This is a genomic window from Streptomyces sp. NBC_01689 (assembly GCF_036250675.1).
Taxonomy (GTDB): Bacteria; Actinomycetota; Actinomycetes; order Streptomycetales; family Streptomycetaceae; genus Streptomyces.
Genome location: NZ_CP109592.1, coordinates 7,866,703 through 7,924,373, shown reverse-complemented (window position 1 = coordinate 7,924,373; position 57,671 = coordinate 7,866,703). Strand labels below are relative to the sequence as shown.

Below are 57,671 nucleotides of genomic sequence, written 5' to 3'. Positions count from 1 at the left end.
GGGTGCAGCGGTGCAGCGGGTCGCCGTCCTCGCCGATCTCCGCCCACAGGTCCAGGAAGCGGCACCGGGCCTCCTCACGGTCGCCGCCGTGGTGCAGCATGACGGCCTGGCCGATCCGGGTCATCATGGCGTCCGGCGCCATCTGCTCCTGCTGCTCCGCCACCGCGTCCTCCAGACTCGTCACTGTCTTCTCCGACGCTAACCGCAGCCACCGCCAAACCGGCTCAGGCGCCCCCGTACGCCGCCGGACCGGGACGACCGGGGGCGAACCGGGCCCCCGCCCGGCCCAGCCGCCCCGGCCCCGGGTCAGCCGAGGTCCGGAATCCGCCAGTCGATCGGCTCGTGGCCCTGCTGTGCCACGGCCTCGTTGATCTGGGTGAACGGCCGGGAGCCGAAGAACTTCTTGGCGGACAGCGGGGAGGGGTGCGCGCCCTTCACCACGATGTGCCGGTCCTGGTCGATGAGCGGGAGCTTCTTCTGTGCGTAGTTCCCCCACAGCACGAAGACCGCCGGGTCGGGGCGGTCGGCCACGGAACGGATCACCGCGTCCGTGAACCTCTCCCAGCCCTTGCCCTTGTGGGAGTTGGCCTCTCCGGAGCGCACGGTCAGCACCGCGTTGAGCAGCAGGACGCCCTGCTCGGCCCACGGCATCAGATAGCCGTTGTCCGGGATCGGGGTGCCGAGCTCCTCCTTCATCTCCTTGTAGATGTTCCGCAGGGAGGGCGGGGTCTTCACGCCGGGGCGAACCGAGAAGCACAGGCCGTGCCCCTGGCCCTCGCCGTGGTACGGGTCCTGGCCGAGGACCAGGACCTTCACCCGCTCGTACGGCGTCGCGTCGAGCGCGGCGAAGACCTCCTCGCGCGGAGGGTAGACGGGACCCTTGGCTCGCTCCTCCTCGACGAACTCGGCGAGTTCCTTGAAGTAGGGCTGCTGCAGTTCCTCGCCGAGGACGCCGCGCCAGGACTCGGGCAGCATGGCGGTGTCGGTCACGTCAACTTCCTCCGGTGTGCGGTCACTTCCAGGCCTCAGAACCTACAGGCGACCACTGACAACGGTCCGCGCACCCCTCGCCACCAGCGAAAACGACCCTGCCGCCCGGCGTGGGCCGGTCCCACCGAGGAGTTCCGGCCGGGAAGCCGTGCCCGGGTGGGGCGGCGGACGGTACTGTCCGTCGCCCCGCCCGGACGTCCGTCAGCCCACTCCGGCGTTCAGGAAGATGCCGCCGTCGACCACGAGGGTCTGTCCGGTGATCCAGTCCGACTGGGCCGAGGTGAGGAACGCGGCGGCGCCTCCGATGTCGGAGGGGACGCCGAGCCGGCCGAGCGGGTACGCCGCGGCCGCCTCTTCCTCGCGGCCCTCGTACAGGGCCTGCGCGAACTTGGTCTTGACGACGGCGGGCGCGATCGCGTTGACCCTGACCTTGGGCGCGAACTCGTGCGCGAGCTGCACGGTCAGGTTGATCATGGCGGCCTTGCTCATGCCGTACGCGCCGATGAACGGCGAGGGGGCGACGCCCGCGACGGACGCGATGTTGACGATCGCGCCGCCGTGCTCGCTCTGCCAGGCCTTCCAGGTCAGCTGGGCGAAGCCGAGCGCCGAGACGACGTTCGTCTCGAAGACCTTGCGGGCCACGTTGAGGTCCAGGTCGGCCATGGGGCCGAACACCGGGTTCGTACCGGCGTTGTTGACCAGGTAGTCGACGCGGCCGAAGGCCTCCATGGTGCGCTCGACGGCGACGGCCTGGTGGGCCTCGTCGTGGGCCTTGCCCGCGACACCGATGACGCGGTCGGCACCGAGTGTCTCGACGGCCTCCTTGAGAGCGTCCTCGTTGCGGCCGGTGATGCACACGCGGTCACCGCGGGCGATGAGTGCCTCCGCGACGCCGTAGCCGATGCCACGGCTCGCGCCGGTGACGAGGGCCACCTTGCCGGAGAGTTCGGGAAGTGAGGTCATGTCCGTGTCCCCGGCCCTAGTCGAGCGGTCCGCCGGCCACGTACAGCACCTGTCCGGAGACGAATCCGGCCGCCTCACCGGTGAAGAAGGCGATGGCGTTGGCGATGTCGTCGGGGTTGCCGACGCGCTGCACGGGGATCTGGGTGGCGGCCGCGGCCTGGAAGTCCTCGAAGCCCATGCCGACTCGGGCGGCGGTGGCGGCGGTCATGTCGGTGGCGATGAAGCCGGGCGCGACGGCGTTCGCCGTGACGCCGAACTTGCCGAGCTCGATGGCGAGCGTCTTGGTCAGGCCCTGCAGACCGGCCTTGGCGGCCGAGTAGTTGGCCTGGCCGCGGTTGCCGAGGGCGGAGGAGGAGGACAGGTTGACGATCCGGCCGAAGTTCGCGTCCACCATGTACTTCTGGCAGGCCTTCGACATCAGGAAGGCACCGCGCAGGTGCACGTTCATGACGGTGTCCCAGTCGGACGCGGCCATCTTGAACAGCAGGTTGTCGCGGAGCACGCCCGCGTTGTTCACCAGGACGGTCGGCGCGCCCAGCTCCTCGGCGATCCGCGCGATCGCGGCCTCGACCTGCGCCTCGTCGGAGACGTCGCAGCCGACCGCGAGGGCGCGGCCACCGGCAGCGGTGATCTTCTCCACGGTGTCCTTGCACGCGGCCTCGTCGAGATCGATGACCGCGACCGCGCGGCCCTCGGCGGCCAGTCGTACGGCGGTCGCGGCGCCGATGCCGCGCGCGGCACCGGTGACTACGGCGACCTGCTGCTCAGTGGTGGACATTGCTGGTTCTCCTCGCCCTTGAAAAGCCCTGCGGCCTGACATGCCCTGCGGCTCACACGGTACGCCCGTCCGGTGAGCGACCGCTTAGTACCTTCAGCAGACGTGACGCTAGAAGCCCTGGCACCCGGTGTCAACGGCACACGGCGCGGGTGTGATCCATTACCTGACCAGCAGCGTGAGCAGCCGCTCCGCCTCCGCCTCCGGATCGGTCGTGAGTCCCGTGTGCACGGGCCCGGGCTGCAGCACCGTCGAGCGCGGCGCGATCAGCCAGCGAAAGCGCCGGCCGGCGTCGTCACCCGCTGCCTGACCTGCCGCTCTCCCACCCGCGCAGACCCCTTCCACGGCACGCAGCGCGGCCCGCACGCCCGCCACGTCGGCCTCCGGGTCGAGGACCCGCAGTTTCGTCTCGTCCAGATGGGTGTGCGCCGCCACGAAGGACTTGGCGCGGCAGTACACCAGTACGCCCGCGTTGAAGCACTCGCCGCGCTCGACGCGCGGCACCACCCGCAGCAGCGCGTACTCGAAGACGTCCCGCTCGTTCACTCGTCCCCCTCGGTGGTCCCGGTGCCCCTGCTTCCCCCGCCGCCGGAGGCCCCGCCGTCTCCGGGATCTCCGCCGCCTCCGGGGAACCCTCCCGACACGCGGTCCTCGACGCCCCTGATCCGCTCGTGGATGACGGGGGCCCGGCCGAGGAGCGGTTCCGCGTAGGCGTGGCGCAGCGCCTCCGTGGAGTCGAAGCCCGGCTCGTCGGCCAGCCACTCCTCCGGGATCGCCGCGGTGACCTCGGCGAGCAGGTCCGCGGTCACCAGCGGTGCCAGCTCGGCGGCCGCCGAGGCGATGTCCGGGCCGAAGGGCGCGAGGGCGTGGTCGGACGCGTCGTACGGCTTGGCGGCGGAGGCCCGGGCGCCGGGCCAGTGGTGGTGCCAGATCATGGTCGCGCCGTGGTCGATGAGCCACAGGTCGCCGTGCCACATCAGCAGGTTGGGGTTGCGCCAGGACCGGTCGACGTTGTTGACGAGCGCGTCGAACCAGACGATCCGGCCGGCCTCCCGCGCGCTCACCTCGAAGGCGAGCGAGTCGAAGCCGAGGGCGCCGGACAGGAAGTCCATCCCGAGGTTCGGGCCGCCGCTCGACTTGAGCAGGCCCTGGACCTCCTGGTCGGGTTCGCCCAGGCCCATGACGGGGTCCAGGCCGATCGTCACCAGCCCGGGCACGCGCAGGCCCAGCCGGCGGGCGAGTTCACCGCAGACGACCTCCGCGACGAGCGTCTTGCGCCCCTGCCCCGCACCGGTGAACTTCATGACGTACGTGCCGAGGTCGTCGGCCTCGACGAGCCCCGGCAGCGAGCCGCCCTCACGCAAGGGCGTGACATAGCGGGTCGCGGTGACCTCTTTCAGCAATTTCCCAGGCCGCCCGTCTCTTCGACTGTGTACTTCACGGTCAACTATGGAGTGCCGTGGCAACGGGAGTCACCCGTCGACGGGCCTGGGGAGAATCTGGGGAGTGTCGGCCGGCACGCCGGTCCCGCCGCTTCCCGAACAGTCCGTCAATGGCGGCGCGCCCGTTGCTCCCGGCCTCCGGCATGAAGTGAGCATAGTAACCGCGGGTGATCGCGGGCGAAGAGTGCCCGAGCCACCGCGCCGGGGCCACGGCCGCCGCGCGGGAGGCCGAGTTCACCACGCGGCGGCCGTGGCCCCGGCGCGCCCGACCTCCCGGGACCAGGACGCCCTCCGTCACCGGGCAGGATGGTCCGTGACGGCCCAGGAGGCGAGGAGGCGCGGTCCCTCATACGAGGGTGTCCCCGGTTCGGCCGTCCATACGGTCAGGTCAGCTGCTGGTCGGAGTCGGCGGCGGAACTGACGTATCGCGCCCCAGGCCCGGTCGACGGTGCGACGGTGCGACGGCGTCGGGAAGGCCCGGCCGCTTTCCCGGCGCCGTCGGCGTACCCGGACGCCTGCCGGATTCAGGGCCGGCGGACGCGCCGCACGCCCCGTCATGGCCGCGCACGCCGACCGTGGTCCCACCCGTGCCGCCCTCGCCCGCGTCGCCGCCGCCGTCTGCGCCTGACCCCCGGGGCCGCTCACCGCGCACCTGGCCCACAGGCGTCCCTCCGGCCGTGCGGCCGGCAACCGGTCCGCCGAGACCGGACCTGACACAGGGTGAAGTGCTGCCCGGCTTCCCGCCGTTCGTCGACCGGTCCTCGACCGGTCCCGCCGTGCCGCCCCCTCCCCGGCTCCGTCAGATCGAGACGGGCGTCTCCGGCTGCATCTTGTAGGCGTTCTTGATGGCCTCGTGCCGTGTTCCGAGGCCGTCGGTGACCTTCCGCTCCCAGGGAACCTGCTGCAGGTGCCTGGTCTCGTCGATCACCGACGTGGGCTCCGGACTGCGGAAGCTCCGGACCTCCCCGGCAGCCACCGCGGTCAGGGTCGCGAACACCGGCGCCGGGTCGAACTGCGCGCGGGAGAAGGCGAGTTCGGAGTAGTCGAAGAGCCTCTCGGAGGGGTCGTCCTCCCAGCTCTCCCACGTCTGGAACATGCGGTCGTTGAAGCCGGTGAGGAACGGACCCGGGTTCACCGTGGCCACCTCGATGTTGTACTCCTGCCGCTCGTACGCCATGGTCTCGGCGACCGCCTCGACCGCATGCTTGGACGCGGAGTAGATACCGGTGAAGGGATTGACGTTCAGGCCCTCCCGCGAGGAGACCCAGACGATGCGCCCCGCGCCCCGCTTGATCATCTGCTTGGCGATGCTCTGGGTGAGGAGAAGCGGTCCCGTGACGTTGACCTCGAACTGGTGCCGGATGTCGGGGCCGGGGACATCGACCGTCGAACCTCCCTCTCCGACGCCCCCGTTGTTCACGAGGATCTCCACGCCCCGGTCGAGAGCCTTGTGCCGGTCGCCCTCGTCGGTGACGTCGAGCTTCTCCACCCGCAGCTGGACCTTGCGCTCGGCCGCCTGCCACTTCAGCGTCTGCACCTGGGCGTAGATCTCGACGGCGGCGATCACGTCGAAGCCCTTCTGTGCCAGACGCATGGCTGCTTCGCATCCGAATCCGGAGCCCGCGCCGGTGATGAGAACCTTCTTCAGCGACGAGTCAGTCATGTCGAGGACTCCTTTTCTCGACGCGGTCCGTGCGACCGTAGAACTCGGGGTATCCGCTGCCCTCGCCCCCGCGCGCCCACCGGGCGCTCAGCGCGTTCGTGACGAACAGGACGACGAGTCCCGAGGCGACGCCGACCGCGGTGTCGGCCAGGCGCAGGAGCGGCTGTTTCCAGGCCTCGTGCGGGTTCAGCCCCGCGACGACCAAGACGACGGTCGTGGTGATGGCCGCGGTCGTCTCGTCGCCGGGTCTGCCGACGAGTCCGGGGATCAGGACGCTCAGTCCCACGAGCAGGGCGAGGCCCCACGCGTGGAAGGGCAGGAAGGTGAGGTAGATCAGACACAGCGCGAAGCTGATGAGCGTCGCCGACATGCGGGCGACCGCCGCGGTCCGGCTCTGTCTCTTGCATTCACGGACCACGAAGATGGCGGAGATCGCGGCCCACATCCCGCCGAGCCGGCTGTCCTCGTACGACTGATGGGCACTCCAGACGCTGGTGGTGGCCCAGTAGCTCAGCAGACTCGCCAGGCTGACCTCGACCGAGTAGACCAGCAGCTTCACGCGTCTCCCGCGGCTGCCCTCGCCCTCCGGTGGACTCCTCACGACGCGCTCACCGGTTCGTGGCGACGACGTCGGCGTCCCGTGGCACGTCCGCGTCCGCCCCGCTCCGTCGAGTCTCCTCCGGCGGACGGACCGCTACGGACGACTCCGACCGGCCCCTCCGTGCGGCAGGCCATGCCCGGTCACCTACCGTCGGCCCGAGTCGCGGGCCGCGCTCACGATGAGGTCGGTGACCTCCTGGGGGTGGGAGATCAGCGAGACGTGGGACGAGTCGATCTCCACGATCCTGCGTGCGTGCGCCCGCTTCGCCTCGTACCGTTCGAGGCCGGGGTCGATGGCCCGGCCCTGCTTGCCCACGAGCACGTGGACGGGCTTGTCCCGCCACGCCGCGGCGGTCAGCTTGTCCGTGAACGCGCTCCGCGCGATGGGACGTTGCGTCGACGCCATGACGTCCGTCTGCTGCCGGGGGAGGTCCTGGGCGAAGGTCGCGTGGAGTTTGGCAGGCTGGATGTAGAGGTCCGTGCCCGTCGTGCCGTCGCCGTCACGGAACGGTACGGGCTGGAACGCCTTGGTGAGCGGAGCGGGGGCGGACTTGCCGGAGAGACTGGGGAACGACTCTCCCTTGTCCGGCATGATCGCGTTGACGTGGACCAGCGCCTCGACGTTGTCGGCTCCGGCGGCGGCCTGCGAGATCACCTCGCCGCCGTAGGAGTGGCCGACGAGGACGACCGGACCCTTGATGGTCTTGAGGAGACTGTTCAGATACGTCGAGTCCCGCGGGATGCCGCGCAGCGTGTTGGGCGGGGCGATGACCCGGTAGCCGTCCCTCTGCAGGCGTTGCGCGACCGCGGACCAACTGGATCCGTCGGCGAACGCCCCGTGGACGAGCACCACGGTCGGCTTGCCCTTGTCAGGCGCTCCACCGACGGCGTCGGCGGCCCGCGTCGGCATCAGGGCCAGGGCGGCGAGCACGGCCGCCGAGACGGCCGGCCTTCCTGCCCTGCTTCTCTCACTCGCCGTCCTGCTTCTCTCACTCGATTTCAAGATCCCCAAGGGAGCCATGCGCTTCCACTTCCCCAACACGCTCGATGGAGCACGTCTCCACGTCAACTCGGCCCGGACGCAGAGTTCTTCGCGGTCGCCCGCCTCGCTCCGGGCGTCGGCGGCGCGGGCGATCGACGGCACGCGGGGACGACTCCGGGTTCACCCCTGGTCGCGGGGCCGCGGCTTTCGCCACCACCAGGGTCCTGCGCCCGCGCCCCGCACGCATCCGGAGCACGTCCCGAGACGCCACCGGGAGTCACACGGCAGCCCCTGCGAACAGGGAGAACGCTCGCCGGCGAGCCTCCGGCTCAGCGCGGTGCACCCGTCGGGGCGTGGTGCGGCCGGGGCTCCCGGACACGAGACCCGTCCTGTGGAGCGGCCTGCTCTCCGAGAACCTGATGCACGGCTGGGACGACGACGGAGCCCTCACCGACGGCGGAGGCAACGCGCTTGACCGACTCCGCACGAACGTCGCCCACCGCGAAGATTCCCGGGACGCTGGTTTCCAGATCGTGAGCACGGCGGCGAGTGAACGCGTCCGTGTGCCGGGTGACTTGCGCACCGGTGCACAGGAATCCGTCCCTGTCGGTCTCCAGGCAGTCGCCGAGCCATGCGGTGTTCGGAGTGGCACCGGTCATGAGGAAGACGCCGGCGACTTTCCTGGCCGTCCCGGTCCCGGTTCGCGTGTCGCCCCAGTGAGCCGTGTCGAGATGCCGGGCAGCGTCGAGTGCGGTGAGCCGGGTGTGCACGTGGACGCTGATTCGATCGGACGCCTGGACACGTTCCTGCAGGTAATGGGATATCTTCAACGCCGGCGCCGGACCGCGGACGAGCAGATGCACATGGCGCGCCTGCTTCGACAGGAATACCGCGGCCTGGCCCGCGGAATTCGCGCCGCCGACGACGACCTCCTCACCCGCACACAGCCGGGCTTCGACCGCGGTGGCCGCATACTGTATTCCGCTCCCCTCGAAGCGTGCCACGTCCGGCAGGTCCAGGCGGCGGTAATGCGCACCCGTCGCGATGACCAGCGATCGGGCGCGCACGGTGTCTCCGTCCTCCATTCTCAGGGTGAAAGGAGGACCCGCGCAGTCGAGACCGGCCACGCGTCGCGGGAGAGCGATGCGGGCACCGAATTTCTGTGCCTGGTTCTCCGCTCGCGCCGCAAGGTCCTGCCCGCTGACTCCGAGAGGGAAGCCGAGGTAGTTTTCGATCATGGACGACGAGCCCGCTTGCCCGCCTGGCGCCTCAGCCTCCAGGACGAGGGTGCGAAGCCCTTCGGACGCCCCGTGGACGGCTGCCGCCAGCCCGGCCGGCCCCGCTCCCACGATCGCCAGATCGGCCACCTCGTCACCGGACCGCAATTCCTCCCTGATGCCCAGATGCTCGGCGAGGACCTCGATGGCGGGATTCTCCAGAATTTTCCCCTGCCCATGGACGACCAAGGGGAATTTCTGGCGACTGGAGTCCACATCGCGATTTCGGAGAAATTGCAGCGTGTCAGGCTCGGTGATTTCGAGGGCTGTCACCGGGAATCCGTTGCGCTCAAGGAAACGCAGGATGCTCAGCGTTGCCGCGGAACCGACGTCGCCCACGACGGCGACCGCAGCTTGACCGTACCGGGTATCGCCCTGTCGGCACCGACGGACCGGGCTCTGGCCGACGACGCCGATGTGGTCGCTCTCCCTCTCCACCCCCCGGTCACCTACCAGAAGGCCCTGGTGTGGCGCGGCGTCCCGCAGGTCTCCCGTCAGCTGAAGGCCTTTCTCACCATCCTGCGCACCGATCGGTGAGCGAACCCGAGCCGGTCGCCCCCGTGGGTCCGGCCCTGAGGCCTCGTGACCACGCAACCTCGCGGTCTCACGGCCCCACGATGGCGCGGACGCGCGGGCCCGGCCGAGCAGTGCGGCGCCCCGCCCGGGCCGGACAGGGCGGGGCGGGGCGGAGGGCCCCGGTCGCTCACCGCTCGTAGGTGCCGTGCAGCGTCGCCCGCGCGATCGCGTGGGTGAACAGGAGGAAGTCCATGAGCGCGGGCGACGTCGTCTCCGAGACGTCCAGTTCCTCCACGTCGACGGCGTGGACCACGAGGAAGTAGCGGTCCGGGCCGTTGCCCGGCGGTGTCGCGGGGCCGAGGTACCGTCGATAGCCGGCGTCGTTGGTCAACGTCAGCCCCGCGCCCGGCAGATCACCGCCGTCCCCCGCGCCGGCCGGGAGGTCGGTCACGGAGGCGGGCAGGTTCGCGACGGCCCAGTGCCAGAAGCCGGAGGCGGTGGGCACGTCGGGGTCGAACATCGCGACCGTGAAACTCCGCGTCTCCTCGGGAAATCCGGACCAGCTCAACTGTGGCGAGATGTCCGATCCGCCCGCTCCCAGGATGCCGCTCACCTGCGCGGGGGCCAGGGGCTCACCGTCGGCCACGGACTCGGAGGTCAGCGAGAAGGTCCTGAGCGGCGGCATGAAGTCGTAGGGACCATAGGGTTTGATCATGACCAGCCCTCTCGTCCGCGGTCGGTGAGGGGAGAGGAACGAGCGGTGCCGGGCGCGCGGTGCGCGGAGTCGGTCGTAACGCGCCACCGGACCGCGGCGCACCGGCGCGACGGACGCGGACCCGGCCTCCCACGCTATGACCGGCACCCCTGCCCGGCAATTCGGGCCGGGCAGGGGTGCCGGAAGGGCTCCGGATGCGCCGCCGGGGCGGGCGCAGGAACCTGGTGGTATCGGATGCGGCGGCCACCGACCCGCGACGGAACTCCGGGTCCCGGCGCGCCGCACGACGCGCACCATCGTCTGCCGGCGAAAGCGAGGCACCCCCATGCTGATGCGAGCAGCCCGGATGCACGGATACAACGAGCCCCTTCGGATCGAGGAAGTGCCCGTGCCCGAACCGGCGCCGGACGAGATTCTGCTGAAGGTCGCCGCGACCGGCATGTGCCGCAGCGACTACCAGCTCCTCGACGGCTACTTCAAAGGCCCCTTCCCCGTGGATCTTCCCTACATCCCCGGCCACGAGGTCACGGGCCGGGTGGCGGGGCTGGGCAGCGGCGTGCCGAAATCGGCCGGCTACTCGGAGGGGGACATGGTCGTGGTCAACCCCAGCTGGGGCGACGGCACCTGCCGCCAGTGCCGGGAGGGCAACGAGCAGTTGTGCAGCGGCAACGGCAGGTGGGTGGGGTTCGGCCCTCCGGGAGGCTTCGCCGAGTACATGACGGTGCAGTACCGTCACGCCGTTCCCGTCTCGGAGGAGGCCGCGAAGGCGCCCGAGCTCCTCGCTCCCATGACCGACGCGGGCATGACCCCGTACCGGGGGATGAGAAAGCTCCGGGACGCGGGCAAACTCGGTCCCGCCCGCACCGTCGCCGTCACCGGCATCGGTGGTCTGGGCAGTTACGCGGTGCAGTACGCGAAGCTGCTCGGGAGCGGCGCGACCGTGGTGGCCCTCGCGCGCACGGACAACAAGCTGGACGTGGCGAAGGAGAACGGTGCGGAACACGGGGTCAACGTCCGGGACAAGTCCACCGAGGCCATCCAGGACGAGCTGGAGGAGCTCACGGGCCGCCGGACCATCGACGCGATTCTGGACTGCGTCGGCAGTGAGGCGTCCATCTCGATGGGGTTCGACCTGCTGGGTCCCGAGGGCGCGCTGGCCGCCGCCGGTCTCATGAGCCACCGTGTCGAACACAACCAGTTCCCCTTCGTGGGAATGGAGTTGTCCTATCTCGGTTCCTTCTGGGGCAACCATCTGGACCTGGTCGAGGTGCTCTCGCTCCACGAGGCAGGCCTCGTGAAGCACAACGTCACCAAGGTCGCGCTGGAGGACGTCAACGAGAACCTGGAGGCCCTGGGGCGTGGCGAGATCGTCGGGCGGCAGGTCATCGTCTTCGACTGAGCGAGCATGTACGCAGTGAGCACGTGCGCAGTGAGCACGTGTTCACCTCACGTGTCAGATGATGTCGAGGCGGTCGAGGAACGGCGTCGCGGCGGACGGGTCCCCGACGACGCGGCAGAGGTCGCGCCACGGTTTGCGGGTCGTGCCCCAGGCGATGAAGTCGGACGCCGTGCTGACGATCCTGGTGGCGCCCTCCGCCCCCGGGCGCACGGTCAGCGTTCCGTCCCGCCTTCCCTCCTGCCGCGGGGCGACCTGCCCGACGTCCTGCTCTGGGCCGTCCTGTCGTGCGGCCGGGAGGACCGTGACCGTGGTGGCCCCGGGTCCCGTCAGTTCGAGGACGAGTGGTTCGGTGACGGTGGCGGTGAGTTCGGGCCCCTGCATCTGGGGCAGGCCGGCGAGCATGAACTCGACCGCGGGTGCGACCAGGGCGTCGTTCTCCGCGGGGACGGTGAACGGGAGGGGACCGTCCGGGGCGAGCAGATCGCGGCGCAGATGGCACAGGACGTTGAACGCCATGGTGTTCGCCAGGAGATGGCGCGGATAGGTGCCGAGTCCCGGCACCTCGACCGGGTCCCCGGCCCGCGGCGGCTCCTGGGCCGCCTCCAGGACCTCCAGCTGCGCGGGGGTGAACACACGCCATTCGTGCAGGACTTCGGCGTGGGTCCAGCCGCGGCGCTCGTCGACCCGCAGATCGTGGTAGCGCTCGCGGTCCGTGGGCAGGCCTGGTTCCGGGGCGGGCGGTTCGACCGCCTCGTGGGCCAGCGCGCCCAGGTGGGCGAACACGTCGATGACGCGCCACCCCGCGCAGGCGGACGGCAGCTCCCACTGCGCGTCGTCCACCAGGTCCACGATGTCCGCCAACTGCCCGCTGCTCAGGCGCGCGGAGACGAGACCGGCACGGGTCATCGCTCCTCCCTCGAAGGTTCGGCCGGGGACCGTGACCACGCCGGCCCGGGACGGACGGGTGGTCAGGCCGGGGTGCGTCTCGACGCGCGATAGGTGGCGGCCACGTCGGCCCGGCCGAGTCCCGCGTCGGCGGCGAGACGCAGTCGCTCGCGGACCACTTCGGCGATGCCGAGGTGCAGTCCGGCGGCACGGGCCGTGTCGGTGATCAGGTCGGCGTCCTTGGCGGCGGCCTCCAGGGGGAAGGAAGGGACGTCGAGGTCGTCGTCGACCATCTTCGGGCCCTTGCTCTGGACGTACGCGCTGTTGAGCCCGCTGCCGTCGATGACGTCGATGAGCAGATGGGGGTCGACGCCGAGCGCGTCGGCGAGGGCCAGGGATTCCGCGATGCCCTCGACCGTGGTCAGGACCCAGGCGTTGTAGGCGAGTTTGAGGCTGCTGGGCCGGCCCACCTCGTCGAGCCAGACGGTGCGGGTGCCGACCGCGTCCAGGACCGGCCGGACACGGTCGCGGGCGTCCGCCTGGGGGGACGCGGCCAGGATGGTCAGCGTCCCCGCCACCGCCGGTTCCTTGGTGCCCAGGACGGGTGCCTCCACGTAGGAGACGCCGAGGCCGGCGGCCTGGTCACCGAGCCGCCGGCTGCCGTCGGGAGAGACCGTGCACACCTGCACCCACACCGTGTCGTCGCCGAGGCCGTCCCGGGCCTCGTCCATCACCTCGGCGACCACCCGCTCGTCGGCGAGCGCGGTCAGGACGATGTCCGCGCCCCGGCAGGCTTCGGCCTCCGTGTCGCACACCACCGCACCCACCTCGGCCAGCGGTTCGGCGACGGCCCGGTTGCGGTTCCACACGCGCAGCCCCAGTCCGGCCGACACGATGTTCCGGCCCAGGGCGTCACCCATGGTCCCGGTTCCGAGCACGGCCACCACGGGAACCGTGTGCCCGGGCGGCACCGGGTCCGTTCCGTTCATCGTCACACCTCGCGGGGAGGAGGGGGGTCAGGCGTCCTGGCCGATCCAGACGGTCTTGGCGTTCATGAACTCGCGCATGCCCAGGTCGGACAACTCCCGTCCGTAGCCACTGCGTTTCACCCCTCCGAAGGGGATCTCCGGATAGCTGGTCGTGTTGCCGTTGATGAACGCCATGCCGGACTGCACGTCCCGCACGAACAGCGCGCGCTCGTCGTCGTCCTCGCTCCACAGGTTCGACCCCAGCCCGTAGGGGTGTCCGTTGGCGATCTCCAGTGCCTCCTCCAGCGAGGGGACCGTCCACACCTGGGCCACCGGGCCGAAGACCTCTTCGTGGTACATCTTCATCTCCGGTGTGACCCCGGTCAGCACGGTCGGCGGGTAGAACCACCCCGGCCCCTCCGGGCGTGCTCCGCCCACCAGCGCCGTCGCCCCCTTGCCGAGGGCGTCGTCGACGTACGCCTCCACGTCGCTCCTGCCCGACTCGGTGGCCAGCGGGCCCACGTCGGTGTTCTCGTCCATCGGGTCGCCCACCACGAGGGCGCCCATCTTCGCCGTGAACCTCTCCAGGAAGTCGTCGCCGATGTCCTGGTGCACGAAGAAGCGCTTGCCGTTGATGCACGACTGACCGTTGTTGAGCGTCCGTGCCCTCACCGCGACGTCCGTGGCACGCTCCAGGTCCGCGGACGGCATGACGATGAACGGGTCGGATCCGCCGAGTTCGAGGACGACCTTCTTGATCTCCTCGCCCGCGATGGTGCCCACCGACCGTCCGGCGGGCTCACTGCCCGTCAGCGTCGCCGCCTTCACCCGCTCGTCCCTCAGCACTCCCTCGACCCGGCGGGCGGAGATCAGCAGCGTCTGGAACACGTCCTCCGGGAAGCCCGCCTCCCGGAAGAGCCGCTCCAGATAGAGCGCGCACTGCGGGACGTTCGAGGCGTGTTTGAGCACCCCCACGTTCCCCGCCATCAGCGCGGGCGCCGCGAACCGCATCGCCTGCCACAGCGGCAGGTTCCACGGCATGACCGCCAGCACCACGCCGATCGGCTGATACGTCACGAAGGTCTGCTTGGCACCCACGCGGCCCGCGTCCCCCGGCAGGTCCCGCAGGAACCTGGGGCCCTCGGTCGCGTAGAAGCGCAGCCCGTGCACACACTTGGCCACTTCCTCGCGCGCCGCCCGGAGCGTCTTGCCCATCTCGGTGGTGATCATCCGGCTGACGTCGTCGGCGTCCTTCTCCAGCTGGTCGGCGGCCCGATCCAGCCGGCCCGCCCGGTCCTCCACGCTCGTCAGCCGGTACGCCGCCGCGGCCACGGCCGCCCGCGCGAGCTTGTCCTCCAGCTGGTCCGGAGTGAGTTCCTCGAAGCTCTTGATTACCTCACCGGTCACAGGGCTCGTGGTCGCAATAGCCATAAATAAACCATATGAGCGCCATGCGGGTGGTGCAATTCACCCTTTTGCGGTCTTCCCCGCCCCTCCCCCGCGGGTCCTCGGGCCTCCGCGTACCGCTGTCCGGCACGCTCGGACGCACGGGACCCCAGCTCGCCGACAACCTGTCGACGAGCTGTCGACCGGGGCGGACGACCTGTCCGCCCGCCGTGGATCCGGTCAAGAAGTCACCACCTCCTGAACAGGTCACGCCGCCGGAGCGTACTTCTGTACGGATCAACCATCACGTCCGTCGGAGGGACAGTCAGCATGACCAGCGAATCGCTTCACCCCGCCCCGGCCCCGGCACGCCGCACCGTCGTGGCGGCGGTCGGCGCGGCGGGACTCGCCGTCGCGCTGACCGCGTGCGGGTCGGACGACAAGTCCTCCGACCCCTCCAGCGCGAACAGCGCGAGCAGCGGGGCCAGCGGGGGTTCGGGCGGCGGCGACAACGGCGTGGCCGGGAACGCGGGCGGCACGGTCCTCGCCAAGACCGCCGACATCCCGGAGGGCGGCGGCAAGGTCTTCGCCGACCAGGGCGTGGTGGTCACGCAGCCGACGGCGGGCACGTTCAAGGCCTTCTCGTCCAAGTGCACCCACCAGGGCTGCGCCGTGAAGGACATCGCGGACGGCGTGATCACCTGCCCCTGTCACAACAGCCAGTTCTCCGCCACGGACGGCAGCGTGAAGAAGGGGCCCGCGACCCAGGCCCTGGCGGCCGCCGACATCAGCGTGGACGGGGACTCGATCAAACTCGCCTGACCCGGCCGGGCCGCTTCAGGGACGCGGTCGCACGAGACACGTCAGCACGTCGTCCGTGGTGGTGACGGTGGCGACCAGCGCCAGCGTGTTGCGGACCATCGCGGGGGTGTAGTCGGAAGGCACTCCCGCGATGGCGTCCGCGGGCACCACGACGGTGTAGCCGCGGTTCACGGCATCGAACACGGCATTCGGGACGGCCACGTTGGCGGAGACACCGGTCACCACGAGGGTGCGGCATCCGAGGTTGCGCAGCAGCGCGTCGACGTCCGTCCCCGCGATCGGCGACAGCCCGTGCAGCCGGCGTACGACGAGGTCCTCCTCGGCGACCTCGATCGGCGCCGCGACCTCGACCGCCGCCGTCCCCGGCAACTGGCGGACGGGGAGCCGTTCGGCCGCCCGGAAGAGCCGCGCGTTGCGGTTGGCGCCGCGGCCGTCGGGCCGCCGCTCCGCGACCGCGTGGATCACCTGCACCCCGCTCCCGTGCGCCGCGGCCACCAGCCGGGCCACCTGCGTGAGCGCCCCCGAGGAGCGGGCCTGTTCGGCGAGTTCGGGCAGCGCGCTGCCGGGACCCACCACCCCCTGCTGGCACTCGACGGTGAGCAGCACGGTGGTGGCGGGATCGAGGAGTTCACGGAGCTGTTCGTACGGCGGCACGGTCGCCCCTTGTCGTCGAGGGCCGGGGCGGGGGAGCGTAACGGGCATTGCGTGGGGACGGAAGACGCCTCATGCTTTTTCTGACGTGCTGTCAGAGAATCTCCGTCGACATACCGGGCCGACGTGGAAGAGCCTCCATGGAAGAGCCGACGTGGAAGAAGAGGGGACCGTATGACCGCCACTCAGCGCAGGGGCCGGAAGATCATGATGACTCCCGGCGAACTGGACGAGTTCCTCACCACCCAGCGCACGTGCCGCGTCGCCACGGTGTCGCAGGACGGCGTCCCGCATGTGAGCGCCCTCTGGTTCGCCTGGGACGGCACCTCGCTGTGGCTGTACTCGGTGGTGCGCAGCAAGCGATGGACCCAGTTGCGGCGCGACCCGCGCGTCGCGGTGGTGGTGGACTCCGGGGAGGAGTACGACCAGCTGCGGGGCGTCGAGCTGTCGGGGACGGTGGAGTTCGTGGGCGAGGTTCCCCGTACCGGGGATCTGTGCGCCGAACTCGACGTCCCGGAGATCCTGTTCGCGCGCAAGAACTTCGGTCTGGAGGAGATGCCCCACGACGGCCGGCACGCGTGGGCGCGGCTGACCCCGACGGCGATCGCCTCCTGGGACTTCCGGAAGCTGCCGCCGCTGCGGTGACGGGTGGCGGTCGGCGTCACGGGGGCGTCCGGACGCGGTGCGGACCGGGGCGCCGCGCCGGCAGGCTCCTCAGCAGACCCCTTCGCCGGCCAGCCGCAGCGCCTCCACCGCCGCCCTGATCGACGGGCGGCGGTCGGCGTCGGCCCGCCAGACGACGTACACATGGCGCCGTACGCGCTGGCGCAGCGGCACCGTGACGACCCCCTCCGCCATCGGGCGACGTCCGAGCACGGGTGCGATGCAGACGCCGAGCCCCGCGGCGACCATGCTGAGCTGGGTGTGCGTCTCGGCGGCGCGATGGCCGACCTGCGGCTCGACGCCCTTGGAGCGGAGGGTGAACATCAGCCACTCGTGGCAGAACTCACCCTCGCCCCAGGTGATCCACTCGTCCTCGGCGAACTCGGCCAGGTCGACCTCCGTCCGGTCCGCGAGCCGATGACCGGCCGGCACCGCCACCTCGGCCGGGTCGTCGAGGATCGACGCCTTCACCAGTCCGTCGGGCAACGGCATCGGCTTGTTGTACCAGTCGAGCACCACCGCGAGATCGAGGTCACCGCGCACCACGCCCGCGACCCCGGCCTCGGGCTCCAGCTCGCACGAACGCACCCGCAGCCCCGGATGGTCGGCGCGCAGGGCGGCGAGCGCGGTGGGGAACAGCCCGCGCGCGGCGGTCGGGAACGCCGACAGCCGCAGCTCGCCGACGACCTGACCGCGCTGCGCCTCCAGGTCGGACTGGGCGAGCTCGACCTGCGAGAGGATGCGCGCCGCGTGGTCGGCGAGGAGCCGGCCCGCGTCCGTGAGCCGCACCCCCCGCCCGTTCTTCGCGAGCAGTTGCTGCCCCACCTCGCGTTCCAGCTTGGACATCTGCTGGGACACCGCGGAGGTCGTCACGTGCAGCCCGTCGGCCGCGCCGCTGACCGAGCCGTGCCGGGCGAGGGCGTCGAGGGTGCGCAGGCGCTCCAGATTCAACATGTAAGCGATGCTACGAGATATCGGTCGAGAAATCTCGCTTGTGCTACGAGATCGTTCTGCTCCATGGTTGACCGCATGACCACCGCCGCCACGCCGGACACCTCCTCCCCCGAACCGACCTCTTCCGGACCGAACCCCTCCGGATCGGGCTCCTCCCAGCCGGTCCCCTCCGGGGCGATCGCCGTTGAGATCCCCGGCGATCCGGTCCCCGCCGATCCGGCTCCCGCGGAGTCCACCTCCGTCCCGTCGGCACCCGGCGCTCCCACCTCCCCCACCACTCCCGCCGTCCCGGCCTCGGCCGGCCGGGGGCGGTCCGGCCGCCGGGCCGCGCTCGACTGGCGGATCCGCTTCGGCGCGCTCTCGCTGATCTGGGGGTTCAGCTTCCTGCTCATCAAGGTCGGCACGGAGGGGTACGCGCCGTTCCAGGTCACCCTGGGACGGCTGATGTTCGGGACCGCGGTGCTCGCGGTCGCGATGGCGGTGAAGCGGGAGCGGCTGCCGCGCGGCGCGCGCACCTGGGGACATCTCGCGGTCGCGGCCCTCCTGCTCAACGCGCTGCCGTTCTCGCTCTTCGCCTACGCGGAGCTGTCGATCCCCTCCACCCTCGCGGGCATCTGCAACGCGACCTCACCGCTGTGGGGCATGGCCCTGTCCATGGTGGCCCTGTCCGAGGACCGCCCGACCCGGCGCAGGGTCGCGGGCCTGGGCCTCGGCTTCCTCGGCGTACTGACGGTTCTCGGCGCCTGGCAGGGTTTCCACGGCCTGGACGCCACGGGGACGGCGATGGCCCTGCTGGCCTCGCTGAGCTACCCCGTCGGCTGGATCTACGTCCGACGTACCCTGGCCGGCTCCGACCACTCGCACCTGTCCATGACCGGCGCCCAGCTGCTCGTGGCCACCGTCCAACTGGCCCTGGTCACGCCGCTGTTCACCAGCGCGCCGAGCCACTTCCCGCTCGTCCCGCTGCTGGCCACGGCCGCGCTGGGCGCCCTCGGTACGGGCTTCGCCGTCCTCGTCCAGTACGGCCTGGTCGCCGAAGTGGGCCCGACCACCGCGCAGATGGTCACCTACTTCATCCCGGTCATCGCCACCGCGGCGGGCGTCGCCGTTCTCGGCGAGTCGCTGACCTGGTCCACGCCGGTCGGCGCGGTGATCGTCCTGGCCGGCGCGGCGCTCACCCAGACGAGGGCCCGCCGCTGACTCACACGTAGCGACGGGCGGGCGCGGGACCGACGGCGGACGCGACGGCGTCCGCCAGCGGTCCGATGTCGTCCGCCGTGAGCGTCGACACGGTGATCCGGATGCCTGGCGGCGCGCTCATCCGGAAGCGCGCGCCCGGCGCGACCGCCCAACCCGCGTGCAACAGCCGCGCCACCGCGCCGGTCTCGTCCGGGACGGGCACCCAGACGTTCATCCCGCTGCGCCCGTGAGCCCTGACACCGCGCTCCGCGAGTGCGGTGATCAGCGCGTCCCGGCGCCGCCCGTAGGCTCCCGCCACCGCCGTCACGTCCACCGCGCCGCTCGCCCACAGCCGCGCGACCGCGTGCTGCAGCAGCCGGCTCACCCAGCCGGGACCGAGCCGTTGCCGTCCGTGCACCCGGTCCATGGTGACGGCGTCCCCGGTGAGCACGGCGAGCCGCAGGTCGGGGCCGTACGCCTTGGCGACGGAGCGGACCAGGGCCCAGTGATGCGTCACCCCGGCCAGCGGATGCAGGGGCAGGTCGACGATCCGGTGCCCGTGGTCGTCCTCGACGAGCAGGGTGCGCGGGTACCGCGCCAGTACGGTGCGCAGGGCCCGCGCGCGCGGGGCGGTCACGGCGGCACCGGTGGGGTTCTGCGCCCGCGCCGTGACGATCAGGGCGCGGGCGCCCGCCTCCAACGCCTGCCGTACGTCGTCGGGCAGCGGGCCCTCGTCGTCGACCCGGACCGGTACCGTGCGCAGGCCGAGCGCCGGTGCGAGGTCGAACACGCTGCCCCAGCCCGGGTCCTCCACGGCGACCGCGTCACCCGGCTTGAGATGGGCGGCGAGCACGCGCTCGATGCCGTCGAGCGACCCCGAGGTCACGACGACGGGGCCGTCGGGCACCCCGTCCGCGTCGAGGTCGGCGCGCGCGAGCCGCCACAGCTCCGGTTCCACGGCGTCGTCCCCGTACAGCACGGGGTCCCGGTCCGACCGGGCGGCCGACGCCGCGAACGCCTCCGTGAGAGCGGGCAGCAGCGCGCGGTCCGGGTTGCCGTCCACGAGGTTCCGCACCCCGTTCGGCACCTCGACCCGGATGTACTCACGCCCCGTGGTGACGGGCTTGGAGCGGATGCGACTGCCCCGCCTGCCGTCCGTCTCGATCACCCCGCGCTCACGCAGCACGCGGTACGCGGCGGCCACCGTGTTCGGGTTCACCCCGAGCCGCGCGGCCAACTCCCGCATCGGCGGCAGCGCCTGTCCCGGTTCGAGCGCTCCGGCCCCCACCGCGCGCTCGACGCTCGCCGAGATGTCGGCTGCGCGACGCCCTTCGATCCGATACTCTCCTAGCACAAATGAGATTATGCACTAGTGCAATGGAGGGCGCAATGTCGGAGACGAGCACACAGCCAGGGACGGCGCGGCCCGCCGCCTACACCCCGACCGAGCGCACCGTCCCCACCCGTTCCAGGGAGCGCGCCGCGTACGACCACGCGCTGGTCCACGCGATACTCGACGAGGGCTACGTCTGCCATCTCGGCTTCGTCCGGGACGGCGCGCCGGTCGTACTTCCCACCCTCTACGCGCGGGTCGGCCGACGCCTCTACCTGCACGGCTCGACGGGATCGCGGCCCCTGCGGATGGCCGAGGGCGGCGACCCGGGCCTGGCGGTCTGTGTGACCGTCACCCATGTCGACGGACTCGTGCTGGCCCGGTCCGCCTTCCACCATTCGATCAACTACCGCTCCGTGGTGGTGCACGGCGTCGCCCACCAGGTCGCGGACGCGGACGAGAAGCGCGCGGCACTGGACGCGCTGGTCGACCAGGTCGTACCCGGCCGCTCCGCCGACGCGCGCGCGGCCAACGCCAAGGAGCTGGCGGCCACCGCGGTGATCGCCCTCGACCTGGACGAGGTCTCCGCCAAGCTCCGCACCGGCGGCCCGAACGACGACCCCGAGGACCTGGACCTCCCCCACTGGACGGGCGTGGTCCCCGTCACCAAGGGACACGGCACGCCGATCCCCGCGGCCGACCTCGCCCCCGGCATCGACCTCCCCGGATATCTGACGGCCCGGTAGGAGGACATCCCGTACGTACCGCGGACAGGGCGTTCACCCGGGAACGGCGGTCCGCCCCGTCCGTGACGTCATGGCCCCGGGTCCCCATGCCCCACGCCCCCGTGACCCGATGCCCCCGTGACGCCACGACGGCCGTCGGCCCCCGTCGGACGGGGGCCACGCCACGGCCTCCGTCGGCGCCTCGACGTGGTCCCCGGGGTCCCCGGCGGGAGCCGGGTGGGCCGCTCGTCAGGCGCGGACCGTCAACTCCCTTTCCGGGTCACCGGCTTCGACTCCGGCCACACCGCCCAGGACCGGCCCGTCCGAGGACTTCACCGGCGCCGAGGACTGGGCGATGAAGGCGCCGGCCAGCACGACCACTCCTCCGGCGATCTGCGGAGCGGACAGGTGCTCACCGAGCAGGACCCAGGCGAGCACCGTGGCGATGACCGCCTCCAGACAGGCCACGACACCCGCGACCTGAGGGGAGAGGCGACGCACGGAGAGCACTCCGGTGACGTACGCGACGACGGTCGCTATCAGGACGATCCAGCCCAGGAGCACAGCGGCCGGCACGGAGGTCCCGTTCATGTCCGCGTCGCGGCCCAGCACCGGCCAGTCCATCGCCCAGGGCCGTGCGACGACCGTCAGCACCAGCGAGCCGAGGAGCAGTCCGTACGCGATGACTCCGATCGGATCCGGCGCCTCCTCCCCCGCGTCGCCGCCCTGGTCGGACAGGACGAAGTAGCCGACCTGACAGCACGCCGCGCCCAGCGCGAGCAGCAGCCCCAGGACGTCGAAGCCCAGCCCGGACCACACCTCGACCACGCAGGCGAGTCCGCCCGCCGCGAGCACGACACCGAGCGCCGCGGCACGCGTCACGGGCCTGCGCTGCACGAACCGCACCCAGCCGAGCACGAGCGCGGGCGCGAGATACTCGACGAGCAGGGCCACACCGACGGGTATGCGGGAGATCGCCGCGAAGTAGCAGGCCTGGACGCCGGCCACGGCGAGCAGCCCGAACCCGGCCAGCAGCGCGGGGCGCCGGCGCAGCAGCGCCCGATGGCGCACGGCCGACGGCAGCATCACCAGGGCGGCGCCCGTGACCCTCAACCAGACCACGTGGAGCGGGTCGAGGCCCGCTTCGATCAGCGGTTTCGCCGCGACGCCCGATCCGCCGAAGGCGACCGCCGACGCGAGGGCGAGGCCGAGACCGACGCCCTTCCCACGATTGCCCTGATTCCCCTGAGACCTGTGCACGGGCACATGATGACAGGCGACGACATGAGCGTCACCCCCGATGACACCTGTCTCAGCGACTGGACTCACCCGCCCGCGGCTCCCCGACCGGATTCCGTCTCGGCCCCGGACCCCGTCCCGCCACCGGACCCCGTGCCGCCACCGGACCCTGCCCCGCCCCCGAACGGGTCCCCGAACCCGCCGCTCCGACGCCCGCACGGGAGTTCGCCCACCAGATCGCCTACGACCGCGCCGCCGAGTTCACTCCCGAGTCCACTCCTCGTCCGCGCACGCGCTCCTCGACACGCTCTCGATGCGCGGCGGCAGCACCCGGGCGTCCACGCCCGCGCGCCGGAGCACCTCGACGGCCCGCGTGCGCGGATCGGCGACGATCGCCGCGAGCAGGTCGAGACAGCGCGCCCCCGTCCCACCGCGCGGCCCGGCACGCGCGCACGCGCGCTCCATGGCACCGGCCGCGGCCGGGGACCAGCCCGCCTCGGCGGCCACCGGCACCGCGCCGGAGTCCTCCACGGCACCCTGCCAGCGCAGTCCGTAGCCGATGCTCCGCTGGACGAGGTAGCCGAGCAGCCGGGCGACCTGCGGGCCACCGTCGAAGACGGCACGCACCCGCGGGTCGGACTCCAGCAGCGAGTGCAGCAGATGGGCCGTGTCGATCTGCCGGTCCCCGTCGCGCAGCGCCCGCCTGCGCGCGGCGGAGACCACCGAGGCCAGCTCGTCACTGAGCCCGGCCTCGAGTTCCGTCCGATGGAAGCCGCTCTCGGCGGCCGGCTGCGCGGGGATACGGGATGACACATCCCTCACCCCATCAGTCACCCGGAGCGGGGTCGTCCCCGAGAAGCAGCATTTCCCCGTCCGGCACAGGGTGGGCGGACGTGAGCGGGTTCTCCTCCTCAAGGATGACCTCACCCGGAACCCCGGCCGGACTCCGCACTTTCTGACGGTCCATCAGCCTTGAATCCTCGAGCGCCCGGGGCTACCTTCCGCGACACCGTAGCCGCGCCGGGCGCGGCGCACGACACGAAGGGGTGGTCGCATGGCCGAAGTCAGCGCCGAGGCACGCATCGAGGCGCCCGCCGAGAAGGTGTGGGCACAGCTCACCGACTTCTCCTCGTACGGCCGGTGGAACTCGACCCACACCGGTTTCCCCAAGGGTGCCCCCACCTCACTCGAGATCGGCGGGACCTTCGAGGAGAACATGAAGCTCATGGGGTTCCCGGCCGAGGTCGCCTGGACCGTCGAGGAACTGGAACCCGTCCGCGTCCTGGCCATCCGCGGCAAGGGCCCGATGGCCGTCACCGTCGCCACCCGGTACACCCTCACCCCCGTCGGCGACGCCACTTCGGTGCGCATCGACGGGGAGTTCACCGGCGCCGCCGTCTCGCTGATGGCCGGAAAGCTCAAGGACTCGGCGACGGCCGCCCTCGACGAGTCGCTGCGCAAGCTGGGCGGACTGGTGACCTGAGTCCCGCATCCGCTCCGAGGCCCCCACCCAGCTCCCGTAGGCGGAGAGGCGCCCCGCGAAAACACTTCCACGGGGCGCCGTCAGGTACCACAGCATGCCCGTCAGTCCTCGTCGGCGAGGATCAGGTACAGCTTCTTGCGGGCTTCGTTGATGACCGCCAGCGCCTTGTCGCGCTGGTCCTTGCTGCCGGTCTTCCAGACCTGGCCGAAGGCCTCCATGAGACCGAAGCCGGCCTGCCGGATCTCCTGCAGCGTCTCCCAGTCGACCCCGCGCCCGGCCTCTTCCCAGGGCGCCTCGGGCCCCTCCTCGGCAGCGCCTCGGCCTTCCTCGGTGAGCGAGAACAGCTTCTTGCCACCCTCGGCCGCACTCGTGATGAGGCCCTCGTCCTCCAGCAACTGGAGGGTGGGGTAGACCGAACCCGGGCTCGGCTTCCACGCCCCGCCGCTGCGCTCGGCGATCTCCTGGATCATCTCGTAGCCGTGCATGGGCCGGTCCTTGAGCAGCGCCAGGATCGACGCGCGTACGTCTCCGCGCCGCGCCCTGCCCCTGGGGCCTCCCCGGCCACCGCGCCCGCCGCCCCACGGACCCGGGCCGAAGCCGGGTCCGCCGAAGCCGCCGGGGCCGCCCGGCCCGAAGGGCCCGAAAGCCCCGCGCCGCCCCTCGAAGAGGCCCCTGCCCCGCGGGCCGGGCCCCCCGTGGCCACCATGGCGGCCATGTCCACGTTCGAATCCGAATTCCTGTCCTTCGGAACGCATCGCCCTCACTCCATCCTGCTGCTGATCGATCGATCCCTCTGTTCGTTGATCGGTCGCGATGCGTCAACGATATATCGGAACTGTTCGCCTGACAAGCCTCCGGCGCTCGCTCGCACGGGGACCCGATGGGAGGGCGCGGCCCCGAAGCCGGGCCAGAGGAACGGAATTGGCCTTGTCCCCCGGTTCTCCGGGGCCGCTAGCGTCGGGACATGCGGATTCGAATCGTCGACGCCTTCACCGACCGCCCCTTCACGGGCAACCCGGCCGGGGTCCTGCTCCTCGGCCCGGACGGCTTCCCCGAGGACGAGTGGCTGCAGAACGTGGCCCTGGAGGTCAATCACGCGGAGACCGCGTTCGCGCACCCACTTCCCGAGGGCGGCGACGCCGACTGGGCGCTGCGCTGGTTCACACCCGTGAGCGAGGTCGCGATGTGCGGGCACGCAACCCTGGCCACCGCGCACGTCCTGCGCACGACGGGCACCCACACGGGTCCGGTGCGGTTCGCCACCCGCAGCGGGGTGCTCCACGCCTCGTCCCGGGAGGACGGCACCCTCACCCTGGACTTCCCGACCGCGCCGCTGACCCCGGTCGACGTGCCGGACGGAGTCGCGCGGGCGCTCGGCGCCGATCCGCTCGCGGTCTTCGACACGGGTCCGAACATCGGTGACCTGCTGATCGAGGTCGCCGACGAGAAGACGGTGCGCGGGCTGACCCCGGACCTCGGGGCGCTGGCCCGGTACTCCGGGCGCGGCGTCATCGCGACGGCCCGCTCCGCCGACCCCGGCCGGGGCTACGACTTCGTCTCGCGGTGCTTCTTCCCGAACCTCGGCATCGACGAGGACCCGGTCACCGGCAGCGCGCACACGGCCCTCGCGCCGTTCTGGTCCGAGCGTCTCGGCCGCCCCGACCTGACCGGACTGCAGGCCTCACCGCGCTCCGGGCTCGTACGGACCGCGGTGCGCGGCGACCGCACCCTGCTGACCGGTGGCGCGGTCACGGTCATCGAGGGCGAACTGCTGGTGTGACCCGCGGACGAGGACCCGGGAAAAACCACCCGCGAAGGTCTACCCGCGAACGGCCACCCGCGGACGTCGACCGGTTGACGACGACCCACGAACGACCACCTGCGACGTCGACCGACTGACGACGAGCCACGCCGCGCCCGGACGGAGCCAACGCCGCATGGGGTGGCGCGACACGGCCTGGCAAGGCGGCGCGAGGCAGCCTCGTACGGCGTGGCGCGGCGCAGCCTCGTACGGCAGGGCGCGGCGCAGCCGAACGCGCGGTTCACGCCGTGGGGAGCCACCCCACCTTCCCCGCCAGCAGCGCGTACCCGACGAACGCCCCGATGTCGAGCAGCGAGTGCGCGACCACGAGGGGCCCGACCCGGCCCCACCGCCGGTACAGATAGACGAAGACGACGCCCATCACCATGTTGCCGATGAAGCCGCCGATGCCCTGGTAGAGGTGGTACGAGCCACGCAGGACCGCGCTCGCCACCAGGGCGGTGCCGGGCGTCCAGCCCAACTGGCCCAGGCGGCGCAGCAGATAGCCGACGACGATGACCTCCTCCAGCACGGCGTTCTGCACCGCCGACAGGATCAGCACCGGGAACTTCCACCACACGTCGGGCAACGCCTCGGGCACGACGGTGAGGTTGGCGCCGAACCCGCGCGCCAGCAGATAGAAGGCGATGCCCGTGCTGCCGATCACCGCCGCGACGGCGGCTCCGCGCCCGAGGTCGGGCCAGGGCCGCGTCCGGTCGAACCCGATCACCCGCAGCCCCTGACCCTCCCGCAGCAGAAGGTGCGCGACCAGCGCGACGGGCACCAGGGCCGACGCGATCCCGAACAGCTGCCACGCCAGATCCAGCCAGGGCCGGCCCGGCGCGGCCGAGGCGTTCAGCGTGGCCGCCTGGTCCTTGAGACCGCCCGGTTTGGTGACCGATCCGACAAAGCTGATCAGGGCGGACACTCCGCTCGCCCCGAGCGAGAGCGCCAGGACGAGCAGAGTCTCGTCCCGGAAGATCCTTCTCGTCAGCCGCTCCTCAGGAAAAGAACCGGCCGGCGTCCCCGCCTCCACCTGCACTCCCGCCTCCAGTTGAGTAATCCCGCCTCATCCCCATCTTCGCCCCGCTAGGGTCTCGAAAGAAGTTGCGAAGATCGTGCGCGACAGGCCGTCGGGGGACGGACGCCGTACGGGCGTACCTCCCCGTTCCGCCCTCTCCCGGCTCTCATACGACCGTCTCGCCGCACCGGCTCACCCACGGAGGGCACCACCGTCATGGGACGTCACAGCTTGCCCCACGCGTCCGGGGCGGGCGCGGCCGACCCCCGTCCGCGCCCGCGTCGCCGCACGGTGACGCTCGCGATCGCGCTGGTGCTGACGGTCGCCGCCGGCGGGGCGGCCGCGGCCGGCGGCGGGCTGTTCTCCATCGGTTCGTCGTGCCAGGACAGCGCCGTGCACATCACGGTCGCCGCGTCGCCCGACCTGGCACCCGCGCTGAAGGCGATCGCCGGCCAGGCCCACGAGCGCGGCGTCACGTCCGACGGACGCTGCATCGACGTCGCCGTGACCGCCCGCGAGTCGTACGAGGTCGCCGCCGCGCTGGGTTCGGGCAGGGGGGCCGGCATCCAGGCGTGGGTACCGGACTCCGACCTGTGGGTGGACGGGGTCACCGCCCGGAGCGGGGCGATCCAGATCACCAAGGCGGGCAACGTGGCCTCCTCACCGGTCGGTGTGGCGATGGTCCCGTCCGCCGCCGAGTCGCTCGGGTGGCCCGCCAAGACGTACACCTGGGCCGAGCTGGCCGACGCCTCGACGCGGGGCGACCGGCTCAGGCTGGGTGCGGCGGACCCGGCGCACAGCGCGACCGGTCTGCTCGCGCTGACCCGGATCGGCGGCGCCCCGGACCCGGCCAAGGGCGACGGCATCCGCACCGCGGCCCTCGCCAAGTCGCTCTCCCCGCGCACGTCCGGCAGCGACGGACAGGTGCTGGACACCCTCCCCCGCGACTCCTCCGCGGCCGAACAGAGCGACCCGACGCACAACCAGGCGCTGTTCCTCTCCGAACAGGCGGCGTTCGCCCACAACACCTCGTCCGACCGCGGGCTCGGACTCGACGTGTTCTATCCCGAGGACGGCTCACCACGGCTCGACTACCCCTTCGCCCTCGTGGACCGGCCGCGGCTGACCACCGACGAGAGCCGGGCCGCGCTGCGCTTCCTGACGTTCGCGGGCGAGCCGGCGGGGCAGCGGGTCCTCCAGCGGTCCGGGTTCCGCACGGCCGACGACGGGGTGTCAGGCGCGCTGGTGGCGAAGGCCGGCGGCCGCGCCCCGCAGCCCTTCGACCGCGCCGCCGGTGAACCCCTCCCGGAGAAGGCGGTCGAGGAGACGCTCGGCACGTGGACGATCACCGTGCAGAGCGCCCGGATCACCGCGGTCGTCGACGCGTCCGCCTCCATGTCGCAGCCGGTGCCGGGCACCGGCCGGACCCGTATGGACGTCACCAAGGCGGCCCTCCTCCAGGCGCTCGCCACCTTCACCACGGAGGACGAGATCGGGCTGTGGAAGTTCTCCACGCGTCTCGACGGCGACCGCGACTACCGGGTGCTCGTGCCGACGCGACGGCTCGGCGACCAGGAGGGCGGCAACGCCCAGCGGGCGCGGCTGGCGGCGGCCTTCAACGCCCTGAATCCCGTGCCGAACGGCGCGACCGGTCTGTACGACACGACCCTCGCCGCGTACAAGCAGGCCACCTCCGGCTATGCGAAGGGCAGGTTCAACGCGGTGGTCCTGCTGACCGACGGCGTCAACGAGGACCCGGGGAGCATCTCGCGCGCCGACCTCGTCTCCCGCCTGCGGCAGCTCGCCGACCCGGAGCGCCCGGTGCCGCTGATCGCCATCGCGGTGGGTCCGGACGCGGACCGGGCGGAGGTCGAGGACATCGCCAAGGCGACCGGTGGCTCGGGCCAGGAGGTCACCGACCCCGCACAGATCCACTCGGTGATCCTCAAGGCCATCGTCCGCGCGGCGGCGCTCAGCCACGGCTGATCGGTACCCGCACAGGTGTCACGGCCCGCTCAGTGCGGGTCCCACGCCCTCCTGACCCCCGCCACTCCCGGCGCGCCGCGCGCGTTCGTCCCCGCACCGGAATCGGGCGGCCTCCGCCCCGGACCGGCCCCGGCGGCATCTGCCCGCGCCACCGGGGCCGAGGCGTCCTCACCACGGCCGGGAGGCCCCTCGGCCCGGCCCGGCGGCGTCCTCGCCCCGGCCCGGACCGTGTGGCTCACCCGAGGCGCACCGGCTCCGGCAGCCCCACCGGCCAGGTGTGCACCGGCTCCCCGAGATGCATCAACTCGCCGTAGCGCCGGGTGGTCGCGGCCAGCGCCGCGTCCCGGGTCATGCCCTTCTCCAGCGCCTGGTGGAAGGTCGCCGCCTGCCAGGTCGCCCCGTTGACGCGCAGCCGGCACCGGTCCTCGATCACCCCGAGGTAGAAGTCGCGGTCGACGGGCTCCACCCCCCACGCGTCCAGGCCCACCGCGGCGAGCGGCAGCAACTCGTCGCGGATCAGGCCGACCGCGTCGACCTCCGCGGTGCCGCCGTACCGGCCACGCCGCGGCCACTCCAGCCGCGCGTCGATGCCGTGCCGGCACGCGGCGTCGAAGTTCGCGGCGGCGGACGCGAACGGCAGCCTCGTCCACACCGGCCGCGCCTCCTCCGCGAGGGCGCGGACGAGACCGTAGTAGAAGGCGGCGTTGGCGACGACATCGGTGACGCTCGGGCCCGCGGGCAGCACACGGTTCTCGACACGCAGATGCGGGACGCCGTCGGCGATGCCGTACACGGGCCGGTTCCACCGGTACACCGTGCCGTTGTGCAGGACGAGTTCGGCGAGCTTGGGAACGCCTCCCGCGTCGAGGACCTCAAGCGGGTCCTCCTCGTCGCAGATCGGCAGCAGAGGCGGGAAGAAGCGCAGGTTCTCCTCGAAGAGGTCGTAGGCCGAGGAGATCCACCGCTCGCCGAACCACGTGCGCGGCCGCACCCCCTGGGCCTGCAGTTCGGGCGGACGGGTGTCGGTGGACTGCTGGAACAGCGGCGGCCTCGACTCGCGCCACAGCTCACGTCCGAACAGGAAGGGCGAGTTGGCACCGACCACGACCTGCGCGGCGGCCACCGCCTGCGCGGCGTTCCACACGTCCGCGAAGCGCGCCGGGGTGACCTGGAGGTGCAACTGCACCGATGTGCAGGCGGCTTCCGGCGCGATGGACCTCGACGTGCACACCAGGTGCTCCACGCCCTCGATGTCGAGCGCGAAGTCCTCACCGCGGGCGGCCACGATCTGGTCGTTGAGCAGGGTGTAGCGGTCACCGTCCGACAGGTTCGACGAGACCAGGTCGTCCCGGTCGATCGTCGGCAGAATCCCGATCATCACGATTCCGGCATCGACCTCGGCGGCCTTTCGGTGCGCATATGCCAGTGAAGTGCCCAGCTCCTCGGCGAGTTGGTCGAATACCCGGCCGCCCAACCGGTGTGGAGCTATGTTGACTTCCAGGTTGAACATGGCAAGTTCCGTTTGGAAGTCGTGACTCGCAATCCTTTCGAGTACTTGCGCATTCATCATTCTGGGCATGCCGTCGGGTCCGGCGAGATTCAGCTCGATCTCCAGTCCCATGAGATTCTTCGGGCGATCGAACCGCTTCTCCTCCAGCAGTCGCGCCAGCCCCGCCAGACACTCCCGGAGCTTGCCGCGGTAGCGCTGGCGATCGGACAGGTCGAACGACCCTGCCACGACCTTCTCTCCCATCGGAGTGTCCCTCCTCGAAGGGCGGGCCGATCCTCGGGCCCCCGCCGTCCCGGTGGATGATGCCCAGGCGAGCCGATCGATAACGCCCTCGGGGGGCGCCGTCGGCCGCTACGCTGTCAGCAGCTGTCCAGCGGCACATTCACCAGGCATGGACCACTGCCTCTTTTCAGCCTGACACGATCTCGTGAAAAACGCCGACGAGAATCGGCCGACCGCTCACGCGAAGTATTCCGAGGTCATCGTCGCACACCGCCGCAGAACCGGGATGAACCTCCCCTTTCGCCGACCGAATACCGCCTTGCCCTTCATATTCGGAGCGACTAGACGAAACACCGTCTGAACACCCGTCGTATAAACTCCGCAAACGAGGCAGAGAGTCGGCGCTCGCGGTCCCAGGTCCTGCCGTCGAGGTGACACGCGGCAGGCGACACCCCCGTCGGCAGATCCAGACCCTCGCCCCTCCGACCCCGAGAGCTGACAGCGCCGTCCGCCCCCGCCCCCTCGCGCCACTGTGCCTGTCGAATGAGAGGCGACCCACCATGCCGCTGCACGTACCACCGGCTCCCCCGCCGGCCCTGCGCACCGTTCTCACGGCACTCGGTTCCCCCACCGCGGTCCGCGAGGCACGCACCCCGTCCCTGCGGATGGCCGAGGGACCGGTCACCCCGGAGCTCCCCCTGCCCGTACACGTCCTGGACCGGAGCGATCCGGCGGGCGCGTCCGCCACGCGACTCGTCGCCTGGCGCTTCCTGATCCGCAGCGGCGAGCGGTCGGTGGCCGCCGCCGACACCATGCTCACCCCGGACGGCTGGGCCTTCTCACACTTCTTCGAAGGCCCCTACATCACCGCCACCGAGCGCGCCCTGCGGCAGGCCGAGAACATGAAGCAGTCGTTCCAGGCACGTCTCCTCTCCGTGCCGGAGCTGTACATGCTCACCCTGTGGCTGCACGGAGACTGCGCGGCCGACGGCGCCACCGGCCATCCGGCCCCGTCCGACCTCCTGGTGCCCCTGGCGCCCGCGCCGCCCGGCATCGCCTCCCACCGGCCACACCGCGTCGCCGAGTTCCTGCCGCTCCTCACCCATCGCCTGACCGCCGCGCCACTGCTGAGTTCCCCCGCGTAGCCACCCGGGTCCGTCCACGTGCCCCGCCGCCGTTCCGCCGGCCGCGGGGCACGTCCTCGCGCCCCGCGGCGAGGCCGCCGGGACACTCCCGAACCGACCCGGGACCGGCCTCCGCACGGTTCCGGACCGACCCCCGGCCGACTCCCGACCGACCCCCGGCCGACTCCCGACCGACTCCCGACCGCCGCCTCCCGACCGGCTCCGAACCGGCCCGCTCGTTCGGGCCCCTTCCCGCTCGTACGAGGCAGAACACCGCTCTGACCGTGCCGGACTAGCCCCATCCGACCACCGCGAACCCCCCGAAGGGACCGTGCGGTCGCGATGAACCGTCCGCGCGAGTGACGCGTCTCCAACCTGTGAGGAGCGCTGCTGCCAAATCCCTGCGGATTGACGCCCGTAGGGCAACACTGGGTTCCAAACACACACCACGGGGGGCGGCCATGAGCAGTTCGAGCCGCGCAACAGACACGACGACCAGCACACACCTCTCATCCCAGCGAAAGATCCCATCCATGTGCCAGCACCAGCCACCCTGTCCGTCAGCCGAATCAGCCGACCGGGAGTCCGCGCGTCTCGTGGCGCACCACCCGGAGCAGGGATGGAGCCTGCTGTGCAACGGCGTTCTGCTCTTCGAGGACACCGGTGAGCTCCTGCCTGACGGCCAGATCATCGCGCCGCACCGCCCCCTGGGCAGCGAGCACGTGATGACGGCGGCCTGAGCCGCACACACGACGGGCGACAGCCCGGACAGAACGAGGGGCCGGCCGGAGACGCACTCTCCGCACCGGCCCCGACGCATGTCCGGACGTGATCACTCCGGGTGACCCGACGAGGACCGTCCGCCCCCGCCGACCCCGTTCACTCCCCCGCCCCCGCCCAGCACTCCGCTCCGGCTCCGGCTCCGGCACCCCCGACCCCACGCACCGAGCGGCGACACAGCCTGCCTTCCTGCCTCCCAGGGTCTGCCCGATCGGACATTCCCGTCTGCCCCTCCACCTCCTGAAGTCCCGGGGCCGAAGCGCTAGCGTCCCTTCGTGAGCCTCCGGGCGTCCGGGAATCCGTCGCCGAACCCGGCCGCCGCGCGGACTTCCGGTTCACGTCTACGGACCTCCCCCGAAGCGAGCAAGGCAGTCATGGGACTCCTGCACTCCCCCGATCGCGGGCAGCACCGCCCGGCGCCCGATGACCGCGAGCCCCCAAAGGCACCGGGGAGTCACGAGGGACCGGCGAACGACCCGCCACCGGACGGGACACGGAAGCCCGGACCGCCCGCCGACGCCGAGCCGACGGACAGAGCACCGTCGGACGGAACGCCGACGAACAGAGCGCCGACGGACAGTGCGCCGTCGGACGACCGGCCCGAGCCCACCCGCCGCCGTCGCCGCCCCGGTCCGTTCACCCTGCTGGCGCTGCCCGGGCTGACCGTCGTCCTGGGTTTCGCGGGGTTCATGGCAGCGACGGGCCGCCTCTCCTCGGCCTGGCCGGAGGAGTCGGACCCGCACACGACGGCCGCGGGCGCCCCCTCGACGGACCGGGTCGACGCGTCCTACGTCCCGTGGCTACGGGAGGCGGCCAGGACCTGCACCCTCCTGAAACCGTCCGTCCTCGCCGCCCAGATCGACCGGACGTCCGGCTGGAACACCGACCCCGCCACGCTCTCCGGCTCCGTGGGGATCGCCGGATTCACCGAGAGCCAGTGGCGGACCTGGGGCAAGGACGCCGACGGCAACGGGAGGTCGTCACCCCGCGACCCGGTGGACGCCATCATGGCGCTCGCCCGGCAGGACTGCGCCCTCGCCGAGGACGTCACCCGGCTCAGAACCAGGGGAACCGTGTCGGGGGAGCTTCTCGACCTCACCCTGGCCGCGTACACGGTCGGTGCGGACTCCGTGACGCGTGCGGGCCGCGTGCCGGCCGCGGCACGGACGTATCTCGCGGAGGTCGGGAAACTGTCCGCGCGATACCGGGCCTTCGACCGCGAGAAGAAGGCGGACCCCGGCGGCGGAGCGAGCGGGATCCTGGCCCCACCGGTGACCACCCTGGTGGTCAGCTCCCCCTTCGGGACCCGCGAACACCCCCTCACGGGCGTCACCAAGCTGCACACCGGCGTGGACTTCGCCGCCTCGCGCGCGGCTCCGGTGTCCGCCGCTCGCCAGGGGCGGGTGGTGTTCGCCGGCATGACCAAGGCGTACGGGAACCGCGTCGTGATCGATCACGGCACGCTCGGCGGGAGACGGCTGGAGACCACCTACAGCCACATGTCGTCCCTGCTGGTCACGGCGGGCCAGAGCGTGCAGACCGGGGCCGCGGTCGGGTTCGTCGGCTCGACGGGCCTGTCGACCGGCCCCCACCTGCACTTCGAGGTGCTCGTCGACGGCACGTACACGGACCCGATGCCCTGGCTGGCCGCCCACTGACGGTGTCCGCGAAGCCCGCCGGCCGTGTACCACGCGGGGGCCCGCCCCGGCTCGTTCGCCGGGGCGGGCCCCCGCCGGTCCCGCACGTACCGCGGCCGCACACCGAGCCCGCCCGGGCCGGCCGCAAAGGCGCCGTCGACCCGAGCCGGCCCGTTCCGGAAGAAAGGACCTACTAGTCCTCGTAGGCGTCCAGCGGCGGGCAGGAGCAGACCAGGTTCCGGTCGCCGTAGGCCTGGTCGATCCGGCGCACCGGCGGCCAGTACTTGTCCGCGGCCGCGACTCCGGCCGGGAAGACGGCCTCCTCGCGCGTGTACGCGTGCTGCCACTCGCCACCGAGGGCGGCGGCGGTGTGCGGCGCGTTGCGCAGCGGATTGTCGTCCACCGTCCAGTCGCCCGACCCGACCTTCTCGATCTCCGCGCGGATGGCGATCATCGCGTCGCAGAAACGGTCGAGCTCGATCAGGTCCTCGGACTCGGTCGGCTCGATCATCAGCGTGCCCGCGACCGGGAAGGACATGGTCGGCGCGTGGAAGCCGTAGTCGATGAGCCGCTTGGCGACGTCGTCGACACTCACGCCGGTCGCCTTCGTCAGCGGACGCAGGTCGATGATGCACTCGTGGGCGACGAGCCCGCCGGGGCCGGTGTACAGCACCGGGAAGTGCGGCTCCAGACGCTTCGCGATGTAGTTCGCCGACAGTACGGCGACCTGCGTGGCCCGCTTGAGGCCCTCGCCGCCCATGAGCCGGACGTACGCCCACGAGATGGGCAGGATGCCCGCGGAACCCCAGGGCGCGGCCGAGATCGGGCCGACACCGGTCTCGGGACCCGCAGCGGGCTGCAGGGGGTGGTTCGGCAGGTACGGCGCCAGGTGCGCGCGCACGCCGACCGGGCCGACGCCCGGACCGCCGCCGCCGTGCGGGATGCAGAACGTCTTGTGCAGGTTGAGGTGCGAGACGTCGCCGCCGAAGTGGCCCGGCTTGGCGAGGCCCACCAGCGCGTTGAGGTTGGCGCCGTCGACGTACACCTGGCCGCCGGCCTCGTGCACCTGGGCACAGATGTCGGCGACGTGCTCCTCGAACACACCGTGCGTCGAGGGGTACGTGATCATCAGCACGGCCAGCTCGTCGCGGTGCTGCTCGATCTTGGCCCGCAGGTCCGTGATGTCGACCTCGCCGTCCTCGGCGGTCTTCACGACGACGACCTTCATGCCGGCCATCACGGCGCTCGCGGCGTTCGTGCCGTGCGCCGAGGACGGGATCAGGCAGACCGTGCGCTGCTCGTCGCCGTTGGCCCGGTGGTAGCCGCGGACGGCCAGCAGACCGGCCAGCTCGCCCTGCGAACCGGCGTTGGGCTGCAGCGACACCTTGTCGTACCCCGTGACCTCGGCGAGCCGCTCCTCCAGCTCCTCGATGAGCGTGAGGTAGCCGCCCGCCTGCTCGGCGGGGACGAACGGGTGCAGCTGACCGAACTCGGGCCAGGTGACCGGCTCCATCTCGGTGGTCGCGTTGAGCTTCATGGTGCAGGAGCCCAGCGGGATCATGCCCCGGTCCAGCGCGTAGTCGCGGTCCGAGAGGCGGCGCAGGTAGCGCAGCATCGCCGTCTCGGAGCGGTACTGGTGGAAGACCGGGTGGGTGAGGTAGTCGTCGCCGCGCAGCAGTGCCGCGGGGAGCGTGTCCCCGGTGCTCGCGTCCAGCGCCTCGATGTCGCCCTCGACGCCGAACGCGGCCCACACCGCGGCCAGTTGCCGCCGCGCGGTGGTCTCGTCACAGGCGATCGACACCTGGTCGGCGTCGACCAGGTGGAGGTTGACGCCCCGCTCACGGGCGCCCGCCACGATGTCGGCGGCCCGCCCCGGCACTCGGACGGTCAGCGTGTCGAAGTACGAGCCGTGCACGACCTCGACGCCGCCGGCCGTCAGCCCCTCGGCGAGGAGGGTGGCATAGCGGTGGGTGCGCCGAGCGATCGTCCGGAGCCCGTCCGGCCCGTGGTAGACGGCGTACATGCCGGCCATCACGGCGAGCAGCACCTGCGCGGTGCAGATGTTGCTGGTCGCCTTCTCACGGCGGATGTGCTGCTCGCGCGTCTGCAGGGCGAGCCGGTACGCCTTGTGTCCGTCCGCGTCGACGGAGACACCCACCAGCCGGCCGGGCAGGCTGCGCGCGAACTTCTCGCGCACCGCCATGTATCCGGCGTGCGGGCCGCCGAAGCCCATCGGGACGCCGAACCGCTGGGTCGTGCCGACCGCGATGTCGGCGCCGAGCTCCCCGGGCGAGGTGAGCAGGGTCAGCGCGAGCAGGTCGGCGGCGACGGTGACGACCGCGCCGAGCTCGTGCGCCTGCTCGATGACGGGCTTGAGGTCGCGTACGGCACCGGAGGCGCCGGGGTACTGGACGAGCACGCCGTTGATCTCGCGCTCGGCGATCGCGGCCGGGATGCCCTCGCTCAGGTCGGCGACGACGACCTCGACACCGGTGGGCTCGGCGCGGGTCTCGATGACGGCGACGGTCTGCGGAAGGGCGTCCGCGTCGATCAGGAAGAGGCCCTTCTTGTTCTTGCCCATGCGCCGGGACAGCGCCATCGCCTCGGCGGCCGCGGTGCCCTCGTCCAGCAGCGAGGCGCCGGAGGTGGGCAGCCCGGTCAGTTCGGCGACCACGGTCTGGAAGTTCAGCAGCGCCTCCAGGCGGCCCTGCGAGATCTCCGGCTGGTAGGGCGTGTACGCCGTGTACCAGGCCGGGTTCTCCATGACGTTGCGCAGGATCACCGGCGGCGTGAAGGTGCCGTAGTAACCGAGGCCGATCATCGAGTCGAGGACCTGGTTGCGGTCGGCGAGGGAGCGGAGTTCGGCCAGGACCTCGGCCTCGGTGCGCGCGCCCGGCAGCTGGAGCGCCTCGGCGTTCTTGATCACGTCCGGCACGGCGGCGGCCGTCAGTTCGTCCAGCGAGCCGTACCCGACCTGCGCGAGCATCTTGGCCCGCGCTTCCGGGGCGGGCCCGATGTGGCGCTGCTCGAACGGGATTCCCGCTTCGAGCTCGGAGAGCGGAATGCGATGGGCGGTCATTGCGGAGGCCTCCTGGTCACACACGACCTTCGAGGGGCACCACGGCGTGGGTGCCCCGACGGCCTCCCCCTCTGTCATCTCGACCTGAGAGCTTCACCGGCCCGCACGCTCGCTGCGACCCGGCTTTCACCGTCGGTGAGAGCGGAAGCCTTCGGCCCCCGCCCTGCTTTCCAGAGTGACCTCGTCCGTGCGGTACGTGGGCCTGAGAGATTCCGGGGAGGATTTGCTCCTTCGGCGCCTCCGATGGTGTCTGGAGGACTCTCCCGCACGGGGTCAGCAGCCGTTTGCCAGGGTACCAGCGAGAAGAACGCACGGGCTTTCGAGTGGCCACCGTCACGAATGTGCTCTTTCGTAGTGCCTACGGATGAGTTGCAATCGACTGGAGGGCACGTGCAGACCGACATCGATCCGCGCAACCTGATCGGCCGCAAGGCGCTCGACCGCAACGGCGCCAAGATCGGCACGGTCGACGAGGTCTATCTGGACGACGCGACCGGCATACCGGAGTGGGCCGCCATACGAACGGGCCTGTTCAGCAGGGACGCCTTCGTACCCCTGGAGCCCAGTGAGCTCGTCGAGGGCAGTCTGCGCGTCCCCTTCGAACGGGCCCTGATCAAGGACGCCCCCGACTTCGGCGTGGGCCGTCACCTCTCTCCGGAGCAGGAGCTCCAGCTCTACCACCACTACGGCCTCGACGTGACGCCCCCGGCCGTCCCTCCGGACCACGACTTCGGCCGCCTGGCGGGAACCGACGAGACCTGAGACACCCGCCCGGGGGAACGGGAGACGGCGCCGGTACGCCACCCCGGGCGCCCGGCGGCCCGCCCACCACGGGCACCCACGCGCCCCGGGACACCCCGTCATGCCCGTGCCCCGTACGCCCCACAGCGCCCGCATCCCGGGGACAGCCATCACGCCGCCACCCGGCCCAGCCCGGCCCAGGAACCGGCACCGGACAGAGTCACGTCCTCCCCGGCGCCCCGGCGGACACACCGGGCGCCTCCTCGGGTCTTCGCGGCACCAGCGGCAGCGGATCCGCCGGCTCCAACGCGCCGTCGTCCGTACGGAACGTCCGCACCCGCCCCGGTGGTGAGTCGGGTGTCTCGAACCGCACGGTCACCCGTCCCAGCCCGCTGCCCTGCACCCACCCGTGCCCGTACTCGGCATGGCGCACGTCGTGCCCCGCCGGCCAGCGCCGCTCGGCCGCGGTCACCTGCTCGGCGGCGGGCTCCTCCCCCGTCTCCACCGCGGGGTGCTCCAGCGCCGCCGCCTCCTCCACCGCCTCCCGGGCCTGCGCCTGGGCCTGCGCGAAGAGGTCCTCCTGCGTGTAGTCCGCCAGCCCGGAGACACCGACGCCGAGCAGACGGACGCCTCCTGTCGTGTCCACCGCGTCCAGGAGCCGCCCGGCGGCCTCCCGGACCACCGCGGGGTCGTCCGTGGGCCCCCGCAGCGTCTCGGACCGGGTCAGCGTCGAGAAGTCGTACCTGCGCACCTTCAGCACGATGGTCCGCCCGGAGAGCCCCGCCCGGCGCAGCCGTTCCACACACCGGTCCGCGAGCCGCTGCACCTCGAGCCCGACCCGCACCCGGTCATGGATGTCCACGTCGTAGGTGTCCTCGACCGACACGGACTTGGTCTCCCGCTCGGCCACCACGGGCCGCTCGTCGCGCGCCAGCGCCATCGCGTACAGCGCGTGCCCGTGGGCCTTGCCGAGCAGCCGTACGAGCTCGTCCTCGCCCGCCTCGGCGATCTCGTCGACCGTGGTGATCCCGCCCCGCCGCAGATGGTCCCCGGTGGCGGGCCCGACGCCCGGCAGCGTCCGCACCGGCATCGGGCCGAGCAGCGCGCGTTCGGTGCCCGGCTCGATCACGACCAGGCCGTCGGGCTTGGCCTGCTCGGAGGCGATCTTGGCGAGCATCTTGGAGGCCGCGAGTCCCACCGAGCCCGTCAGGCCCGTGACGGCCCTGATGTCGGCGCGGAGCTTCCCCCCGGCCAGTCGCGCCGACGCCTCGTCCCAGGCGGTTCCCCCGGCCTCCAGGTCGACGAAGGCCTCATCCAGGCTCAGCGGCTCCACCAGGGGGGACAGGGTCCGCAGCAGCCCCATCACCTGCTCGCTGATCTCCCGGTAGAGCCCGAACCGCGGCACGAGGTACGCGGCGTTCGGCGCGAGCCTGCGCGCCTGCGCCATCGGCATCGCCGAGTGCACCCCGAAGACCCGGGCCTCGTACGAGGCGGTGGCGACCACACCCCGCATTCCGAGGCCGCCCACCACGACGGCCTTCCCCCGCAGGCTCGGCTTGGACGCCTGCTCCGCCGAGGCGAAGAAGGCATCCATGTCGAGATGCAGGATCGTGGGCGCGTTTCTCACACCCCCGATGCTGCCCTACGCCACTGACAATCCTCCGGGACCGCGTCACACCGCGCGGTTGCGCCGCCGTGCCAGCTCGTCCGCGGGGTTGTGCCCGATGAGCGTCTCCCCCGTGTCCACCCGCTCCCCGTGCAGCTGTGAGAGGGCGTTCTCGACGTCCCGCCACACCACGCCCACGGCGATCCCGAAGACGCCCTGGCCGCCCTGGAGCAGGGCGTGCACCTCGTCGGGCGAGGTGCACTCGTAGACGGTCGCGCCGTCGCTCATCAGCGTCATCCGCTCCAGGTCCCGGAAGCCGCGCTCCCTGAGGTGCTGAACGGTGGTGCGGATGTTCTGCAGCGACACTCCCGTGTCCAGGAACCGCTTCACGATCTTCAGGACGACGACGTCCCGGAAGCTGTACAACCGCTGCGTCCCCGACCCATGGGCCGGCCGCACGCTCGGCTCCACCAGGCCCGTCCTGGCCCAGTAGTCAAGCTGCCGGTAGGTGATGCCCGCGGCGGCACACGCCGTGGGTCCCCGGTAGCCGATCTCCTCGGCCGCCGCCCCGCCCTCGCCCGGCACCGCTGTCGGCCGCTGCGGAACACGGTCGGCCGCGCTGTCGTGATGGGGGTACCCCCTGCTCGAGCCGAGCCGAGAGCTTGGGGGAGGGTACGGGCCGCTCTCCCCCAGACCACGTCCGGGGGCACCCCCAGCCGTACCGTCGCCGCTGCTTCTCACGCCGACCTCCGTCCTTGACCTGCCTTCTCGACGGTAGGCAGTCACCAGGGGTGCGTCAACGATCGCCACACTCGGCACGCCGAGTGATAATCACCCAAGGAGTGGTTTCCCGTGTCCCACCGCGGGGAAAGGCTAGCCGAATGCTCTCGGAGTGAGCCGCAGCGCGCCACGGTCGCCACGGGCAATTGCCGCCGGAAGTACTCCGATCACGTGACGCGGGGCGTCCGCGGGAACGGGTGTCCGGGCGCCCCGCGCGGAGGCGCCCGGCCCGGTCACTGACTGTTGGTCCCGAAGTCCTCGGGAGAGATCTGGTCGAGGAACTCCCGGAACTTCTCCACCTCGTCCTCCTGCTCGTCCGGAATCGCGATTCCCGCGTCGTCGAGCACCCCGTCACTGCCGTAGATCGGCGTTCCGGTGCGCAGCGCCAGCGCTATGGCGTCGGACGGGCGGGCGCTGACCTCGACCCCGCTGGCGAACACCAGCTCCGCGTAGAAGACCCCCTCGCGCAGATCGGTGATGCGCACCTCGGTGAGCTCCTGGCCGACGGCTTCCAGCACGTCCTTGAACAGGTCGTGGGTCAGCGGTCGTGCGGGGGCCATGCCCTGCTGGGCGAAGGCGATCGCCGTCGCCTCCCCCGGTCCGATCCAGATGGGGAGGTAGCGATCGCCTCCCACTTCACGCAGGAGCACGATCGGTTGGTTGGAGGGCATCTCGACCCGGACACCTACGACATCGAGCTCGTTCACACAGCAACCCTAGGCCGTGCCCGGGACGTTTGGGTAGTCGAGCACAGAACGGGTGGCCGATCCGGACAGCCCCGAGGGTCCCGAGGTCAGGGCAGCCTTACGCCCAGCGCGGTCTGCACCAGTGCCGCGTGCAGCCGTACGGTGAGCCCCGCCAGCTCCTTCGCACGCGCCTCCGCGTGCGCCCTGGTCTGCGGATTGCGGTGGCGCCGCAGCGGGGCGACCACCTGGTCCACCAGGCCCGCGTCCCGTTCGGCCGCGGCCTTCATCGCCCGCAGATGGCGCGGCTCGATCCCGAAGCGGCCCAGCTCGACGACGAGCGCGGCGACCGTCACCGCCTCGGCGTCGTACGTCCCTTCCGCCAGTGGGGCGATGAGGCCGTACGACTCCCACTCCTGCAGCTCCTGCTCGCCGATCTCGGCGGCGGCCAGCAGCTCCGAACGGCCCACCCGGACCGCCACGGGCGCGTCGGGCTCCTGCGGCTCCCCGTCGCTTCCGTCGCGCTGGCGCCCCAGGGACGGCAGCCGAACGGGCTCGCCCCGCTCCAGGGCGTCCAGATGCTCGCGGATCACTTTCAGCGGAAGATAGTGGTCCCGCTGCATCCTCAGCACATGCCCGAGCCGCTCGACGTCGTCCGCGCTGAACTTGCGGTACCCCGAGGGCGTCCGCCTCGGCTCGATCAGCCCCTCCGACTCCAGGAACCGGATCTTGGAGATGGTGACCTCGGGGAACTCGTCACGCAGAGCGCTCAGCACCGCGCCGATGCTCATCAGCCCACTGTCCGCTGCGGCGGTACCGTTGCCGGCACCGCCGCTCGGTGTTCGAAGCATGGACCTTCCTGGGGGTCCCCCCGGACGGAGTCTGGGGAAGGGTCAGATACCCCGCTGGCTCGCGTAGAAGACCAGCCGGTACTTACCGATCTGCACCTCGTCGCCGTTCGACAGCGGAACCGAGTCGATCCGCTCCCGGTTGACGTACGTGCCGTTCAGGCTGCCCACGTCGGCGACCGTGAACGACCCGTCCGCGGCGCGACGGAACTCCACGTGGCGACGCGACACGGTCACGTCGTCGAGGAAGATGTCGCTCTGCGGATGACGCCCGGCCGTGGTCAGGTCGCCGTCCAGGAGGAAGCGGCTGCCCGAGTTCGGGCCGCGGCGGACCACCAGGAGCGCCGAGCCCAGCGGCAGTGCGTCGACGGCGGCCTGCGCCTCCGGGGACAGCGTGGGCATCTGCGTCTGGCCGGTGACCTCGGCATCGTAGGCCTCGAGGCCCGAGATGGAGATCGTCGACGTCGTCTCGGACGGACGCTCCGGGATCGCCCCGGGACGCAGCGGCGCGCCGCAGTTCGAACAGAAGCGGCTGTTTTCCGCGTTGCGGTGACCGCACCTCGTACACACCAGGGCCGACATGGGATCCTCCTGCCGCGGCTGCCCCCCAGGGGCATGAGACGCGTACGGGTCGGCAAACCCTCCACCCGTACTTGAGGCTGACGGTTCCCCGAAACCTATGCGGCCGGACTGGGCAGGGTCAACAGACGACGCGCCCTGTCCGCCGACCTGGTCGCGGAACAGCGGGCGCTCGCCACCCTGGCCCTCAGCGTCTCCATGGCGCGGTGCGCGGTGCCGGGCGTTGTCGCCGCCCTCTCGCGCGCTCTTGCCGAACAACTTCCCAAACAACTTCACGGGCGATTCCCCTTGACCGAAACAGACCCGCCCGTGGGGCAGGACGAACCCTGATTGCACACACCGGTCGACCCGGACATCCTCACAACGTCCGTATCCACCAGACAGTTTCCACCACGCACCACCCATTCGGTGCGCCGACCCCCCGCAACCTCATGCCCTCGCCGCACCACCCCCATGCGCCCCCGGCTCACCGGGAGGAGGACCGAGCGTAGTCAGGCTGCTTCGCGGCCCGCAAGGCGTCCACGACGATCTTCGTCGCACGGTCCACCGTGACGGTGGCCTGCTCCTTCTCCAGAGTCTGCACCACGCCTCCGGGGATGTTGAGCGCCGGCTCGAGGTCCTGCGGCTTGCCGATGACCTTGAAACGATAGGGCTGGGTGATCTTGTTCCCGTCCACGCTCACGCCCTTGCCGGAATCGCTCAGATAGGTGCTGGCGACGACCCGCACCCCGTTCACCTGAATCGCCTCCGCACCGGCCGCGCGCAGCTCCTGGATCGCGTCAAGCAGCATGTCCGCCTTGACCGTCCCCTTCGTGTCGTTGATCGTCAGCGTGATGCCGGGCCCCTGCGCCGCCACCGTGCCCGCCAGAATGCCGAGTTGCTTCTCCTTCTCGACCGTCTGCTTGCGCGCCTCGGCAGCCTGGTTCGAGCTGTTCTCCAGCTCGGTCCGCTGATCTTCGAGACCCTGCTTCTCGTCTTCAAGACGCTGCGTACGGTTGTCGAGTTCATCGAGGATACGTACGAGATCTTCTTGACGTGCGCCACGCAGCGCGCTGCCGCTGTCGCTGTTGGACGCCACCTGGACGGCCAGGCCGAAGCCGAGGCCGAACAGCAGCAGGGCGACGATGAGTTGCGCACGGGACACGCGGGGCGGCCACAGGCCCTGCGCCAGCCGCTGACGGCCGGTCGGCGTCGGGACGGCCCCCGCGTCGTCGGCCGGCGCGGGCGCCGCGTGGTGATGGGGCGCCGGTTTCTCGGCGGCCGCGGCCGGAACCTCTTCGGGAAGTTCCCTGCGCAGCCGGTTGTCGGGGGTCTCGTCCTCGTCGCTCATCGGCCTCACGCCCGGAACACGTGCCGGCGGATCGCCGCGGCATTGGAGAAGATACGGATACCGAGGACGACCACGACACCGGTGGAGAGCTGGGCACCGACGCCCAACTTGTCCCCCAGGAAGACGATGAGCGCGGCGACGACCACGTTCGACAGGAACGAGACCACGAAGACCTTGTCGTCGAAGATGCCGTCGAGCATCGCGCGCAGGCCTCCGAAGACAGCGTCGAGCGCCGCCACGACGGCGATCGGAAGGTAGGGTTCCACGATCACCGGAACCTCGGGCCGGACCAACAATCCAGCCACGACTCCCACGACGAGGCCCAGTACGGCGATCACGATGTGCCCTTCTCTGTGCTCGGCTGTGCTGTACGTACGATCACACTTGGTGCGGCGGGCAACCGGACGTCGTCGTCGACGGAGATGCTGGTCCGGATGCCGTAGTTCTCCTGAAGGGCGTGAAGATACAGCCCGTCGGCACTGTTCTGGAACCTGGTGCTGAGCCGCTCGCCGTCCCCCACCGCGAGCACCGTGTAGGGCGGCACCAGCGGCTTGTTGTCGACCAGTATCGCGTCTCCCGCGGCCCGGATCGCCGAGAGCGCCGTCAGCCGCTGTCCGTTGACGGACACGGCCTCCGCGCCGGACTCCCAGAGCCCGTTGACGACCCGCTGCATGTCACGGTCACGGACCCGGCCGGTGTCCGAGAACCCGCTGGTCTCGCGCGGATCGCCGTCACCGCCCTGGGTGGCTTCCTTGGCGTCGTTCACGACGAGCTTCACACCGGGGCCGTGCACCGCGACGGCACCCGACAGGATGCCGACGAGGTCCGCCCGCTCGCCGCCGCCCTGTTTCAACGCCTCGCGCTGCCGGGCGCTCACGTCGTCGCGCAGGGTGTCGACCGTGCCCTCCAGCTTGTCCGCGGACGAGGTCTCGCGCTGGATCCGGTCGATGAGCTCCTGGCGTTCCTTGGCCACGACCGGCGCCGCGATCCGCGCGTTGGCCGCACCGACGGTCACGACCAGGGCGGCGAGCACGAGACCGGCGGCGAGACCGAGTCTCGCGCGCACGCTCTTCGGCATGCCGCCGGTGCCTTCGGTCTTCCTGCGGGCGGCCGCCTCGGCGTATCCGTCGTCGAGGCTGTGGTCCATGACGTTGGTGAGCAGCGACATGGAGGCGTCCGGGCGCGAGGGGCGCGGAGGTGTGCTCCGAACGGGGGGCTGCTGCGGCATGCCGCACATCGTCGCACGTCGTGGGTGCTACCTCCGAATGGCCCCACCCACGTGCCGGACAGGCCCCCTTGGGGGCACTTGTCCGGCACGCGCGTGTGCTACCGGCCGGCGCTGTCCACGACGGCCGCCCACTCGTCGAGCAGTGCCTCGGCCGACGCGACATCGGGACCCTCGGCCCACAGATGCGTCACCGCCTCGGCGGGGTCGGGCAGCACCATCACCCAGCGCCCGTCGGTCTCCACGACCCGGACGCCGTCGGTGGTGTCCACGAAGCGGTCACCCGCCTCCTCCACGACCCGGCGCATCACGAGCCCCTTGACCGCCCACGGGGTCGCGAGGTCACGCTTGAGGACGTGCGCCCGCGGAATCCGCGCGTCGATCTGGCTGAGCGTGAGCTGCGTCCGGGCCACCAGGCCGATGAGCCGTACGAAGGCGGCCGCGCCGTCGAAGACGCTGCTGAACTCCGGAATGATGAAGCCGCCCCGGCCGTCGCCGCCGAAGATCGTCGACTCGTCCCGCCCGACCCGGGTCAGGTCGTCCGGCGACGTGGTCGTCCACTCCACCTGCGTCCCGTGGTACGCGGCCACCTGCTCGGCGATCCGTGTGGTGGTCACCGGCAGCGCCACTCGTCCGCTGCGCCGCTCCGCGGCCACCAGGTCGAGCATCACGAGGAGAGCCCGGTCGTCCTCGACGATCCGCCCCTTCTCGTCGACCAGCGAGAGCCGTTCGCCCACCGGGTCGAAACGCACCCCGAACGCGGCCCGCGCGGACGCGACGATCTCGCCGAGCCGCACCAGTCCGGCCCGCCGGGTGTCGGCGGTCTCCGTCGGCCTGGACTCGTCCAGACCGGGATTGATGGTCAGGGAGTCGACCCCGAGCTTGCCCAGCAGGCTGGGAAGCACCAGCCCGGCACTGCCGTTGGAGGCGTCCACGACCACCTTGAGCCCGGACTCGGCGATCCCCGTCGTGTCCACGTTCCGCAGCAGGGAGCCGGTGTACGAGTCGAAGACGCTGGCCGGGAAGTGCAGATCCCCGATCTCTCCGGGGAACGCGCGCCGGTACTCCTGGCGGGCGAACACCCGGTCGAGCTTCCGCTGCCCGCCCTGCGACAGGTCGGCACCCTCCCCGTCGAAGAACATGATGTCGACGGAGTCCGGCACCCCGGGCGTCGTACGGATCATGATCCCGCCCGCACTGCCCCGCGCCGTCTGCTGCCTGGCCACCGGCAGCGGTACGTTCTCCAGGTCGCGTACGTCGATGGCGCTGGCCTGCAGCGCCGAGATGACCGCTCTCTTCAGCGCCCGCGCGCCTCGGGAGTGGTCGCGGGCCGTGGTGACGGTGGAGCCCTTCTTCAGCGTCGTCGCGTACGCCCCCGCCAGGCGCACCGCCAGCTCCGGGGTGATCTCCACGTTCAGGATGCCGGACACACCACGTGCTCCGAAGAGATGCGCCTGACCGCGTGACTCCCAGATCACCGAGGTGTTGACGAAGGCGCCGGCCTCGATGGTCTTGAAGGGATAGACGCGTACGTTCCCCTGAATGATCGATTCTTCCCCGACGAGGCATTCGTCGCCGATGACGGCGCCGTCCTCGATCCGGGCGGCTCGCATGATGTCGGTGTTCTTACCGATGACACAGCCGCGGAGATTGCTGTGCTGGCCGACGTACACGTTGTCGTGGACGACGGCTCTGTGCAGGAAGGCACCGCTCTTGACGACGACGTTGGAGCCCACGACGGAGTGCTCGCGGATTTCCGCGCCGGCCTCGACCTTCGCGTAGTCCCCGATGTAGAGAGGCCCGCGCAGCACCGCGTCGGCGTGCACTTCGGCGCCCTCGGCGACCCAGACGCCCGGGGAGATCTCGAAGCCGTCGATCTCGACGTCGACCTTGCCCTCCAGGACGTCGGCCTGCGCCTTCACATAGCTCTCGTGGGTGCCCACGTCCTCCCAGTAGCCCTCGGCGATGTATCCGAAGACCGGCTTGCCTTCCTTCATCAGCTGCGGGAAGACATCGCCCGACCAGTCGACGGACACGTCCGCCTCGACGTAGTCGAAGACTTCGGGCTCCATGACGTAGATGCCCGTGTTCACCGTGTCCGAGAAGACCTGACCCCAGGTCGGCTTCTCGAGGAAGCGCTCGACCTTGCCCTCTTCGTCCACGATGGTGATGCCGAATTCGAGGGGGTTGGGCACACGTGTCAAACAGACGGTGACCAGCGCACCCTTTTCCTTGTGGAAATTGATGAGATCGGTGAGGTCGAAGTCGGTCAGGGCATCGCCGGAGATCACCAGGAAGGTGTCGTCCTTCAACGCCTCTTCGGCGTTCTTGACGCTACCGGCAGTACCGAGTGGCTTCTCCTCATTGGCATAGGTGAGCTCCATGCCGAGCTCCTCGCCGTCACCGAAGTAGTTCTTGACCAGAGAGGCCAGGAACTGAACAGTCACGACGGTCTCGTTGAGCCCATGCCTTTTCAGCAGCCTGAGCACGTGCTCCATGATCGGGCGGTTCGCCACGGGCAGGAGCGGCTTGGGCATGCTTGAGGTCATGGGACGAAGGCGAGTACCTTCGCCTCCGGCCATCACTACGGCCTTCATGTCGGAAGCGTCCTCCTTTAAGAGACGACGGACTAGCCGACTTCACCCGTCCAGATTGTCCCGCAGTTTTCGAGCGCGGGCCATCGGGGCGCTTCAACTGCCCCTGCGGGCCGAGCTCAATCGGCCATGGTGTCCGCCCGGACAAGCCGGCGGACCTGCACCACGTACAGGACTCCTGCCCACCAGTACAGGGTTGTACCCCACCCTGCGAACGCCCATCCGAAAATCGTTCCGAGTGACGCGATCCATCCGTGTCCGTCGCTGAGCAGCAACAACGGGAAGGCGTACATCAGGTTGAAGGTGGCGGCCTTCCCGAGGAAGTTCACCTGCGGCGGCGGATAGCCGTGACGCCTGAGGATCCCGACCATGACCAGCAGGACCAGTTCGCGCGCCAGAAGGGCGGCGGTCAGCCAGAGCGGCAGAATCTCGCGCCAGGTGAGCCCGACGAGAGTGGACAGGATGTAGAGACGGTCCGCCGCGGGGTCGAGCAGCCGGCCGAGGCTGCTGATCTGGTTCCAGCGCCGCGCGAGCTTCCCGTCGAGATAGTCACTGATGCCGCTCAGCATGAGCACAAGCAGGGCCCAGCCGTCGCTCTTGGGACCTCCGAACTCCGGCCTGAGGATCAGCCACAGGAAGACGGGTACGCCGACCAGGCGTGCCATGCTGAGGATGTTCGGGATGGTGAGGACCCGGTCCGTCTGAACGCGGGTCTCCTGGACCTCCACCCGGGGGCCTCCTGTGGGAAATGTGCCGATGATGCCCCCTGACCTTACCCGCAGCCCTGACGGAGCGACGCGGCGGGTCTGCGCCCCACCGAAAAACACCCTGCCGGACGGCAGAAAAAGCCCGTAAAACAAAAAAGCTCCGGCTCCCGGGAAGTATCCGGGAGCCGGAGCTCCAATTTTAGTTCGGCGGCGTCCTACTCTCCCACAGGGTCCCCCCTGCAGTACCATCGGCGCTGTAAGGCTTAGCTTCCGGGTTCGGAATGTAACCGGGCGTTTCCCTCACGCTATGACCACCGAAACACTATGAAACACAACCGGAGCCACAGCCAAAACGGCTACGACGGTTGTTCGTGGTTTCAGAACCAACACAGTGGACGCGAGCAACTGAGGACAAGCCCTCGGCCTATTAGTACCGGTCACCTCCAGCGGTTACCCGCCTTCCAGATCCGGCCTATCAACCCAGTCGTCTACTGGGAGCCTTAACCCCTCAAAGGGGTGGGAATACTCATCTCGAAGCAGGCTTCCCGCTTAGATGCTTTCAGCGGTTATCCCTCCCGAACGTAGCCAACCAGCCATGCCCTTGGCAGGACAACTGGCACACCAGAGGTTCGTCCGTCCCGGTCCTCTCGTACTAGGGACAGCCCTTCTCAATATTCCTACGCGCACAGCGGATAGGGACCGAACTGTCTCACGACGTTCTAAACCCAGCTCGCGTACCGCTTTAATGGGCGAACAGCCCAACCCTTGGGACCGACTCCAGCCCCAGGATGCGACGAGCCGACATCGAGGTGCCAAACCATCCCGTCGATATGGACTCTTGGGGAAGATCAGCCTGTTATCCCCGGGGTACCTTTTATCCGTTGAGCGACGGCGCTTCCACAAGCCACCGCCGGATCACTAGTCCCGACTTTCGTCCCTGCTCGACCCGTCGGTCTCACAGTCAAGCTCCCTTGTGCACTTACACTCAACACCTGATTACCAACCAGGCTGAGGGAACCTTTGGGCGCCTCCGTTACTCTTTAGGAGGCAACCGCCCCAGTTAAACTACCCATCAGACACTGTCCCTGATCCGGATCACGGACCCAGGTTAGACATCCAGCACGACCAGACTGGTATTTCAACGACGACTCCACCCACACTGGCGTGCGAGCTTCAAAGTCTCCCAGCTATCCTACACAAGCCGAACCGAACACCAATATCAAACTGTAGTAAAGGTCCCGGGGTCTTTCCGTCCTGCTGCGCGAAACGAGCATCTTTACTCGTAGTGCAATTTCACCGGGCCTATGGTTGAGACAGTCGAGAAGTCGTTACGCCATTCGTGCAGGTCGGAACTTACCCGACAAGGAATTTCGCTACCTTAGGATGGTTATAGTTACCACCGCCGTTTACTGGCGCTTAAGTTCTCAGCTTCGCCACCCCGAAGAGTGACTAACCGGTCCCCTTAACGTTCCAGCACCGGGCAGGCGTCAGTCCGTATACATCGCCTTACGGCTTCGCACGGACCTGTGTTTTTAGTAAACAGTCGCTTCTCGCTGGTCTCTGCGGCCACCCCCAGCTCAGAGTGCAAGACTCATCACCGGTGATGGCCCCCTTCTCCCGAAGTTACGGGGGCATTTTGCCGAGTTCCTTAACCATAGTTCACCCGAACGCCTCGGTATTCTCTACCTGACCACCTGAGTCGGTTTAGGGTACGGGCCGCCATGAAACTCGCTAGAGGCTTTTCTCGACAGCATAGGATCATCCACTTCACCACAATCGGCTCGGCATCAGGTCTCAGCCTCAATGTGTGACGGATTTACCTATCACACGGCCTACACCCTTACCCCGGGACAACCACCGCCCGGGATGGACTACCTTCCTGCGTCACCCCATCACTCACCTACTACAGGTCTGGTCCGTCGGCTCCACCACTCCCCTTCGCCCGAAGGCTCCAGGGCGGCTTCACGGACTTAGCATCGCCTGGTTCAATGTTTGACGCTTCACAGCGGGTACCGGAATATCAACCGGTTATCCATCGACTACGCCTGTCGGCCTCGCCTTAGGTCCCGACTTACCCTGGGCAGATCAGCTTGACCCAGGAACCCTTAGTCAATCGGCGCACACGTTTCTCACGTGTGTATCGCTACTCATGCCTGCATTCTCACTCGTGAACCGTCCACCACTGCCTTCCGGCGCGGCTTCACCCGGCACACGACGCTCCCCTACCCATCACAGCGGGCGTTGGCCCTATTGCTGCAATGACACGACTTCGGCGGTACGCTTGAGCCCCGCTACATTGTCGGCGCGGAATCACTAGACCAGTGAGCTATTACGCACTCTTTCAAGGGTGGCTGCTTCTAAGCCAACCTCCTGGTTGTCTGTGCGACTCCACATCCTTTCCCACTTAGCGTACGCTTAGGGGCCTTAGTCGATGCTCTGGGCTGTTTCCCTCTCGACCATGGAGCTTATCCCCCACAGTCTCACTGCCGCGCTCTCACTTACCGGCATTCGGAGTTTGGCTAAGGTCAGTAACCCGGTAGGGCCCATCGCCTATCCAGTGCTCTACCTCCGGCAAGAAACACACGACGCTGCACCTAAATGCATTTCGGGGAGAACCAGCTATCACGGAGTTTGATTGGCCTTTCACCCCTAACCACAGGTCATCCCCCAGGTTTTCAACCCTGGTGGGTTCGGTCCTCCACGACCTCTTACAGCCGCTTCAACCTGCCCATGGCTAGATCACTCCGCTTCGGGTCTTGAGCGCGCTACTAAATCGCCCTATTCGGACTCGCTTTCGCTACGGCTTCCCCACACGGGTTAACCTCGCAACACACCGCAAACTCGCAGGCTCATTCTTCAAAAGGCACGCAGTCACGAGACATGTGCAAGCACACATCCGACGCTCCCACGGCTTGTAGGCACACGGTTTCAGGTACTATTTCACTCCGCTCCCGCGGTACTTTTCACCATTCCCTCACGGTACTATCCGCTATCGGTCACCAGGGAATATTTAGGCTTAGCGGGTGGTCCCGCCAGATTCACACGGGATTTCTCGGGCCCCGTGCTACTTGGGTGTTTCTCAAACGAGCCGCTGATGTTTCGACTACGGGGGTCTTACCCTCTACGCCGGACCTTTCGCATGTCCTTCGCCTACATCAACGGTTTCTGACTCGTCTCACGGCCGGCAGACCGTGAAAGAGAAATCCCACAACCCCACATACGCAACCCCTGCCGGGTCTCACACGCATATGGTTTGGCCTCATCCAGTTTCGCTCGCCACTACTCCCGGAATCACGGTTGTTTTCTCTTCCTGCGGGTACTGAGATGTTTCACTTCCCCGCGTTCCCTCCACATACCCTATGTGTTCAGGTATGGGTGACAGCCCATGACGACTGCCGGGTTTCCCCATTCGGAAACCCCCGGATCAAAGCCTGGTTGACGACTCCCCGGGGACTATCGTGGCCTCCCACGTCCTTCATCGGTTCCTGGTGCCAAGGCATCCACCGTGCGCCCTTAAAAACTTGGCCACAGATGCTCGCGTCCACTGTGCAGTTCTCAAACAACGACCAACCACCCATCACCCCCGGCTACAACCGGAGTTCACTGGGGCCGGCACTGAAGGCAGCCTTTCGGCCGTACCCTCAGACACCCAACAACGTGCCCGACACCCTCGCCACTCCGATCAGCTTTCCACACTCCGAAGAGCAGTACTGGCAGCCTGAGATGACTGAAAGTGCCGAATAATCAACGTTCCACCCATGAGCAACCACCGTCGAACGTTTGCCGACGTAATGGCCCTGGACCACCAGGCGAACCTGGCAGCCTAGATGCTCCTTAGAAAGGAGGTGATCCAGCCGCACCTTCCGGTACGGCTACCTTGTTACGACTTCGTCCCAATCGCCAGTCCCACCTTCGACAGCTCCCTCCCACAAGGGGTTGGGCCACCGGCTTCGGGTGTTACCGACTTTCGTGACGTGACGGGCGGTGTGTACAAGGCCCGGGAACGTATTCACCGCAGCAATGCTGATCTGCGATTACTAGCAACTCCGACTTCATGGGGTCGAGTTGCAGACCCCAATCCGAACTGAGACAGGCTTTTTGAGATTCGCTCCGCCTCACGGCTTCGCAGCTCTTTGTACCTGCCATTGTAGCACGTGTGCAGCCCAAGACATAAGGGGCATGATGACTTGACGTCGTCCCCACCTTCCTCCGAGTTGACCCCGGCAGTCTCCTGTGAGTCCCCATCACCCCGAAGGGCATGCTGGCAACACAGAACAAGGGTTGCGCTCGTTGCGGGACTTAACCCAACATCTCACGACACGAGCTGACGACAGCCATGCACCACCTGTACACCGACCACAAGGGGGCGACCATCTCTGGCCGTTTCCGGTGTATGTCAAGCCTTGGTAAGGTTCTTCGCGTTGCGTCGAATTAAGCCACATGCTCCGCTGCTTGTGCGGGCCCCCGTCAATTCCTTTGAGTTTTAGCCTTGCGGCCGTACTCCCCAGGCGGGGAACTTAATGCGTTAGCTGCGGCACCGACGACGTGGAATGTCGCCAACACCTAGTTCCCACCGTTTACGGCGTGGACTACCAGGGTATCTAATCCTGTTCGCTCCCCACGCTTTCGCTCCTCAGCGTCAGTAATGGCCCAGAGATCCGCCTTCGCCACCGGTGTTCCTCCTGATATCTGCGCATTTCACCGCTACACCAGGAATTCCGATCTCCCCTACCACACTCTAGCTAGCCCGTATCGAATGCAGAACCGGGGTTAAGCCCCGGTCTTTCACACCCGACGTGACAAGCCGCCTACGAGCTCTTTACGCCCAATAATTCCGGACAACGCTTGCGCCCTACGTATTACCGCGGCTGCTGGCACGTAGTTAGCCGGCGCTTCTTCTGCAGGTACCGTCACTCTCGCTTCTTCCCTGCTGAAAGAGGTTTACAACCCGAAGGCCGTCATCCCTCACGCGGCGTCGCTGCATCAGGCTTTCGCCCATTGTGCAATATTCCCCACTGCTGCCTCCCGTAGGAGTCTGGGCCGTGTCTCAGTCCCAGTGTGGCCGGTCGCCCTCTCAGGCCGGCTACCCGTCGTCGCCTTGGTGAGCCACTACCTCACCAACAAGCTGATAGGCCGCGGGCTCATCCTTCACCGCCGGAGCTTTCAACCCACCCAGATGCCCAGGCAGGTATTATCCGGTATTAGACCCCGTTTCCAGGGCTTGTCCCAGAGTGAAGGGAAGATTGCCCACGTGTTACTCACCCGTTCGCCACTAATCCACCCCGAAGGGCTTCATCGTTCGACTTGCATGTGTTAAGCACGCCGCCAGCGTTCGTCCTGAGCCAGGATCAAACTCTCCGTGAATGCTTACCGGTAATCCGGCGAAACACACACGAGAGCGGAACCGGAAGAGGAATAATCCCCCGGTTCACAGCGTCCTCGCTGTGCGCCTGCCCCGAAAGGCAGGACTTTTTCAAAGGAACCTCGCCCCGACCGATCGGCCGGAGACGGGGTATCAACATATCTGGCGTTGATTTTTGGCACGCTGTTGAGTTCTCAAGGAACGGACGCTTCCTTTGTACTCACCCTCTCGGGCTTTCCTCCGGGCGCTTCCCTTTGGTCTTGCGTTTCCGACTCTATCAGACCGTTTCCGTATCCGATTTCCTCGGCGCTTTCCAGGTTCCCGCTTTCGCGTTTCCCTTTCCGGCGGTCCAAACACTATCAGTGATTTTCCGTCTCTCTGACCACCATCCTGCAGACATGCAGAAGGAGACCCCGAGATAGGATCTGACAAGTTGGGTGCTGCCAGGCAACGACGCTTGGACGCGCCGCTCAGCCTCAAGCAGGAGTACGACTGTACAGGGGGCCTCGGAGCGGGCGCAAATCGTTTGCGCCCGGCTCTACGTCCGTCAACCGGAACCTCTCGTGCAGAACCGGCACTTCATATGACATACCCTGCTCAAACAGTGCGCCGTCCCGGACAGGCAGTGACGGCCCCTCATGAATCTCCACCTCTGGGAGGCTTCCCATGACCACCGTTACGTCCCCCCTTGCAGGACGCGCCATCGGACTCGTGGCCGTGCCCGATCCCGTCTTCTCAGGGGCGATGGTCGGCCCCGGCACGGCGATCGACCCCGTGCGCGAGCCCTCGGAGGCCGTCGCTCCCGTGGACGGCGTGATCGTGTCGCTCCACCCCCACGCCTTCGTCGTCGTCGACGACCAGGGGCACGGCGTCCTCACGCACCTGGGCATCGACACCGTGCAGCTCAACGGCGAGGGCTTCGAGTTGCTCGTCAACAAGGGAGACACCGTGACGCGCGGTCAGGCCGTGCTGCGTTGGAACCCGGCGGCGGTGGAGCAGGCCGGCAAGTCGCCGATCTGCCCGGTCGTCGCGCTCGAGGCCACGGCCGACTCCCTCACCGAGGTCCGCGAGGACGGCGACGTGAAATCCGGCGACACCCTGTTCGCCTGGCAGTGACCTCAGCGCCGTCCCCGACGGCGCACCGCACAACCACCGCGGCGGCGGGACCCGCCGCACTATCGGAGACGGGTGAGATGGAGACAACGCTGCGAGGCGTCGGCGTGAGCCACGGTGTGGCGATCGGCGAGGTTCGGCACATGGGAACGGCGGTCCTCGAACCGCCTGCCAAGCAGATCCCGGCGGAGGACGCGGAGCGCGAACAGGGGCGCGCCCGCAAGGCCGTCGAAGCCGTGGCGGCCGACCTGACCGCGCGCGGCAACCTGGCGGGCGGCGAGGCCCAGCACGTGCTCGAGGCGCAGGCCATGATGGCCCAGGACCCCGAGCTGATGGCGGACGTCGACCGGCGGATCGCCGTCGGCAGCACCGCCGAGCGCGCGGTCTACGACGCGTTCGCCTCGTACCGGGCCCTGTTGGCCGGTGCCGGTGAGTACCTCGCCGGTCGTGTGGCCGACCTCGACGACGTGCGGAATCGTATCGTCGCCCGGCTGCTCGGCGTGCCCATGCCGGGTGTCCCGGACAGCGACGAGCCCTATGTCCTCATCGCCCGGGACCTCGCCCCGGCCGACACGGCGCTGCTCGACCCCGCGCTGGTGCTCGGCTTCGTCACCGAGGAGGGCGGGCCGACCAGCCACAGCGCGATCCTGGCGCGGGCCCTCGGTGTACCCGCCGTGGTCGCGCTCCCCGGCGCCGGCGAACTCGCCGAGGGCACCGTGATCGCCGTGGACGGCAGCACCGGTGAGATCTTCGTCGAGCCGAGCACCGAGAAGAAGGCGCAGTTGCGGGCCGCGGCGGAGGCGCGCAGGGCCGCGCTGTCCGTCTCGACCGGTCCGGGCGCCACCTCCGACGGACACAAGGTGCCACTGCTCGCCAACGTCGGTGGGCCGTCCGACGTGCCGGCCGCCGTGGAGGCCGGGGCCGAGGGTGTCGGCCTGTTCCGCACCGAGTTCCTCTTCCTGGACGACAGCAAGCAGGCGCCCTCGGAGGAGAAGCAGGTCGAGGCGTACCGGCAGGTGCTGGAGGCGTTCCCCGAGGGACGTGTCGTGGTGCGCGTGCTCGACGCGGGTGCGGACAAGCCGCTGGAGTTCCTCACTCCGGCCGACGAGCCCAACCCCGCGCTGGGCGTGCGGGGTCTGCGGACTCTGCTCGACCACCCCGATGTGCTGCGCACGCAGTTGACGGCGCTGGCGAAGGCGTCGGAGGGGCTGCCGGTCTACCTCGAGGTGATGGCCCCGATGGTGGCGGACCGCATTGACGCCAAGGTGTTCGCCGAGGCGTGCCGGGACGCCGGACTGCGGGCGAAGTTCGGTGCCATGGTGGAGATTCCGTCGGCCGCGCTGCGGGCGCGGTCGATCCTCCAGGAGGTCGAGTTCCTCTCCCTGGGCACCAATGACCTGGCGCAGTACACGTTCGCCGCGGACCGTCAGGTGGGCGCGGTGTCCCGGCTGCAGGACCCGTGGCAGCCGGCGCTGCTCGACCTGGTCGCGCTGTCCGCCGAGGCGGCGAAGGCCGAGGGCAAGAGCTGTGGTGTCTGCGGTGAGGCCGCGTCGGACCCGCTGCTCGCGTGTGTGCTGACCGGTCTGGGGGTCACCTCCCTGTCGATGGGTGCCGCGTCGATTCCCTACGTCCGGGCGACGCTCGCCAAGTACACGCTCGCGCAGTGCGAACGTGCCGCCGCGGCCGCGCGTGCCGCGGACACCGCCGAGGAGGCGCGTACCGCGGCTCAGGCGGTGCTCTCCGGCGAGTGACAGGTCCCTCGCCCGGCGAGGGACGCCTGTGTGGGGCGCTCCACCTGCGGGTGGGGCGCCCCTTCGCGTTCAGTGGGTGTGGTCGGTCGTCCTTCCTTCGGGTCCGAGGTCGGGGGGTACGCAGTAGTCGACGCCCGACTCCGGTGGGACGAGGTCCCCGGACGCGACGTCGGTGCAGTAGGCGTCGAAGACCTCGCCGGCGGTGAGGGGGTCGAGGCCGTCGCCCCGCAGACGCCATCCGTAGACGCGGTCGGTGGTGCCGGGGGCGGTCGTGCGCATGACGACGCCGCCCGCGCTCCGGGTGGCGATGCCGAGGGCGAGGACCGTGGTGAACTCCAGGGCTTCCGCTTCGTCCAGACGGGCGATGCCCTCCGCGTCGTCGTCCGCCCGGAGTGCGGCGACGAGTGGTTCGGGCGCCGTCGAGACGCTGCAGACGAGATGGCGCTCGCCGGGGCCCGCGGTGTCGAGGACCCGGGCGAGGAGGTGCGAGGCGCGGGTGAAGGACACGCGTCCGATGTCCTCGCCGCAGGAGGCACAGGTGCCGACGCGGGCCAGGAGCGTCGTCGCGTACTCCCAGGTCGCCTTGCGGACGGCCTCGTCGATCAGGTCCGGGACGAGTTCGGCGAGGGGCTGGCCCTGGTAGGGGACGGTGGATCCGGTGGCGGCCAGTTCGGCGGTGAAACGCGTACGGCTGGCGGCGGTGTCGGGTTCCAGGCCGTGGCGGGCGCAGAACTCCGCGTACTCCTCGGGGTCGAAGAGTGCCACCGTGGTGTGGCTGCCCCCGGCCGCGAGGGACCGCAGCAGGGACTCCACCTGCTGGAGGTAGGCCGTGTGGTCGTCGAAGGTGAAGGTGCGGTAGCGCCGCATCGCCGTGAAGTCGTGCGCGTCGGTCAGCAGACCGATCGTGCCGGCGATCTCGCGGCGCAGGACGCGTCGCATGGTGTGGTGTTCGGTGTGCGCCATCGTTTCCCCCTGTGCGCGGTCGATCAATGCTCACTCACAGTAACCAGCGGCACTGACAACGGCTCGCGGGTGGGGCGCTCGCGGGCCGGCCGGTGGGAGAAGCAGCAGCTCACAGCGGGCTTTTACGCGGGGACCGTGCGGTCGGCGGGTGGGGCTCGGCGGGTTCGGTGGCGGGGAGTGATCGAAGCTGGGCGGTCAGAGGGGTGGGTCCGAGGCCGTCCGGGCCGGACGGCCTCGGCGGGCGGTCAGCCGCGTTCGCGGGCCAACCGCTCGTAGAACTTGAGCAGTTCCACGTCGTCCACGGAGCCGGCGTTGACCGCCTTGTCCAGAGGGGTGCCCTGCAGCAGGCGTTTGACCGGGACCTCGATGCGTTTGCCGGTGAGGGTGTGCGGGATGCCCGGGACCTCGATCACCTCGTCGGGGACGTGGCGCGGGGAGAGCTGTTCGCGGATGGTCCGTTTGATGCGGTCCAGCAGTGCTGCGTCGAGCTCCGCTCCGGGGGCGAGGTGGACGAAGAGGGGCATCCAGTAGCCGCCGTCGGGCTGTTCGACCCCGATGACGAGCGACTCCTTGATCTCGGGCAGGCGTTCGACGGCTTCGTAGATGTCGGCCGACCCCA

The 57,671-nt window shown here is 69.8% G+C and carries 50 protein-coding genes, 3 rRNA genes and 1 riboswitch (2 of these 54 only partly in view); of the genes, 15 read left to right on the top strand and 38 right to left on the bottom strand.

The features are described 5' to 3' along the window. From OG776_RS33965 to OG776_RS33920, 10 genes are all read right to left on the bottom strand, one after another. On the bottom strand, positions 1-163 hold the beginning of the coding sequence (locus OG776_RS33965; protein ID WP_329323799.1) for a hypothetical protein. Its footprint begins 401 nt before the window's first position; 163 of the gene's 564 nt are visible here — the first part of the coding sequence; its start codon is at positions 161-163; the stop codon falls past the left edge of the window. A 143-nt stretch (positions 164-306) separates the two neighbouring features. After that, on the bottom strand, positions 307-990 hold the full coding sequence (gene ung / locus OG776_RS33960; protein ID WP_329323034.1) for a uracil-DNA glycosylase: 684 nt from the start codon (positions 988-990) through the stop codon (positions 307-309). Between the two features lie 201 nt (positions 991-1,191). Next, positions 1,192-1,953, bottom strand: a complete 762-nt coding sequence (locus OG776_RS33955; RefSeq protein WP_148007958.1) for an SDR family oxidoreductase — start codon at positions 1,951-1,953, stop codon at positions 1,192-1,194. 16 nt (positions 1,954-1,969) lie between these two features. After that, complete coding sequence (gene fabG / locus OG776_RS33950) at positions 1,970-2,731, bottom strand: 3-oxoacyl-ACP reductase FabG (RefSeq protein ID WP_329323033.1); 762 nt, start codon at positions 2,729-2,731, stop codon at positions 1,970-1,972. Between the two features lie 159 nt (positions 2,732-2,890). Next, entirely contained in the window at positions 2,891-3,274 is a 384-nt protein-coding gene (locus tag OG776_RS33945) for a DUF3037 domain-containing protein (RefSeq protein WP_329323032.1), read from the bottom strand. Continuing rightward, complete coding sequence (locus tag OG776_RS33940; RefSeq protein ID WP_148007955.1) at positions 3,271-4,131, bottom strand: HipA family kinase; 861 nt, start codon at positions 4,129-4,131, stop codon at positions 3,271-3,273. The genes OG776_RS33945 and OG776_RS33940 overlap by 4 nt, the downstream gene beginning before the upstream one ends. A gap of 838 nt (positions 4,132-4,969) precedes the next feature. After that, a complete protein-coding gene (locus tag OG776_RS33935; protein WP_329323031.1) occupies positions 4,970-5,833 on the bottom strand; it encodes an SDR family oxidoreductase in 864 nt (287 codons plus the stop codon). Next, positions 5,826-6,392, bottom strand: a complete 567-nt coding sequence (locus tag OG776_RS33930) for an FUSC family protein (RefSeq protein WP_329323030.1) — start codon at positions 6,390-6,392, stop codon at positions 5,826-5,828. The genes OG776_RS33935 and OG776_RS33930 overlap by 8 nt, the downstream gene beginning before the upstream one ends. Before the next feature lie 186 nt (positions 6,393-6,578). Beyond that, positions 6,579-7,343 carry an alpha/beta fold hydrolase gene (locus tag OG776_RS33925; RefSeq protein WP_329323029.1) on the bottom strand — a complete coding sequence of 255 codons (765 nt, stop codon included), beginning with the start codon at positions 7,341-7,343 and terminating at the stop codon, positions 6,579-6,581. Positions 7,344-7,744: 401 nt separating this feature from the next. Then, on the bottom strand, positions 7,745-9,031 hold the full coding sequence (locus OG776_RS33920) for an NAD(P)/FAD-dependent oxidoreductase (protein WP_187286107.1): 1,287 nt from the start codon (positions 9,029-9,031) through the stop codon (positions 7,745-7,747). A 15-nt stretch (positions 9,032-9,046) separates the two neighbouring features. On the opposite strand from OG776_RS33920, the gene OG776_RS33915 reads away from it, so the two are divergent. After that, positions 9,047-9,229, top strand: coding sequence for a hypothetical protein (locus tag OG776_RS33915; protein WP_187286106.1), 183 nt, complete (start codon positions 9,047-9,049; stop codon positions 9,227-9,229). 166 nt (positions 9,230-9,395) lie between these two features. Here OG776_RS33915 and OG776_RS33910 read toward each other — a convergent pair whose 3' ends face one another. Further along, positions 9,396-9,923 (bottom strand): YbhB/YbcL family Raf kinase inhibitor-like protein, encoded by a 528-nt coding sequence (locus OG776_RS33910; RefSeq protein WP_329323028.1) that lies wholly within the window; start codon positions 9,921-9,923, stop codon positions 9,396-9,398. A gap of 325 nt (positions 9,924-10,248) precedes the next feature. On the opposite strand from OG776_RS33910, the gene OG776_RS33905 reads away from it, so the two are divergent. Continuing rightward, positions 10,249-11,322, top strand: a complete 1,074-nt coding sequence (locus OG776_RS33905; RefSeq protein ID WP_187285510.1) for an NAD(P)-dependent alcohol dehydrogenase — start codon at positions 10,249-10,251, stop codon at positions 11,320-11,322. A gap of 54 nt (positions 11,323-11,376) precedes the next feature. Here the strand turns inward: OG776_RS33905 and OG776_RS33900 are convergent, their stop codons facing one another. The 3 genes from OG776_RS33900 to OG776_RS33890 form a co-directional block, all read right to left on the bottom strand. Further along, the gene (locus tag OG776_RS33900) at positions 11,377-12,228 is read right to left on the bottom strand and encodes a maleylpyruvate isomerase N-terminal domain-containing protein (protein WP_148007953.1); all 852 of its coding nucleotides are present in this window, start codon (positions 12,226-12,228) and stop codon (positions 11,377-11,379) included. A gap of 62 nt (positions 12,229-12,290) precedes the next feature. Beyond that, positions 12,291-13,196 (bottom strand): NAD(P)-dependent oxidoreductase, encoded by a 906-nt coding sequence (locus tag OG776_RS33895; RefSeq protein WP_148007952.1) that lies wholly within the window; start codon positions 13,194-13,196, stop codon positions 12,291-12,293. A 27-nt stretch (positions 13,197-13,223) separates the two neighbouring features. Next, the gene (locus tag OG776_RS33890; RefSeq protein WP_148007951.1) at positions 13,224-14,606 is read right to left on the bottom strand and encodes an NADP-dependent succinic semialdehyde dehydrogenase; all 1,383 of its coding nucleotides are present in this window, start codon (positions 14,604-14,606) and stop codon (positions 13,224-13,226) included. Positions 14,607-14,891: 285 nt separating this feature from the next. Between OG776_RS33890 and OG776_RS33885 the strand changes: the two genes are divergently transcribed. Next, entirely contained in the window at positions 14,892-15,383 is a 492-nt protein-coding gene (locus OG776_RS33885) for a Rieske (2Fe-2S) protein (RefSeq protein ID WP_148007950.1), read from the top strand. A 15-nt stretch (positions 15,384-15,398) separates the two neighbouring features. Here OG776_RS33885 and OG776_RS33880 read toward each other — a convergent pair whose 3' ends face one another. After that, positions 15,399-16,037, bottom strand: a complete 639-nt coding sequence (locus OG776_RS33880) for a cysteine hydrolase family protein (RefSeq protein ID WP_187285509.1) — start codon at positions 16,035-16,037, stop codon at positions 15,399-15,401. Between the two features lie 171 nt (positions 16,038-16,208). Here OG776_RS33880 and OG776_RS33875 point away from each other — a divergent pair, with 171 nt between their 5' ends. Beyond that, the gene (locus tag OG776_RS33875) at positions 16,209-16,679 is read left to right on the top strand and encodes a pyridoxamine 5'-phosphate oxidase family protein (RefSeq protein WP_329323026.1); all 471 of its coding nucleotides are present in this window, start codon (positions 16,209-16,211) and stop codon (positions 16,677-16,679) included. Positions 16,680-16,748: 69 nt separating this feature from the next. Here the strand turns inward: OG776_RS33875 and OG776_RS33870 are convergent, their stop codons facing one another. Beyond that, positions 16,749-17,651: a LysR family transcriptional regulator gene (locus tag OG776_RS33870; RefSeq protein ID WP_148007947.1), complete on the bottom strand. Its 903-nt coding sequence runs from the start codon at positions 17,649-17,651 to the stop codon at positions 16,749-16,751. A 75-nt stretch (positions 17,652-17,726) separates the two neighbouring features. On the opposite strand from OG776_RS33870, the gene OG776_RS33865 reads away from it, so the two are divergent. Then, entirely contained in the window at positions 17,727-18,851 is a 1,125-nt protein-coding gene (locus OG776_RS33865; RefSeq protein ID WP_261994417.1) for a DMT family transporter, read from the top strand. A 1-nt stretch (position 18,852) separates the two neighbouring features. Here OG776_RS33865 and OG776_RS33860 read toward each other — a convergent pair whose 3' ends face one another. Continuing rightward, a complete protein-coding gene (locus OG776_RS33860) occupies positions 18,853-20,184 on the bottom strand; it encodes an aminotransferase class I/II-fold pyridoxal phosphate-dependent enzyme (RefSeq protein ID WP_329323023.1) in 1,332 nt (443 codons plus the stop codon). A gap of 35 nt (positions 20,185-20,219) precedes the next feature. Here OG776_RS33860 and OG776_RS33855 point away from each other — a divergent pair, with 35 nt between their 5' ends. Beyond that, a complete protein-coding gene (locus tag OG776_RS33855) occupies positions 20,220-20,909 on the top strand; it encodes a pyridoxamine 5'-phosphate oxidase family protein (RefSeq protein ID WP_329323022.1) in 690 nt (229 codons plus the stop codon). Positions 20,910-21,137: 228 nt separating this feature from the next. Here OG776_RS33855 and OG776_RS33850 read toward each other — a convergent pair whose 3' ends face one another. Beyond that, positions 21,138-22,154, bottom strand: coding sequence for an EamA family transporter (locus OG776_RS33850; RefSeq protein ID WP_329323797.1), 1,017 nt, complete (start codon positions 22,152-22,154; stop codon positions 21,138-21,140). Positions 22,155-22,388: 234 nt separating this feature from the next. Continuing rightward, positions 22,389-22,940 carry a Clp protease N-terminal domain-containing protein gene (locus OG776_RS33845; protein WP_148007944.1) on the bottom strand — a complete coding sequence of 184 codons (552 nt, stop codon included), beginning with the start codon at positions 22,938-22,940 and terminating at the stop codon, positions 22,389-22,391. 241 nt (positions 22,941-23,181) lie between these two features. Between OG776_RS33845 and OG776_RS33840 the strand changes: the two genes are divergently transcribed. Then, complete coding sequence (locus tag OG776_RS33840; protein WP_148007943.1) at positions 23,182-23,610, top strand: type II toxin-antitoxin system Rv0910 family toxin; 429 nt, start codon at positions 23,182-23,184, stop codon at positions 23,608-23,610. A 101-nt stretch (positions 23,611-23,711) separates the two neighbouring features. On the opposite strand, the gene OG776_RS33835 is transcribed toward OG776_RS33840, so the two are convergent. Continuing rightward, positions 23,712-24,365: a helix-turn-helix transcriptional regulator gene (locus tag OG776_RS33835; protein WP_329323021.1), complete on the bottom strand. Its 654-nt coding sequence runs from the start codon at positions 24,363-24,365 to the stop codon at positions 23,712-23,714. Between the two features lie 209 nt (positions 24,366-24,574). On the opposite strand from OG776_RS33835, the gene OG776_RS33830 reads away from it, so the two are divergent. After that, positions 24,575-25,390 (top strand): PhzF family phenazine biosynthesis protein, encoded by an 816-nt coding sequence (locus tag OG776_RS33830; protein WP_148007941.1) that lies wholly within the window; start codon positions 24,575-24,577, stop codon positions 25,388-25,390. A gap of 262 nt (positions 25,391-25,652) precedes the next feature. On the opposite strand, the gene OG776_RS33825 is transcribed toward OG776_RS33830, so the two are convergent. Then, on the bottom strand, positions 25,653-26,453 hold the full coding sequence (locus OG776_RS33825; protein WP_148007940.1) for a CPBP family intramembrane glutamic endopeptidase: 801 nt from the start codon (positions 26,451-26,453) through the stop codon (positions 25,653-25,655). A gap of 195 nt (positions 26,454-26,648) precedes the next feature. Here OG776_RS33825 and OG776_RS33820 point away from each other — a divergent pair, with 195 nt between their 5' ends. Further along, the gene (locus OG776_RS33820) at positions 26,649-28,418 is read left to right on the top strand and encodes a substrate-binding and VWA domain-containing protein (protein WP_329326571.1); all 1,770 of its coding nucleotides are present in this window, start codon (positions 26,649-26,651) and stop codon (positions 28,416-28,418) included. 235 nt (positions 28,419-28,653) lie between these two features. On the opposite strand, the gene OG776_RS33815 is transcribed toward OG776_RS33820, so the two are convergent. Next, positions 28,654-30,171: a glutamate--cysteine ligase gene (locus tag OG776_RS33815; RefSeq protein ID WP_148007938.1), complete on the bottom strand. Its 1,518-nt coding sequence runs from the start codon at positions 30,169-30,171 to the stop codon at positions 28,654-28,656. A 539-nt stretch (positions 30,172-30,710) separates the two neighbouring features. On the opposite strand from OG776_RS33815, the gene OG776_RS33810 reads away from it, so the two are divergent. The 3 genes from OG776_RS33810 to OG776_RS33800 all read left to right on the top strand — a co-directional run bounded on the left by OG776_RS33810 (position 30,711) and on the right by OG776_RS33800 (position 33,712). Further along, entirely contained in the window at positions 30,711-31,295 is a 585-nt protein-coding gene (locus OG776_RS33810; protein WP_148007937.1) for a hypothetical protein, read from the top strand. Positions 31,296-31,807: 512 nt separating this feature from the next. Further along, a complete protein-coding gene (locus OG776_RS33805) occupies positions 31,808-32,014 on the top strand; it encodes a DUF5999 family protein (protein WP_148007936.1) in 207 nt (68 codons plus the stop codon). Between the two features lie 414 nt (positions 32,015-32,428). After that, positions 32,429-33,712 (top strand): M23 family metallopeptidase, encoded by a 1,284-nt coding sequence (locus OG776_RS33800; RefSeq protein WP_443077298.1) that lies wholly within the window; start codon positions 32,429-32,431, stop codon positions 33,710-33,712. Positions 33,713-33,884: 172 nt separating this feature from the next. On the opposite strand, the gene gcvP is transcribed toward OG776_RS33800, so the two are convergent. Then, positions 33,885-36,770, bottom strand: coding sequence for an aminomethyl-transferring glycine dehydrogenase (gene gcvP / locus OG776_RS33795; protein WP_329323019.1), 2,886 nt, complete (start codon positions 36,768-36,770; stop codon positions 33,885-33,887). 180 nt (positions 36,771-36,950) lie between these two features. Beyond that, a riboswitch (glycine riboswitch) is annotated at positions 36,951-37,046 on the bottom strand. 114 nt (positions 37,047-37,160) lie between these two features. Between gcvP and OG776_RS33790 the strand changes: the two genes are divergently transcribed. Beyond that, the gene (locus OG776_RS33790) at positions 37,161-37,532 is read left to right on the top strand and encodes a PRC-barrel domain-containing protein (RefSeq protein WP_187285507.1); all 372 of its coding nucleotides are present in this window, start codon (positions 37,161-37,163) and stop codon (positions 37,530-37,532) included. 199 nt (positions 37,533-37,731) lie between these two features. Here the strand turns inward: OG776_RS33790 and OG776_RS33785 are convergent, their stop codons facing one another. From OG776_RS33785 to OG776_RS33725, 13 genes are all read right to left on the bottom strand, one after another. Continuing rightward, positions 37,732-39,138, bottom strand: coding sequence for a DNA polymerase IV (locus OG776_RS33785; protein ID WP_329323018.1), 1,407 nt, complete (start codon positions 39,136-39,138; stop codon positions 37,732-37,734). A 45-nt stretch (positions 39,139-39,183) separates the two neighbouring features. Next, positions 39,184-39,858: a MerR family transcriptional regulator gene (locus OG776_RS33780; RefSeq protein WP_384956512.1), complete on the bottom strand. Its 675-nt coding sequence runs from the start codon at positions 39,856-39,858 to the stop codon at positions 39,184-39,186. A 272-nt stretch (positions 39,859-40,130) separates the two neighbouring features. Continuing rightward, the gene (locus tag OG776_RS33775) at positions 40,131-40,604 is read right to left on the bottom strand and encodes a bifunctional nuclease family protein (protein WP_006123076.1); all 474 of its coding nucleotides are present in this window, start codon (positions 40,602-40,604) and stop codon (positions 40,131-40,133) included. 86 nt (positions 40,605-40,690) lie between these two features. After that, a complete protein-coding gene (gene ftsR / locus OG776_RS33770) occupies positions 40,691-41,431 on the bottom strand; it encodes a transcriptional regulator FtsR (RefSeq protein WP_148007919.1) in 741 nt (246 codons plus the stop codon). Positions 41,432-41,473: 42 nt separating this feature from the next. After that, positions 41,474-42,412: an FHA domain-containing protein gene (locus OG776_RS33765; RefSeq protein WP_148007918.1), complete on the bottom strand. Its 939-nt coding sequence runs from the start codon at positions 42,410-42,412 to the stop codon at positions 41,474-41,476. Positions 42,413-42,473: 61 nt separating this feature from the next. After that, entirely contained in the window at positions 42,474-43,337 is an 864-nt protein-coding gene (locus tag OG776_RS33760; protein ID WP_148007917.1) for a DUF881 domain-containing protein, read from the bottom strand. Between the two features lie 5 nt (positions 43,338-43,342). Continuing rightward, positions 43,343-43,675, bottom strand: coding sequence for a small basic family protein (locus OG776_RS33755; protein WP_148007916.1), 333 nt, complete (start codon positions 43,673-43,675; stop codon positions 43,343-43,345). Next, entirely contained in the window at positions 43,672-44,574 is a 903-nt protein-coding gene (locus tag OG776_RS33750) for a DUF881 domain-containing protein (protein WP_148007915.1), read from the bottom strand. Before OG776_RS33750 ends, OG776_RS33755 begins: the two co-directional genes overlap by 4 nt. An 89-nt stretch (positions 44,575-44,663) precedes the next feature. Next, a complete protein-coding gene (locus OG776_RS33745; RefSeq protein WP_148007914.1) occupies positions 44,664-47,159 on the bottom strand; it encodes a mannose-1-phosphate guanyltransferase in 2,496 nt (831 codons plus the stop codon). Positions 47,160-47,275: 116 nt separating this feature from the next. After that, complete coding sequence (locus OG776_RS33740) at positions 47,276-47,884, bottom strand: CDP-alcohol phosphatidyltransferase family protein (RefSeq protein WP_148007913.1); 609 nt, start codon at positions 47,882-47,884, stop codon at positions 47,276-47,278. Positions 47,885-48,065: 181 nt separating this feature from the next. After that, positions 48,066-48,182 (bottom strand): 5S ribosomal RNA (gene rrf / locus OG776_RS33735). An 88-nt stretch (positions 48,183-48,270) separates the two neighbouring features. Then, a 23S ribosomal RNA gene (locus OG776_RS33730) occupies positions 48,271-51,390 on the bottom strand. Positions 51,391-51,701: 311 nt separating this feature from the next. Next, a 16S ribosomal RNA gene (locus OG776_RS33725) occupies positions 51,702-53,227 on the bottom strand. Together the 16S, 23S and 5S rRNA genes form the textbook arrangement of a ribosomal RNA operon. 664 nt (positions 53,228-53,891) lie before the next feature. Here OG776_RS33725 and OG776_RS33720 point away from each other — a divergent pair. Continuing rightward, positions 53,892-54,341, top strand: coding sequence for a PTS sugar transporter subunit IIA (locus OG776_RS33720; RefSeq protein ID WP_148007912.1), 450 nt, complete (start codon positions 53,892-53,894; stop codon positions 54,339-54,341). Between the two features lie 77 nt (positions 54,342-54,418). Beyond that, the gene (gene ptsP, locus OG776_RS33715; protein ID WP_329323017.1) at positions 54,419-56,089 is read left to right on the top strand and encodes a phosphoenolpyruvate--protein phosphotransferase; all 1,671 of its coding nucleotides are present in this window, start codon (positions 54,419-54,421) and stop codon (positions 56,087-56,089) included. Positions 56,090-56,158: 69 nt separating this feature from the next. Here ptsP and OG776_RS33710 read toward each other — a convergent pair whose 3' ends face one another. Both OG776_RS33710 and OG776_RS33705 read right to left on the bottom strand, forming a co-directional pair. Next, positions 56,159-57,052 carry a hypothetical protein gene (locus tag OG776_RS33710; RefSeq protein WP_148007910.1) on the bottom strand — a complete coding sequence of 298 codons (894 nt, stop codon included), beginning with the start codon at positions 57,050-57,052 and terminating at the stop codon, positions 56,159-56,161. A gap of 245 nt (positions 57,053-57,297) precedes the next feature. Next, positions 57,298-57,671, bottom strand: partial view of an acetoacetate--CoA ligase gene (locus OG776_RS33705; RefSeq protein ID WP_148007909.1) — the end only. It continues 1,594 nt past the right edge of the window; only the last 374 of its 1,968 coding nucleotides appear in the window; its start codon lies off the right edge, out of view; the stop codon is at positions 57,298-57,300.

Excerpts from the sequence above, each read along its gene's own strand:
- OG776_RS33745 (WP_148007914.1), bottom strand. The coding sequence starts at position 47,159 with ATGAAGGCCGTAGTGATGGCCGGAGGCGAAGGTACTCGCCTTCGTCCC.
- OG776_RS33910 (WP_329323028.1), bottom strand. The coding sequence starts at position 9,923 with ATGATCAAACCCTATGGTCCCTACGACTTCATGCCGCCGCTCAGGACC.
- OG776_RS33720 (WP_148007912.1), top strand. The coding sequence starts at position 53,892 with ATGACCACCGTTACGTCCCCCCTTGCAGGACGCGCCATCGGACTCGTG.
- OG776_RS33925 (WP_329323029.1), bottom strand. The coding sequence starts at position 7,343 with ATGCCGACGCGGGCCGCCGACGCCGTCGGTGGAGCGCCTGACAAGGGC.
- OG776_RS33760 (WP_148007917.1), bottom strand. The coding sequence starts at position 43,337 with ATGAGCGACGAGGACGAGACCCCCGACAACCGGCTGCGCAGGGAACTT.
- OG776_RS33895 (WP_148007952.1), bottom strand. The coding sequence starts at position 13,196 with ATGAACGGAACGGACCCGGTGCCGCCCGGGCACACGGTTCCCGTGGTG.
- OG776_RS33815 (WP_148007938.1), bottom strand. The coding sequence starts at position 30,171 with ATGGGAGAGAAGGTCGTGGCAGGGTCGTTCGACCTGTCCGATCGCCAG.
- OG776_RS33805 (WP_148007936.1), top strand. The coding sequence starts at position 31,808 with ATGTGCCAGCACCAGCCACCCTGTCCGTCAGCCGAATCAGCCGACCGG.
- OG776_RS33900 (WP_148007953.1), bottom strand. The coding sequence starts at position 12,228 with ATGACCCGTGCCGGTCTCGTCTCCGCGCGCCTGAGCAGCGGGCAGTTG.
- OG776_RS33835 (WP_329323021.1), bottom strand. The coding sequence starts at position 24,365 with ATGCGTTCCGAAGGACAGGAATTCGGATTCGAACGTGGACATGGCCGC.
- OG776_RS33885 (WP_148007950.1), top strand. The coding sequence starts at position 14,892 with ATGACCAGCGAATCGCTTCACCCCGCCCCGGCCCCGGCACGCCGCACC.
- fabG (WP_329323033.1), bottom strand. The coding sequence starts at position 2,731 with ATGTCCACCACTGAGCAGCAGGTCGCCGTAGTCACCGGTGCCGCGCGC.
- OG776_RS33830 (WP_148007941.1), top strand. The coding sequence starts at position 24,575 with ATGCGGATTCGAATCGTCGACGCCTTCACCGACCGCCCCTTCACGGGC.
- OG776_RS33905 (WP_187285510.1), top strand. The coding sequence starts at position 10,249 with ATGCTGATGCGAGCAGCCCGGATGCACGGATACAACGAGCCCCTTCGG.
- OG776_RS33870 (WP_148007947.1), bottom strand. The coding sequence starts at position 17,651 with ATGTTGAATCTGGAGCGCCTGCGCACCCTCGACGCCCTCGCCCGGCAC.
- ptsP (WP_329323017.1), top strand. The coding sequence starts at position 54,419 with ATGGAGACAACGCTGCGAGGCGTCGGCGTGAGCCACGGTGTGGCGATC.
- OG776_RS33710 (WP_148007910.1), bottom strand. The coding sequence starts at position 57,052 with ATGGCGCACACCGAACACCACACCATGCGACGCGTCCTGCGCCGCGAG.
- OG776_RS33800 (WP_443077298.1), top strand. The coding sequence starts at position 32,429 with ATGGGACTCCTGCACTCCCCCGATCGCGGGCAGCACCGCCCGGCGCCC.
- OG776_RS33840 (WP_148007943.1), top strand. The coding sequence starts at position 23,182 with ATGGCCGAAGTCAGCGCCGAGGCACGCATCGAGGCGCCCGCCGAGAAG.
- gcvP (WP_329323019.1), bottom strand. The coding sequence starts at position 36,770 with ATGACCGCCCATCGCATTCCGCTCTCCGAGCTCGAAGCGGGAATCCCG.
- OG776_RS33875 (WP_329323026.1), top strand. The coding sequence starts at position 16,209 with ATGACCGCCACTCAGCGCAGGGGCCGGAAGATCATGATGACTCCCGGC.
- OG776_RS33890 (WP_148007951.1), bottom strand. The coding sequence starts at position 14,606 with ATGGCTATTGCGACCACGAGCCCTGTGACCGGTGAGGTAATCAAGAGC.
- OG776_RS33955 (WP_148007958.1), bottom strand. The coding sequence starts at position 1,953 with ATGACCTCACTTCCCGAACTCTCCGGCAAGGTGGCCCTCGTCACCGGC.
- OG776_RS33810 (WP_148007937.1), top strand. The coding sequence starts at position 30,711 with ATGCCGCTGCACGTACCACCGGCTCCCCCGCCGGCCCTGCGCACCGTT.
- OG776_RS33765 (WP_148007918.1), bottom strand. The coding sequence starts at position 42,412 with ATGGGTGGTGCGTGGTGGAAACTGTCTGGTGGATACGGACGTTGTGAG.
- OG776_RS33820 (WP_329326571.1), top strand. The coding sequence starts at position 26,649 with ATGGGACGTCACAGCTTGCCCCACGCGTCCGGGGCGGGCGCGGCCGAC.
- OG776_RS33750 (WP_148007915.1), bottom strand. The coding sequence starts at position 44,574 with ATGTGCGGCATGCCGCAGCAGCCCCCCGTTCGGAGCACACCTCCGCGC.
- OG776_RS33865 (WP_261994417.1), top strand. The coding sequence starts at position 17,727 with ATGACCACCGCCGCCACGCCGGACACCTCCTCCCCCGAACCGACCTCT.
- OG776_RS33855 (WP_329323022.1), top strand. The coding sequence starts at position 20,220 with ATGTCGGAGACGAGCACACAGCCAGGGACGGCGCGGCCCGCCGCCTAC.
- ftsR (WP_148007919.1), bottom strand. The coding sequence starts at position 41,431 with ATGCTTCGAACACCGAGCGGCGGTGCCGGCAACGGTACCGCCGCAGCG.
- OG776_RS33935 (WP_329323031.1), bottom strand. The coding sequence starts at position 5,833 with ATGACTGACTCGTCGCTGAAGAAGGTTCTCATCACCGGCGCGGGCTCC.